Source organism: Stenotrophomonas sp. Steno-Z10-HUANG, from assembly GCF_056393075.1.
In genome coordinates this window covers 1-57,138 of the sequence record NZ_JBWJPA010000014.1, presented here as the reverse complement: position 1 = coordinate 57,138, position 57,138 = coordinate 1, and the positions used below count along the sequence as shown (strand labels likewise).

The 57,138-nt window shown below is 67.6% G+C and carries 49 protein-coding genes and 5 pseudogenes (1 of these 54 only partly in view); 29 read left to right on the top strand and 25 right to left on the bottom strand.

Annotated features, from left to right (window positions below; all coding sequences use genetic code 11):
* A protein-coding gene (locus tag AC06E6_RS16045; protein WP_478062001.1) for a hypothetical protein crosses the window boundary here: on the top strand, positions 1-595 show its 3' portion. 128 nt of this gene lie to the left of the window's left edge; the window shows 595 of its 723 coding nt (coding positions 129-723); its start codon lies off the left edge, out of view; the stop codon is at positions 593-595.
* A 60-nt stretch (positions 596-655) separates the two neighbouring features.
* Positions 656-3,484, top strand: a complete 2,829-nt coding sequence (gene mobF / locus AC06E6_RS16040) for a MobF family relaxase (protein WP_478061999.1) — start codon at positions 656-658, stop codon at positions 3,482-3,484.
* Here the strand turns inward: mobF and AC06E6_RS16035 are convergent.
* On the bottom strand, positions 3,474-3,929 hold the full coding sequence (locus AC06E6_RS16035) for a GIY-YIG nuclease family protein (RefSeq protein WP_478061997.1): 456 nt from the start codon (positions 3,927-3,929) through the stop codon (positions 3,474-3,476). The genes mobF and AC06E6_RS16035 overlap by 11 nt on opposite strands.
* Before the next feature lie 119 nt (positions 3,930-4,048).
* Between AC06E6_RS16035 and AC06E6_RS16030 the strand changes: the two genes are divergently transcribed.
* Positions 4,049-4,636 carry an ankyrin repeat domain-containing protein gene (locus tag AC06E6_RS16030; protein ID WP_478061996.1) on the top strand — a complete coding sequence of 196 codons (588 nt, stop codon included), beginning with the start codon at positions 4,049-4,051 and terminating at the stop codon, positions 4,634-4,636.
* A gap of 63 nt (positions 4,637-4,699) precedes the next feature.
* Here the strand turns inward: AC06E6_RS16030 and AC06E6_RS16025 are convergent, their stop codons facing one another.
* Together AC06E6_RS16025 and AC06E6_RS16020 are read right to left on the bottom strand one after the other, a co-directional pair.
* Positions 4,700-5,050 (bottom strand): hypothetical protein, encoded by a 351-nt coding sequence (locus AC06E6_RS16025; protein WP_478061995.1) that lies wholly within the window; start codon positions 5,048-5,050, stop codon positions 4,700-4,702.
* A gap of 93 nt (positions 5,051-5,143) precedes the next feature.
* Positions 5,144-6,271 (bottom strand): YadA-like family protein, encoded by a 1,128-nt coding sequence (locus AC06E6_RS16020; protein WP_478061993.1) that lies wholly within the window; start codon positions 6,269-6,271, stop codon positions 5,144-5,146.
* Between the two features lie 255 nt (positions 6,272-6,526).
* Between AC06E6_RS16020 and AC06E6_RS16015 the strand changes: the two genes are divergently transcribed.
* Complete coding sequence (locus tag AC06E6_RS16015; RefSeq protein WP_478061992.1) at positions 6,527-7,408, top strand: M15 family metallopeptidase; 882 nt, start codon at positions 6,527-6,529, stop codon at positions 7,406-7,408.
* 272 nt (positions 7,409-7,680) lie between these two features.
* Here AC06E6_RS16015 and AC06E6_RS16010 read toward each other — a convergent pair whose 3' ends face one another.
* The 6 genes and pseudogenes from AC06E6_RS16010 to AC06E6_RS15985 form a co-directional block, all read right to left on the bottom strand.
* A complete protein-coding gene (locus tag AC06E6_RS16010; protein ID WP_240211578.1) occupies positions 7,681-8,586 on the bottom strand; it encodes a cation diffusion facilitator family transporter in 906 nt (301 codons plus the stop codon).
* A 46-nt stretch (positions 8,587-8,632) separates the two neighbouring features.
* A complete protein-coding gene (locus AC06E6_RS16005) occupies positions 8,633-10,921 on the bottom strand; it encodes an Orn/Lys/Arg family decarboxylase (protein ID WP_240211577.1) in 2,289 nt (762 codons plus the stop codon).
* A 32-nt stretch (positions 10,922-10,953) separates the two neighbouring features.
* Positions 10,954-12,187, bottom strand: a pseudogene (locus AC06E6_RS16000) (amino acid permease).
* A 72-nt stretch (positions 12,188-12,259) separates the two neighbouring features.
* Complete coding sequence (locus AC06E6_RS15995) at positions 12,260-13,684, bottom strand: DcaP family trimeric outer membrane transporter (RefSeq protein WP_478061991.1); 1,425 nt, start codon at positions 13,682-13,684, stop codon at positions 12,260-12,262.
* 307 nt (positions 13,685-13,991) lie between these two features.
* Entirely contained in the window at positions 13,992-15,113 is a 1,122-nt protein-coding gene (locus AC06E6_RS15990) for a metallophosphoesterase (RefSeq protein WP_240211575.1), read from the bottom strand.
* Between the two features lie 65 nt (positions 15,114-15,178).
* Positions 15,179-16,612: a GGDEF domain-containing protein gene (locus AC06E6_RS15985; RefSeq protein ID WP_240211574.1), complete on the bottom strand. Its 1,434-nt coding sequence runs from the start codon at positions 16,610-16,612 to the stop codon at positions 15,179-15,181.
* A gap of 199 nt (positions 16,613-16,811) precedes the next feature.
* Here AC06E6_RS15985 and AC06E6_RS15980 point away from each other — a divergent pair, with 199 nt between their 5' ends.
* The 4 genes from AC06E6_RS15980 (at position 16,812) to AC06E6_RS15965 (ending at position 19,831) form a co-directional block, all read left to right on the top strand.
* On the top strand, positions 16,812-17,615 hold the full coding sequence (locus tag AC06E6_RS15980; protein WP_240211573.1) for a TlpA disulfide reductase family protein: 804 nt from the start codon (positions 16,812-16,814) through the stop codon (positions 17,613-17,615).
* Positions 17,616-17,643: 28 nt separating this feature from the next.
* On the top strand, positions 17,644-18,456 hold the full coding sequence (gene dsbG, locus AC06E6_RS15975) for a thiol:disulfide interchange protein DsbG (protein ID WP_240211572.1): 813 nt from the start codon (positions 17,644-17,646) through the stop codon (positions 18,454-18,456).
* Between the two features lie 102 nt (positions 18,457-18,558).
* The gene (locus tag AC06E6_RS15970) at positions 18,559-19,509 is read left to right on the top strand and encodes a cation diffusion facilitator family transporter (RefSeq protein WP_104938397.1); all 951 of its coding nucleotides are present in this window, start codon (positions 18,559-18,561) and stop codon (positions 19,507-19,509) included.
* A gap of 70 nt (positions 19,510-19,579) precedes the next feature.
* On the top strand, positions 19,580-19,831 hold the full coding sequence (locus AC06E6_RS15965) for a hypothetical protein (RefSeq protein ID WP_240211571.1): 252 nt from the start codon (positions 19,580-19,582) through the stop codon (positions 19,829-19,831).
* 796 nt (positions 19,832-20,627) lie between these two features.
* Here AC06E6_RS15965 and AC06E6_RS15960 read toward each other — a convergent pair.
* The 12 genes from AC06E6_RS15960 to AC06E6_RS15905 all read right to left on the bottom strand — a co-directional run bounded on the left by AC06E6_RS15960 (position 20,628) and on the right by AC06E6_RS15905 (position 32,719).
* Positions 20,628-21,353, bottom strand: coding sequence for a sulfite exporter TauE/SafE family protein (locus tag AC06E6_RS15960; RefSeq protein ID WP_240211570.1), 726 nt, complete (start codon positions 21,351-21,353; stop codon positions 20,628-20,630).
* A 2-nt stretch (positions 21,354-21,355) separates the two neighbouring features.
* Positions 21,356-21,565, bottom strand: a complete 210-nt coding sequence (gene ccoS / locus AC06E6_RS15955; protein ID WP_240211569.1) for a cbb3-type cytochrome oxidase assembly protein CcoS — start codon at positions 21,563-21,565, stop codon at positions 21,356-21,358.
* Positions 21,565-23,994, bottom strand: a complete 2,430-nt coding sequence (locus tag AC06E6_RS15950; protein WP_240211568.1) for a heavy metal translocating P-type ATPase — start codon at positions 23,992-23,994, stop codon at positions 21,565-21,567. Before AC06E6_RS15950 ends, ccoS begins: the two co-directional genes overlap by 1 nt.
* An 8-nt stretch (positions 23,995-24,002) precedes the next feature.
* Entirely contained in the window at positions 24,003-24,506 is a 504-nt protein-coding gene (locus AC06E6_RS15945) for a FixH family protein (RefSeq protein WP_240211567.1), read from the bottom strand.
* The gene (locus tag AC06E6_RS15940) at positions 24,503-26,053 is read right to left on the bottom strand and encodes a 4Fe-4S dicluster domain-containing protein (RefSeq protein ID WP_240211566.1); all 1,551 of its coding nucleotides are present in this window, start codon (positions 26,051-26,053) and stop codon (positions 24,503-24,505) included. The genes AC06E6_RS15945 and AC06E6_RS15940 overlap by 4 nt, the downstream gene beginning before the upstream one ends.
* 147 nt (positions 26,054-26,200) lie before the next feature.
* Entirely contained in the window at positions 26,201-26,500 is a 300-nt protein-coding gene (locus AC06E6_RS15935) for a hypothetical protein (RefSeq protein WP_240211565.1), read from the bottom strand.
* On the bottom strand, positions 26,497-27,429 hold the full coding sequence (gene ccoP, locus AC06E6_RS15930; RefSeq protein ID WP_240211564.1) for a cytochrome-c oxidase, cbb3-type subunit III: 933 nt from the start codon (positions 27,427-27,429) through the stop codon (positions 26,497-26,499). Before ccoP ends, AC06E6_RS15935 begins: the two co-directional genes overlap by 4 nt.
* A 5-nt stretch (positions 27,430-27,434) precedes the next feature.
* Positions 27,435-27,593 carry a cbb3-type cytochrome oxidase subunit 3 gene (locus AC06E6_RS15925; RefSeq protein WP_082393911.1) on the bottom strand — a complete coding sequence of 53 codons (159 nt, stop codon included), beginning with the start codon at positions 27,591-27,593 and terminating at the stop codon, positions 27,435-27,437.
* Positions 27,590-28,219, bottom strand: a complete 630-nt coding sequence (gene ccoO, locus AC06E6_RS15920; RefSeq protein ID WP_104938404.1) for a cytochrome-c oxidase, cbb3-type subunit II — start codon at positions 28,217-28,219, stop codon at positions 27,590-27,592. The genes AC06E6_RS15925 and ccoO overlap by 4 nt, the downstream gene beginning before the upstream one ends.
* 15 nt (positions 28,220-28,234) lie before the next feature.
* Entirely contained in the window at positions 28,235-29,674 is a 1,440-nt protein-coding gene (gene ccoN, locus AC06E6_RS15915) for a cytochrome-c oxidase, cbb3-type subunit I (protein WP_104938405.1), read from the bottom strand.
* 193 nt (positions 29,675-29,867) lie between these two features.
* Complete coding sequence (gene azu, locus AC06E6_RS15910) at positions 29,868-30,326, bottom strand: azurin (protein ID WP_161613854.1); 459 nt, start codon at positions 30,324-30,326, stop codon at positions 29,868-29,870.
* A gap of 329 nt (positions 30,327-30,655) precedes the next feature.
* Positions 30,656-32,719, bottom strand: coding sequence for a 3-hydroxyacyl-CoA dehydrogenase NAD-binding domain-containing protein (locus AC06E6_RS15905; protein ID WP_240211563.1), 2,064 nt, complete (start codon positions 32,717-32,719; stop codon positions 30,656-30,658).
* A 354-nt stretch (positions 32,720-33,073) separates the two neighbouring features.
* Between AC06E6_RS15905 and rpoE the strand changes: the two genes are divergently transcribed.
* From rpoE to recO, 9 genes are all read left to right on the top strand, one after another.
* Positions 33,074-33,694, top strand: coding sequence for an RNA polymerase sigma factor RpoE (rpoE, locus tag AC06E6_RS15900; protein WP_104938409.1), 621 nt, complete (start codon positions 33,074-33,076; stop codon positions 33,692-33,694).
* Positions 33,691-34,560 carry a sigma-E factor negative regulatory protein gene (locus AC06E6_RS15895; protein ID WP_240211562.1) on the top strand — a complete coding sequence of 290 codons (870 nt, stop codon included), beginning with the start codon at positions 33,691-33,693 and terminating at the stop codon, positions 34,558-34,560. Before rpoE ends, AC06E6_RS15895 begins: the two co-directional genes overlap by 4 nt.
* Before the next feature lie 124 nt (positions 34,561-34,684).
* The gene (locus AC06E6_RS15890) at positions 34,685-36,202 is read left to right on the top strand and encodes a DegQ family serine endoprotease (protein ID WP_312344136.1); all 1,518 of its coding nucleotides are present in this window, start codon (positions 34,685-34,687) and stop codon (positions 36,200-36,202) included.
* A 154-nt stretch (positions 36,203-36,356) separates the two neighbouring features.
* Positions 36,357-38,150: a translation elongation factor 4 gene (gene lepA, locus AC06E6_RS15885; RefSeq protein ID WP_161614703.1), complete on the top strand. Its 1,794-nt coding sequence runs from the start codon at positions 36,357-36,359 to the stop codon at positions 38,148-38,150.
* A gap of 48 nt (positions 38,151-38,198) precedes the next feature.
* Positions 38,199-39,017: a signal peptidase I gene (gene lepB, locus AC06E6_RS15880; protein ID WP_161614702.1), complete on the top strand. Its 819-nt coding sequence runs from the start codon at positions 38,199-38,201 to the stop codon at positions 39,015-39,017.
* A 27-nt stretch (positions 39,018-39,044) separates the two neighbouring features.
* Positions 39,045-39,413: a DUF4845 domain-containing protein gene (locus AC06E6_RS15875; protein ID WP_104938413.1), complete on the top strand. Its 369-nt coding sequence runs from the start codon at positions 39,045-39,047 to the stop codon at positions 39,411-39,413.
* Positions 39,406-40,080 (top strand): ribonuclease III, encoded by a 675-nt coding sequence (gene rnc, locus AC06E6_RS15870; protein WP_104938414.1) that lies wholly within the window; start codon positions 39,406-39,408, stop codon positions 40,078-40,080. Before AC06E6_RS15875 ends, rnc begins: the two co-directional genes overlap by 8 nt.
* The gene (gene era / locus AC06E6_RS15865; RefSeq protein WP_104938415.1) at positions 40,077-40,973 is read left to right on the top strand and encodes a GTPase Era; all 897 of its coding nucleotides are present in this window, start codon (positions 40,077-40,079) and stop codon (positions 40,971-40,973) included. The genes rnc and era overlap by 4 nt, the downstream gene beginning before the upstream one ends.
* Before the next feature lie 164 nt (positions 40,974-41,137).
* Positions 41,138-41,863 carry a DNA repair protein RecO gene (gene recO, locus AC06E6_RS15860; protein WP_478061984.1) on the top strand — a complete coding sequence of 242 codons (726 nt, stop codon included), beginning with the start codon at positions 41,138-41,140 and terminating at the stop codon, positions 41,861-41,863.
* A gap of 109 nt (positions 41,864-41,972) precedes the next feature.
* On the opposite strand, the gene AC06E6_RS15855 is transcribed toward recO, so the two are convergent.
* Entirely contained in the window at positions 41,973-42,689 is a 717-nt protein-coding gene (locus tag AC06E6_RS15855; protein ID WP_104938417.1) for an Hpt domain-containing response regulator, read from the bottom strand.
* Between the two features lie 124 nt (positions 42,690-42,813).
* Between AC06E6_RS15855 and rlmD the strand changes: the two genes are divergently transcribed.
* The 12 genes and pseudogenes from rlmD (at position 42,814) to AC06E6_RS15795 (ending at position 55,602) form a co-directional block, all read left to right on the top strand.
* A complete protein-coding gene (gene rlmD, locus AC06E6_RS15850) occupies positions 42,814-44,151 on the top strand; it encodes a 23S rRNA (uracil(1939)-C(5))-methyltransferase RlmD (protein WP_161614699.1) in 1,338 nt (445 codons plus the stop codon).
* A 263-nt stretch (positions 44,152-44,414) separates the two neighbouring features.
* Positions 44,415-44,918, top strand: a complete 504-nt coding sequence (locus AC06E6_RS15845) for a CYTH domain-containing protein (protein ID WP_313229733.1) — start codon at positions 44,415-44,417, stop codon at positions 44,916-44,918.
* 27 nt (positions 44,919-44,945) lie between these two features.
* Positions 44,946-45,641: pseudogene (locus AC06E6_RS15840) on the top strand (DsbA family oxidoreductase).
* Positions 45,642-45,695: 54 nt separating this feature from the next.
* The gene (gene nagZ, locus AC06E6_RS15835) at positions 45,696-46,703 is read left to right on the top strand and encodes a beta-N-acetylhexosaminidase (RefSeq protein WP_104938420.1); all 1,008 of its coding nucleotides are present in this window, start codon (positions 45,696-45,698) and stop codon (positions 46,701-46,703) included.
* On the top strand, positions 46,703-47,254 hold the full coding sequence (locus AC06E6_RS15830; protein ID WP_104938421.1) for a hypoxanthine-guanine phosphoribosyltransferase: 552 nt from the start codon (positions 46,703-46,705) through the stop codon (positions 47,252-47,254). Before nagZ ends, AC06E6_RS15830 begins: the two co-directional genes overlap by 1 nt.
* A 186-nt stretch (positions 47,255-47,440) precedes the next feature.
* Complete coding sequence (locus AC06E6_RS15825) at positions 47,441-48,187, top strand: S-methyl-5'-thioinosine phosphorylase (protein WP_104938422.1); 747 nt, start codon at positions 47,441-47,443, stop codon at positions 48,185-48,187.
* A 90-nt stretch (positions 48,188-48,277) separates the two neighbouring features.
* Positions 48,278-48,484, top strand: coding sequence for a transcription antiterminator/RNA stability regulator CspE (gene cspE / locus AC06E6_RS15820; protein ID WP_003488188.1), 207 nt, complete (start codon positions 48,278-48,280; stop codon positions 48,482-48,484).
* 73 nt (positions 48,485-48,557) lie between these two features.
* Positions 48,558-49,787, top strand: a complete 1,230-nt coding sequence (locus tag AC06E6_RS15815; protein WP_478061979.1) for an FAD-dependent oxidoreductase — start codon at positions 48,558-48,560, stop codon at positions 49,785-49,787.
* A gap of 79 nt (positions 49,788-49,866) precedes the next feature.
* Positions 49,867-50,454 (top strand): annotated as a pseudogene (locus tag AC06E6_RS15810) (DNA alkylation response protein); the annotation flags it as partial.
* A 165-nt stretch (positions 50,455-50,619) separates the two neighbouring features.
* Entirely contained in the window at positions 50,620-51,885 is a 1,266-nt protein-coding gene (locus AC06E6_RS15805; protein ID WP_478061977.1) for a tyrosine-type recombinase/integrase, read from the top strand.
* Positions 51,878-53,599, top strand: coding sequence for a site-specific integrase (locus AC06E6_RS15800; protein WP_478061975.1), 1,722 nt, complete (start codon positions 51,878-51,880; stop codon positions 53,597-53,599). The genes AC06E6_RS15805 and AC06E6_RS15800 overlap by 8 nt, the downstream gene beginning before the upstream one ends.
* Complete coding sequence (locus AC06E6_RS15795) at positions 53,596-55,602, top strand: hypothetical protein (protein WP_478061973.1); 2,007 nt, start codon at positions 53,596-53,598, stop codon at positions 55,600-55,602. Before AC06E6_RS15800 ends, AC06E6_RS15795 begins: the two co-directional genes overlap by 4 nt.
* A gap of 555 nt (positions 55,603-56,157) precedes the next feature.
* Here the strand turns inward: AC06E6_RS15795 and AC06E6_RS15790 are convergent.
* The 3 genes and pseudogenes from AC06E6_RS15790 to AC06E6_RS15780 all read right to left on the bottom strand — a co-directional run.
* Positions 56,158-56,280, bottom strand: a pseudogene (locus tag AC06E6_RS15790) (leucine zipper domain-containing protein); the annotation flags it as partial.
* 137 nt (positions 56,281-56,417) lie between these two features.
* Positions 56,418-56,717 (bottom strand): BPSL0761 family protein, encoded by a 300-nt coding sequence (locus tag AC06E6_RS15785; protein WP_330947193.1) that lies wholly within the window; start codon positions 56,715-56,717, stop codon positions 56,418-56,420.
* Between the two features lie 109 nt (positions 56,718-56,826).
* Positions 56,827-57,138, bottom strand: a pseudogene (locus tag AC06E6_RS15780) (hypothetical protein); the annotation flags it as partial.

The following is a 57,138-nucleotide window of genomic DNA, read 5'->3' as shown; positions in this document are numbered from 1 at the left end:
CTTCACCCTGGTCGTGCTGTATCCGGACAAGAACAATGCGGTAGACCCCAATGCTGTTCTGGTGATGACACAACAGGCGCCGCCGAAGCTGCTGGGATACCTTCCGAGTGAAATAGCTGCCGAATACCGGAAGCGAATGGTCGAAGCCGGATACGACCACCTGGTATCCGCATGCGAGGCCGTCCTGTCGGGAGGTCTGGTGACCACGGACAAGGCCTACGACTACATCCTGGAGGTGGATCTGGACATGTCCACCGACCCGCACCCAGACCACCTGGTCATTCATCCGGAGATGGTCCGCCACCCCGCAGACCCGGAGTTCAAGAAGGACGCCGACGGGCTGTATCGCTTCAAGTGCTGGATCCCGCACGACGCGGTGGGCCACCTCCATCCCAAGCAGCGCACCAAAGGCTGGACCACGGACTCCTGGACCACGGTCAACTACTACCTCAGCAACGCCCAGAACATCGGGTTGGGCTTCAAAGTGCTTTCGGTGCCCAAAGCCAAGCATGCAAAAGCCTTGGGCGAGGAGCCCGTGATCGCCGTGGTGGAGGAGATCAAGCGCCGCTGGGTCACGTTGCGCCTGGAGAAGTAATCCCCTTGCGCATCGGTGGATTTCTGGGACCTTGGATCATCCCATGGTTTCGGAGATCCCATGATCAATTGCACGCCCATCAACGCCCGCGGCAACAACATGAACAACGCCAACATGTTCGACTACATGTTGGCCACCGAGCGCCTGTCCATCGACAACGCCGTGGCTTACTACGCCGGCAGCGGCCCCGATCCCCGTCAGACGATCAACTGGGGCGGCAGCCTCGCCGCCGAGCTCGGCCTGGAAGGGCAGCCGGTCACCCGCGAGGTGATGGAACTGCTGGGCAAGGGGTTCTCGCCCACCGGAAGGCCGTTGTGCAAGAACGCCGGTGAGGAACCCCGGCTGGTCATCAAGACGGATCGCTGGGGCAACGTGCGATTGGACGACGATGGCAAGCCCATGGAGAAGTGGGAGGGCGGCCATCGGGTGGGGTTCGATCTGACCATTTCCGCGCCCGGGGACGTGAGCGTGGCGTTTGCGCTGGCGGACGAGCGCGAGAAGCTGGCCATCCTGGAAGCCCACCGCCAGGCCTGCGCCGTGGCCATGGGCTACATCGAGAGTAAGGTGGAAACCCGACGGGAGAAGGGAGGAAAAGAAGTCATCGGAACGCAGGGGCTGGTGTGGACTGCCGCCGACCACATAAGTAACAGGAACGTGCAGTGCGATCTGCACACCCACCATCTTGTCTTTGGTGTCTCGAAGGGGGAGGACGGCCGCTGGGGCACCTTCGACGCCATCGAAATCTACCGTCACCGGCACGCCGCCGATCACCTCTACAAGGCCGAGCTCTACGCCGCGATGAAAGCGTTGGGCTATGGGATTCAGCGGGAACGCGAGGTGGACGTGATGGGGCGGGAGACCGGACAGATTCTCACCACCATCGCCGGCATCGACCGGGAGCTCGTGCTCCAGACGAAGACCCGCCGCCAGGAAATCCTGGACTACGTCAAAGAACACCCATCGGCCAGTCACGACGAGGCCTGCAAGGCGACCCGCAAGAAGAAGGAAGAACCGCCGTTCGAGCAGGTGGTCAAGGACTGGCAGCAGACTTTCGCCAACATCGCCAAGGAAAGACCGGATCTGGTCCCCACCACCCAGTCCCTCAAGCAGACCAAAGGCCAGCACCTGGACCCGCATACCTTTGACGAGGTCTTGAAGCGCATGCACGAGAACGAGGCGATGTTCTGCGAGCACGATCTGGTCCGGGAGCTGGGGATGGAATTCGCTGGTCAGAAGAGCGCCGGGGAGGTGCTCAAGATGGCGGAAGAGTTCACCCAGCAGGACGACCTGGTGCGCGTGAAAGCCGAGCACCTTCACGAAGACGATCGGGGCAATCGGTTGGCGCGCAAGCACCGGGAGGATCGCTTCTGCGCCACCTGGATGGTCGAATGGGAGGCCGAGATCATCCGCCGCTCGAAGGAGCGGGAGAACGAGACGGACCTGAAGCTGTTCCGCTCCACAGTGGACCGGGAGATCGCCGCGTATGAGAAGCGCAAGGGGTTCACCCTCACTGAGGAGCAGAAGGCCGCCATCGGCCACCTGACCTATGGAACGGCCGGAGTGGGCGTCATGTCGGGATTGGCCGGCACCGGCAAGACCACGGTGGCCGAGGTCTACAAGCAATGCTTCGAAGCCGGGGGAAAGCAGCTGATGGGGTTGGCAGTCGGCGGCAAGGCCGCCAAGAAACTGGAAGAAGAGTCCGGCATGCCTTGCATGTCCGTGGCGAAGTTCTTCTCCCAGGTGCGTCAGGGCAAGGTGGCCCTGACCAAGAAGGACGTGGTCGTGCTCGATGAAGCCGGCATGGTGGCCACGGGTGACACCCTGAAGCTCATGACCTACTGCCAATCGGTAGGTGCCAAGCTCGTGATGCAGGGGGACAGCGACCAGCTTCAACCCATCGCCGCGGGCAACGGTTTCGAACTGGCGAAGATGGCCCTGGGGGACACGAAGCTGACCGAGATCCGTCGGCAGAAGAATGCCGGTGACCTGCTCACCGCGAACAGCTTCTACGAGCGGGACCGCCAGGGGAGGGTGAAGGACATGCGCCGAGGGCACCGGAGCCGCCAAGGCGCCCTCGATATGGGGGCGGAAATCCTGCAGAACCTCCAGAAGCGCAAATGCATTGACGACTTCGGCACCGATAAGCAGGCGATCAAGGCCTTGGTGGACGACTACCTGAAAGACCCCACCCCGATGGACGAGAAGTTGGTGCTGGCCCACACCCGGGGCGAGGTCACCACGCTGAACATGGCCATCCGAATAGGGCTGCAGGAACAGGGTGTGCTGGACAAGGAAGAAGTCACGTTCCGCTCCATCGTCAAGGGGCAGTGGGAAGACCTGACGCTGTCCCGCCAGGACCGCGTGATGTTCACAGCGACCAACAACGACCTGGGCGTCATCAACGGCACCGAGGGAACGGTGGAGAGCATCCGCAAGGACAAGGTGGGCGGCTACGACCTGGTGGTGCGCATCGAGGCCTCGAACCCGAAGGAGAACGGGCGCCTCGTGCGGTTCAACTCGAGCGAGCACAACGCGCTGGCCCACCGGTATGCGATGACCGTCCACAAGTCCCAAGGGCAAGGCAAGGCGGAGATCTACCACCTGGCCACTAACATGGGCATGCTCGACCAGCAATCGGCGCTGGTGGCGTTCACGCGCCTGACCAAGGGCAGCTACCGCATGTATACGACGGACGACGTCATGGAGCGTATGACCGAACGCCTGGGCACCGAACGCCATAAGGAGATGGCGCTGAGCGTCGGACTGTCCGAGACCCAGGCAGCTCCCGTGCGCAACCTGGTCCAGGACGTGGAAGAGCTGCTGGCGGGATTGAAGCCGAAACCCCAGGTGCCGGTGCAGAAGCAACGCGGCCCCGTGCTCACCCGGTGACGCAGCGGGCCAGCAGCAAGAGGCTGGCCCCCACCGTGATCCACGGCCACCACCGCACGCGTTTCACAGCACGCCTCATCGGTGTGCCCAGTGTCCACCGGCATTGATGTGCCAACCATCGCACGTGAGGCGTTGCCCGACGGTGGGGGTTGATGACGATGCCAGGTGGCTTGGCGTAGACACGCCAGCCTTCCTTCGACGCCCTGACGCGCCAGGCCTGTTCATGGGCTTCGGCTTCCGCCCGGGTGGCCGTCACCACGCTCAGCACATGGAACTGGAAAGGGCGGTGCCAACCGCCTTGGCGCGAGCGGTGCTGTTTCTCCCGCTGATGCGGGTTCGAGCTCTGGCCGATGTAGCAGCCCCCGTCGTCGAACAACAGGGCGTAAAGGGTGCGGGGCAGGGCGTGATACTTCTCGCGGCGTCCGAGGTTGTGGCGGTGGGTCATGGTCTCTCAATGAGTGAAACGACCCACTCACGAATAGATCAGATTCGGGGGCTGGCAACCCCTTGCGCGTTCCCCATGCCGATCTACCGTGGCTTATCGACCTCAAGAGGGAGCATGCCTTGGACAACCGATGGATGCGCGCGGCCCGCGTGGGCGACACAGACGAACTGAACCGGCTCCTACAGGTGGGTATGGATCCCGGGCGCTACGTGCTGGTCGATCAGGGCATGGTGTCCACGATGGCTGAGCAGGTGACGGCGCTCCACCTGGCCGCATTCGGGGGCCACCTCGATGCCTGCCGATTGCTCCTGGCCAATGGCGCGGAAGTGGATGCCCTGACGTTGCCCTTGGAGCGCAGGGAGAGCGGGGACACGCCGTTGATGCGCGCCGTCTGGGGTCGCTCGATCGCGGTGGCCGAACTGCTGCTGGAGGCAGGGGCGGACGTGGACGACGTCGACGGCATGACGGGGGACACGCCGCTGCTGGCCGCTGCACGTTCGGGCCAGCCGTCCATGTGTCGGTTGCTCCTGGAGCACGGCGCGGACCTGGAAACGTTCAATCAGGACGGCGAGGGGGCCCTGGACCTGGCCGACGATTCGGAAACGCTGGAAGTGCTTCAAGCCTGGCGAGCGTCCAAGAAGGCGGAGCGCTTGGCACAAGCATGGGCGATGCCGCCTCCTGATCCGGCGACCCGCGCTCGGTTGTAATCGCTCAAAAGAATAGCCCGGGACCAGCCCGGGCTATTCGTGAGGGTCAGCAGGGAGCGGGGCTCACCGTGTGCTGGCCTTGCATGCATCAAGGAGTGCGCCTGCGCCCACCCCAACGGTCGTGTCGTATCCCACTTTCAGAATCGCGCCGATTGCGTTCTGGAGTGTTGTGCTGGTGTTGCCATTCGTATTGCTTGAACTGTTGGTTCTCTTCATCTCATCATCCTTTTCGTTGTGCTCGTTCTTGTTGGTGTCACCTTTCCTGTTTCGGTTGAGGAACCATCCCTTGGCAAGAGCCAAGGCGATGGCGGTTATCGGCAGTGCTGCGACCATCGGGATGGGCAGGGCATCGAAGCCCCACCCCTCTGCGAATTCATTGGGACTGATTATACGCGAAGAGGGCTCGGATTGCAACTGTAAGTCTATGAAAATAAAGAAAATGTTTTAAAAATTGGCGCGCCCGAACAAGGGCCCCGAAGGGCCCCTGCCGAGACGGATCACCTCCTTTTATCGGCCAAACCGGATGGAAAGGCCAACGCCGCCCATGGCCTTGGTGTTGCCGGTGCCGAAAGACACGCCGGCGCTCAGGTTCACCCGTTCCGAGACTCGGCTGGACCAGCCGACAGCGATGGCAGCTTCGTTGCCGTAGAGCCCGACACCGGCGTTGAAAGCCATTTCACCAACGGCCAGGCCGTAAGGACCACCAGCAGCGGCCATCTGCGCCATTGCAGCGGTCTGGGCACCCAGGCCGTTGATGCGCTTGTCGGTGCGGTCGAGGCGGCGATTGGTCTCGATCCAGCGATCATCGGCCAACTTCTGAAGGTTCCACAGCTGCCCGCCGTTGACCGCATCGGTGGAACCCTGGGCCACTCGACCATCGGCCACCTGGCTCACCTGCCGGTAGCCCATGGCCACCTGGTTGGATCCCGTGGTGCGGGTGTTGGCGCCGATGGCCACCGAGTTGGTGTGCGTGGCTTGCGCGTTGTAGCCCAGTGCTGCTGCGTTCACGCCCGCCGCCGAAAAGGTGCCGACGGTAGTTCCGTTCTGTTCTGCCACGGTGGCCGAGCCAATCGCGGTGGCATGGTCCGCTTGGGCTCGGGCGTTGTTCCCCAATGCGGTAGCTGCGCGGCCAGTCGCTTGTGCGGTAGTGCCAACAGCCGTGCTGGCATGGCCAGTGGCCTTTGCGGCGTTACCGGCTGCCAGGCTGCCGTCGCGCGCAATGGTTTGTGTGCCCAAGGCGGTTGATCCACCGCCCTCCGCCTGAGCTCGATCACCCACCGCGGTGGTGGATGCGCCATTTGCATGGGAATACGGTCCAATCGCTACGGCACCCATGCCATCTTCTCCAGACTCGGCAAGGGCATCTTCACCGATTGCCACGTTGCTAAAACCCTTTGCTACTGCATTGCGACCAGCCGCCACCCCGCCCGTTTTTTCTGCCTGCGCATCGTCCGTGCCATCGTCGTCACCATTGGCCTGGAAGTAGCGGTTGGGACCCGTGCCATCGTCCATGTATCCCATTGAGGTGGTTTCAGACGCTGAAGCATTGGCGTTGTTGCCGACGTGGACCTGCGCCATCGCCGTGCCAGAGAACAGGCAGGCAAGCAGCGCGACGTGAAAAAGTGAGCGTTTCATGGTGGTTGTTCTCCAAGAGTAGGGGTGTCTACTCACGAGTAACACGCATTGGAAAACGCGCAAGGGGGGGTAGAAGAAGAGCTTCCCGACCCGGCTACAGGACCGACAGGAAACCGCGCCGAGCCGGGAAGCAGCAGGCAAGGAGGAGGCCTGCCTCTTTCTTTCTATACATGGATTTCAGATTGGCAAGGGGCCTTGCGCGTTTCCGAATTTCCTTTTGCATGAGTAGACCCGTGTGAGTAAGGAGGCCTACTCATGTATTCAATCTTCATCAAGACGCTGCTGGCGTCTGTCCTGTTCCTCGTTGTCACCGTTCCGGCGCATGCCGACGTTCCTGCCGACTCGATCGCGGATGTTCATGGCAAGAAGCCGGGGCTGTTCAATCGGTTGTTCCACCGCCACAAAGACGCTCCTCAGTGGGACGGTGTCCACCCCGACCTGAGGGCCAAGCTGGACCGGATCCAGCAGCAGATGAGAGCGGAGGGCTATGACTTGCGACTGACCGAGGGCTACCGGTCAGAGCAGCGCCAGGCCGAACTCCTGGCCAGTCAAAAGGGCGTGACCCAGGCGGGGCCCGGCCGGAGCTGCCACAACCACGGCTACGCCGCCGACATGGTCATTTTCAAGCGGGGGCGACCCAGCTGGAACCTCAAGAACGACCACGTGCGCCAAGGCTACGAGCGCTACGGTGAGCTGGCCCAGGCGGCTGGGCTGCGGTGGGGTGGGGCGTGGACCGACTTCAAGGACATGCCACACGTTGAGCTTCGGGCGCCTTGCCTTCTGGCCATTCGTTCTTATCAGGCCGGGCACGAGGTGAGGGTGGCGGCCGTGGTGCCCGAGCCCTTGCCGCCCCTTTGGCCTGGACTGGACCCTCTGGCCATCACTCCTGCGGAGGCATGCGATGGGTTCGTGTGCCGCAGCCCCTGGGAGTGGAGCGTGTCCACTTCGCGGCTCGCCTGGAGCGCGTGGTGGTCCTTGCCCATGCCCGTGATCGAGGGGCCTCAACAGTGCCCGGTGAGCACTGATTTCAGATCGCCGTGGCGGGCCCCTGTTGCAATGGTGTTGCGACGGCCGATCCTGAATTTTCGAAAGGGTGGAAAAACCGCTATAAACAAGGGGTATGGGCGCATCACATGAACATACGCCAATGGTGCTTCATCAACGGGGTGTGTTCGGGCTTTTTCTCGGTCACGCGCATTCCACTTCGATAGCCGGACAGGGGCTGCGGCCATTGTAGTGGCTGGGCATGGGCAGCACGAATCGCGGTGCGCCGGTACCGGCGCCGATGTCGCGGCCAGCGCGCGCGGCACGCATCCGCGGCTTGACCGCGCCGGTCACGCCCGGCGCCGCCCGGAAGCCCTGCGCGCATCTGCCGGGCAGGCGCCCGCCGCCGGCCGCGAGGGAGACGCTCAGGTCCAGGCCGGGTCGGAGGTGAAGTCGATGGTCAGCCAGAACCGGCCCGAGCGCGCATCCAGGCGTTCGGCGATGCCATCGCGCAGGCGGTCGACATCGCCGATGCTGCCCAGCCGTGCATCGGGCCGGGTGAGCACATGGATCTCGATGAACTGCATCCTGCCGATCTTGGCGACGTGGCTGGTGAAGCCCTCGAAGCCGTGTTCGGCGACGAACGCCCGCATGACCTCGCGTACCTGCCGGTCCAGGTCGTCCGGGGCCACCTGCAGTACCTCGCGCGCGGCCTTCCACGCCGCGCGCAGCGGCACCGGCAGCGCCACCAGGCTGATGCCGGCCAGCACCAGCGGGTCGATGTAGGGGATCCAGTGCGCATGCGCGCCGCCGCGCAGGGCCAGGGCGATCAGGAACGACAGGACCACCGCCAGGCTCATCAGCCCGGTCAGCAGCCAGGCGCGGGCGTCGAGCGCCAGCAGCCCGGACTGCAGCCGGCGCGCATGGCGGCCGATCCACAGCGCCATGACCAGGTCGACCGCGGCCAGCAGCGCGGCCCAGGCCAGGCCGGGGCCGAGCCGGGGCTCATGGCCGCCATCGCTGAAGCCGATGACGGCGTTGGCCAGCGCGTAGATGCAGGCGAGGCTGAGGATCGCCCCGCCCAGCGCTTCGACCATCGGCTCCAGGTGCCAGAACCCGTACTGGAAGCGCGGGCTCTGCTCGCTGGCCATCAGCCGCAGCACCGCCAGCGCGACCAGGGTGAGGGCGACGTCGACCAGGCTGTAGACGCCGTCGAACAGGATCGCCTGCGAGCGCGCCAGCAGCCCGCCGAAAAAACCGATCGCGGCGACCAGCACGGTGGCCGCGATCGAGCGCTGCAGTACGCGTTGTTCCTGTCGGGTACCGGTCATCGGGCTGTCGGCTGGCGGTTGCGGCGCACCCGGCCGCATGCCGGGCTCACAGTTTCAGTACCTCCACCTTATAGCCGGGCTGCGCGCCGCTGTCATCGATGATCAGGCCGTGCACGTCGGACTCGAAGCCGGGGAAGCGCGCGTTCTGCTCGCGGGCGATGCGCAGCGACTGGATGATCGGCTCGTCCTGCGCACCGAAGCGCTCGCCGGGCATGATGGTCGGGATGCCCGGCGGATACGGCACCAGCATGGTGCCGGCGACGCGGCCGCTGATGTGGTCGATGTCGACCCGCTCGATCTCGCCGCGCACCAGGTGGTCGTACGCCTGCGCCGGGGTCATGACCGGCTCGGGCAGGTCCACGTACATCTCGCGCATGACCTCGGCCACGCGGAACTCGCGGTTGAAGTCGTGCAGCGCCTCGCACAGGTCGCGCAGGCCCCAGTCGGCGTAGGCGGCCGGATGTTCCCGCGCCAGGCCCGGCAGCGCCTGGGCCAGCGGCGCATTGGCGTCGTACAGGTCCTTGAACGCCAGCAGCTCGGTGACCAGCGTGCTCCACTTGCCCTTGGTGACGCCCATCGAGAACAGGAACAGCACCGAGTACAGGTTGGTCTTCTCCACGGTGATGCCGCGGGTCCACAGGAACTTGCTCAGCACCGCGGCGGGGATGCCGCGCCGGCCCATCTCGCCGTCCATGGACAGCCCCGGGGTGAGCAGGGTGACCTTGACCGGGTCGATCAGCACGTAGTCGTCGGCCAGGTTGTCGAAGCCATGCCAGTGCGCGTCGGGGCGCAGGTACCAGTCCGGGCGCGAGGTGGCCATCGGCCGGGCGGCGTCCTCGCGCGCAAGCGCACGTTCCACGCCATCGGGTTGCCACACCTTGAACCACCAGTCGTCGCGACCGAGGTCGCGGCTGACATGCAGCATCGCACGGCGGAACGCCACCGCCTCGTCGTGCATCTCCTGCACCAGCGAGCGGCCGGCTTCGCCTTCCATCATCTTCGAGGCGACATCGCAGGAGGCGATGATCCCGTAGTGCGGGCTGGTGGAGGTGTGCATCATGAACGATTCGTTGAACCGCTCCGCATCCAGCGCGCGGGTGGCGGCATTGCGCACGTGGATCATCGATGCCTGCGAGAACGCGGCCAGCAGCTTGTGCGTGGACTGGGTGGTGAAGATGATCGCGTCCTGCTCGCGCGGCTTGCCCTTGGCCATGCCGTAGTGGTTCTCGTAGAACGGGTGGAACGCGGCGTAGCCATACCAGGCTTCGTCGAAGTGCAGGTAGTCGACCGCGGTGCCGAGGTTGTCGGCGATCTTCTCGGCGTTGTAGCAGAGCCCGTCATAGGTGGAGTTGGTGACCACCGCGATGCGCGGCCGGGCGCCGGGGCGGGCGGCCTTGCTGGCCAGCGGGTTGGCCTGGATCATCCGCTGCATCGCTTCGCCGGAGAACTGCTCCAGGCTGATCGGCCCGATGATGCCGTGGGCGTTGCGGCTGGGGGTGAAGTACACCGGAATGCCGCCGGTCATGATCAGCGAGTGCAGCAGCGACTTGTGGCAGTTGCGGTCCACGAACACGATGTCGCCGCGGGCCACGGTGCCGTGCCAGACGATCTTGTTGGCGGTGGAGGTGCCGTTGGTGACGAAGAAGGTGTGGTCGGCGCCGAAGTTGCGCGCGGCCTCGGCCTCGGCCGCGCGGATCGGGCCGGTGTGGTCCAGCAGCGAGCCCAGCTCCGGCACCGAGATCGACAGGTCGCTGCGCAGCGTGTTTTCGCCGTAGAACTGGTGCAGCGCACGGCCCACCGGCGATTTGGTGAAGGCCACGCCGCCGGCGTGGCCCGGGGTATGCCAGGAGTAGTTGGACTCGGCGGCATGGTGGATCAGCGCCTTGAAGAACGGCGGCAGCAGCCGGGCCATATAGTCCTCGGCCGCGCGCATCACCTGGCGGGCGATGAAGCTCTTGGTGTCCTCGAACAGGAAGATGTAGCCGTGCACGAATTTGAGCAGCTTGCTCGGCACTTTCTCGATGGTGCGGCGGTCGCCGTACAGGAACACCGGCAGGTCGGCGCGGCGCTTGCTCTGTTCGCGCAGGAACGCCAGCAGCTGCTGGAACTGCTCGTCGTTTTCCTCGGTGCCGTCGATGGAAATCAGCACCGCCGAGGCGGCCACGTAGGTGCGGGCGCCGGCGCGCGCGTCGTCCAGGGTCAGCCCGCACAGCACGCGCTGGTCGTTGTGGCGCAGCTCGTCGGCCAGGGCGCGGATCAGGATGCCGTTGATGCGCGGCGAGTCATAGTCCGCGTCGATGATGACGATGGGATAGTCCAGGGATTTGAAGTACATGGCGGTTTCCTTGTGCAGCCGGGCGGGGGGATTCAGTTCGACCCGGCACGCGGGGCGCCGGCGGGAGTGAGCCGGGCAAGCCGCTGCCTGCGACGCTCTTCGCTGAAGAACGGATAGAAGACGGTGATGAACAGCACGAACAGGAAGGCGTACTGCACGATCGCGCCGGACGAGCCGAAGATCGCCCACAGGCAATAGACCACGGTGATGCTGGTCAGTACCCAGAACGCGCCGGTGTGCACCAGCGTGTGCGAGCGCTCCACCACGAAGTAGCAGGCCACGCAGGAGTAGATGTAGGGCAGCAGGGTCAGCACCACGGCGGCGGAGGTGATGACGTCGAACTGTGCCGATGCGGTCTTCGAGGTGGAGGTGATCAACACTGCCACGGTCATCAGCACCGCGACGATCAGCACCCCCTTGACCGGCACGTCATCCTGGTTGGTGCGGCTGAACACGCCGGGGAACAGGCCGTCGTCCGAGGCCGCCTTGGCGCTCTGCGCGGTCAGCAGGATCCACCCGCCCAGCGAGCCGGCCGCGCCCAGGAACGCGCACAGGCTCACCAGCGCGCCGCCCCAGCCGCCGACCGCATTGGCCGCCGCCAAAGCGAACGGCGCGTCGGAGACCTGCAGCTGCGCGTTCGGCACCATGCCCATGATCACCGAGGAACTGGCGATGTAGGCGATGGCGGCCAGGAACACGCCGGCCAGGGTGGCGCGGGCGACGTTCTTCTCCGGGTTCTCGACCACGCCGGCGGTCACCGAGGCCGATTCCACGCCGATGAACGCCCACAGGGTCAGTGCCGCGGCGCTGGACACCGCGCCGAAGTTGGACTGGCCCGAGACGTTGTAGGCGCCCCTGAAGATGGCCGGGTCGAAGAAGAACCAGCCGAACCGCGATGCAGCGCGGCAGCGGCTCGGACAGGATCGGGAAGAAATAGCTGAAGTAGCCCACCGCCGCGATCGGGATGGCCACGTTGCCGATCCAGTTGGCGAACCAGTAGATGGTGTTGGTCTGGAAGCCCATGTACGGGCCGAACCAGTCGCGCGCATAGGCGTAGGGGCCGCCGGCCTTGGGCGCGAGCTTGCCGAGCTTGGCGAACACGAACGCCAGCAGCAGCGCGCCGGCGGTGGTGATCAGCCAGCCCCAGATCGAGGCGGTGCCGATCTTGGCCAGGCTGGAGGGCAGCAGGAACACGCCCGAGCCCATCATGTTGCCGGCAACCAGGAAGGTTGCTCCAACCACGCCGATCTTCTTCTGGCCTGCCATGGGGTTCTCCTTTCAACGGGTATGCCGGTGTGACTCCAGTGGAAACGGCGCTGGCGCCCGCGCGGGCGCGGGCTATTTGATGAAGCTGTACTGCAGGCTGCCCTGCACGCGCAGGGTGTCGGCGCTGCGGCCGTCCTGCAGCCGCTGCTGGCCGTAGAGCACTTCCATGCCCATCGTCCACGACGGCGCCGGGCTCCAGATCAGGTTCAATGCGGCGTACTGGCTGCGGCGGAAGGCGTCGCCGGCCAGCGCCCCGGCATCGCCCAGGTACAGGCGGCCGTAGACCAGGTTCGAGCGCCACATGTCCGACCAGTAGTGGGTGTAGCCGAAGAAGCCGCCGTGCAGCGGCAACGCCCTGAGCCGGCCGTCGGCATCAATCGCCGCGTCCAGCCCCGAGCCGGTGAGGTCGGCGGTATAGCGGGCGATGCCCTTGCCGCCGACCAGCCCGAACAGCAGCAGGTCGCGTTCGGCCACGGTGTAGGAGCCGCTGAGCTGCAATCCGCCGCCGAAGGTCCGGTCGGCGCGTCCATCACCGTCGTAGCCCAGGCTGCGGGCGACCGCTCCCAACTGCAGGTGGCCCCACTCGCGCTCCATGCGCGCCACCAGGCTGATGTCGGGCAGGCGTTCGGTGCTGATGTCGGCATCGCCGGCAGCGGCCAGCTGCGAATCGGGGTCCTCGGCGGCCAGGGTCAGCGTGTTGCCCTTGCCCAGTGCGAAACTGTGGTGGATGCCGGCCACCAGCAGGTAGCCGGCGGCGCCGGGGCCGGCGAAATCCAGCGTGTCGGGCAGCGAATCGGCATCCATGAACGTGGCGTAGCCGTAACCGGCGTAGGTGTTGCCCAGCTGCCCGTAGGCATGCCGCAGACGGAACTGGTAGCCGTCGCTGCTGCCGAAGAAGTCGTTCTCAAGGTAGAAGCGCAGCGCGCCATGGGTGGTCGGCCGGCGCGCCTCGAAGCTGAAACGGGTCTGCTTGGCGTGCATGCCGAAATGCGCGACATCCCGGTGCGGGCCGCCGACCGGGATGGACGAGGGAATGAACTGCTCGTTGTCGCCGGCGGCATGGTTGTCGGCGATGGCGTCGAGCTTGGCATAGCCACCGAGGCGGATCCGGGTCTGGGTGCCGGGGATGGCGAAGAAGCCCTTGAGTTCCGGGTCGGTGGGCGAGGCCGCGCTGTCCGGGCGCGATGCCGCGGTGGACGGGTCGGCGACCGAATCGCGGGGCGGGAGGATGGACGCCGCGGCCACCGCGGTCCGTGCGCTGGCGGGCGCTGCCGGTGGGGGTGCCGGGGGTGGCGTGGCCTGCGCGCCGGTTGCCGCGGGAGTGTCGGGCGGCGCGTGGCCCTGCTGGCGTTCCAGCGCGTCCAGGCGCGCGGTCAGGGCCTGCAGGTGCGCCTGGGCCTGGCTGATTTCCTGCCGCAGTGCGCTGACCGAGTCCTGCGCGAGCGCGGTTCCCGGGGCCAGCAACAACGGCAGCATCGCAAGTGCGCGTGGTTTCATCGCCTGTCCCAAGCTCTGCAAACACCACGTCGCGCCGGGCGCTTGCCCGGGCGCGGCTTCTGTCGGTCGTCGCGGGCGCTCCGGCGATTCCCGATGTCCGGCGACGCCCGCCTGGTCAGGCTGGCGCGGGTTTCATGACGGGGGTGTGAAACCTGGGTGGAGGCAGTCGTTTCTGGAACGCCAGTCACGCGGCGACCGCGCGTTCATGGGCGGCGCGGGCGGGACCGGCGGGGCAGGATGGCGCGTACAGCGCGCGCCGGCCGGCCGCATGGTGCGGCGAGGGCGGCGCGAGGCACCGTACGGCGGCTCAGCCGTCCGCGTCGGGCGTCCCCTCGGCCAGTGGTGCCCGGGTGCCGTCGAGCAGGCCGCGGCTGAGCTTCCCGTTTTCGATGAACAGCAGTTCGCCGTTGTCGCCGTTCTTGATGCTGCTGTCGATGGCGATGACGCGGCCGCCGTGGAAGGTGCTCACGTGCGCCATCGAGGTATGGCCGACGACGATGCGCTCCAGCCCCAGCCGCTCGAGCAGGGCCTGCACGCCGGCGGTATCCAAGCGGCCGTCGAAGTAGCCGCGGTACCAGATCGGGCTGGTCTTGCCGTCGTACAGCGGCGCGGTGGCCGGATCGGCCTTGACCTCCGCCTTGGGGCGCCCGAGCGATGCCTGGTAGGCGGCATTGGTGGCGGCCGGGTCCAGGGCCAGCTGCAGCGCCTCGGGGGAGATGCCGCCGTGCAGGAACAGCGTGTCGCCGACCCGCAGCAGCACCGGGCGGGTGCGCAGCCACTGCCCGATCACCGAATCGGCGCCGTACAGCTGCGGGTAGCTGCGACCGAGCAGCCGCGCGCTGCGCAGGTACTTGGGGTTGACGTAGCGCAGGTCGTCGTACAGCACCATGGTCTCGTGGTTGCCGAGCACGAAATGCACCGCACCGCCGGCCGCGGTGGCCTGCTGCTGCAGGCCGTACAGCAGCCAGAACACGTCGGTGACCTGCGGCCCGCGGTCGAACACGTCGCCGGCGATCACCAGCGTGTCGCGGCCCAGGGTCCAGCGGTCCTGTTCGTCGATGACGCCGTGGGCGCGCAGCAGTTTCACCAGCAGGCCGTACTGGCCGTGGATGTCGGACACGGCGACGATGCGCGCGGCCTGCGGCAGTACCGCCGTGGCCACCGGCAGCGGTGGCGCCACCGCGACCGGGTGCGGATAGCCGCAGCGCGCCGCAACCGTCGCCTGCGCGTCGTCCCATACCTGCTCCTGCACCGCGTCGTCGCAGATCCAGCGGGCGCGCAGATGGCCGTTTTCCCGGAACACGTAGGGACCGTCGGCATCGACATGCGCGGGCTCGGCCAGCGGCGGGGCGGCCAGCGCGGCGGTGCTGGCGAGCAGCACCCAGCAGGCCAGGAGCATGCGGCGGAACGACGGGCGGCAAGTCGGCATCGGGCTTTCCTGTGGCGGTGGCAGCCCGATCATGCCACGTGCCCGGTGCGCTGGCCCGCGTCCGCTCAGCCGCGCTGCAGGGCGATCCGTCCCGGCGCTTCCGGCAGCGAGCCGTCGGCCAGCACCACGCGGTTGCGGCCGCGCTTCTTGGCCTGGTACATCGCCGCGTCGGCACGGGCCATGACCCGCTCGTAGTCCGGATGGCCGTCATGCACGGCCACGCCGATGCTGGTGGTGATCGCCAGCGCATCGCCATTGGCCAGCGCCACCGGCGACTCGGCCACGCGCCGGCACAGGCTGTTGGCGATCACCAGCGCCTGCGGCTCGTCCACCGCCACCAGCACCACCACGAATTCCTCGCCGCCGTAGCGGAACACGTAGTCGCTGCCGCGGGTGAACTGGCCGAGGATGGTGGCTACGTGCTGCAGCGCGCGGTCGCCCACTTCGTGGCCGTGTTCGTCGTTGATCGCCTTGAAGTGGTCCAGGTCCAGCAGCAGCACCGCGAAGCTGCTCTGCGATTTGGCCGCCAGTTCGATTTCGCGGCGCAGCACGGTGGGCAGGAAGCGCCGGTTGAGCAGGTTGGTCAGCGTGTCGCAGCCGGCGTCGAGTTCGCCGATGCGTTCGAACAGCATGCCCAGCAGGCTGCGGACCTGGCTGACGCGGCTGCGGATGTCCTGCAGCTGGATGGCGCGCACGCGCGGATCGTTCTCGCCGCGCAGGGTCTGCTGCAGGGCGTTGTCGATTTCGCCGATGAGTTCGCAGATCTGCCGGGTTTCGGCGCTTTCGCCAAAGCTGGGCACGCCCTTGTGGGTGAACCACAGCCCGAACTCCGAGCCGGCCAGCGACGGGAAGCCGGCGGTGTCGCACTGGCTCGCCAGGGCGTAGAGCAGGGTGTTTTCCCAGTCCAGCAGCAGCGCGCGCTGGCGCTCGCGCTCGGTGCCGACGTTCTGCACCAGCGAGAACAGGCGGTAGGCGGCATCGGTACGCGAGGAGCGTTCGCGCGCGTTGGAATAAGCTAGGGTCATGCCTTCCAGCGCGATGTCGAACGAGGCGGTGAGGCTGGCCACGGCCGCATGCGCGACCTGGCCATGGCCGGCCAGTGCGGCGATGGACTGGAACAGGCGCTGCTTGAGCACGCGGGTGCCGCGCGTCACCAGGTCCACCGGGATGCCGACGCGGGCATGCACGTCGCCGATCACCCGCTGCGCGGCGATCAGCCCCTCGACGTCGTCCGGCGTGGCGCGCAGCAGGCCGTTCACCCAGCGTTGCATCGCCGGCTGCAGGCGCGTGCGCACCTGCTCGTGCGACAGCAGGCGCGAGGCGCGCGGGTCGCCCATCATCACCTGGTAGAAATGCACCGCCATCGCCGCCGCGTCGGTTTCCGCCAGCGCCGCCAGCACCTGCGTGGCTTCGGGGCCGGCCTCGACCAGGTTCCTGCGCCAGTCCGCGGCAAGGCTGTTGTCGTCGTGGTCGGCGCGGGCAGGAGCGGTGTTGGGCATGGCGATGGCGGGGGGACGTGTCGGGGGCGAAGAGACATTATCGGCCGTAGCGGCTACTGTTTGAGGGCTTATCCGCAACGGTCCATGCCAACGTGTCGTCCAGCGCTTTTGCCCCCGTTTTTCCGCCGGCGCGTCCGCAGCCGCTGCACATGATCCGGCTCGTCCCCGTTCAGCTTTGCCCGCCGCTCGGAGGCGCGCCATGTCCGTGATCAGCGCCGGGCCGTTTCCGCTGATGGCAGTGCTGGGTCTGATCGCGGCCCTGATCGCCTGGTTGTTCGCGCGCGGCGTTGCCAGCGCCGCCGATGGCGGACGCCGCCGCGCCGGCGCGGTGGTGCTCGACGCGTTCCTGCTCGGGGTGCTGGGCGCGCGCGTGGTGCATGTGCTGTGGCATGCCACGGACTACCTGCCGCAGCCGCTGTCGATCATCCGCCTGGGCGATGGTGGGTACTCGGTGGGGGCTGGCGTGGTCGTGGCCGCGGTGTACGCGCTGTGGCGGACCCGGCGCCAGGCGCCACGCAGGCCGGTGCTGCTCGGGTTGGCCGCGGGCGCCGTGTTCTGGCTGGTCGGCGGCATGGCGCTGTTCGCGGTGCAGCGCTCCACCATCGTCCTGCCCGACATCGTGCTCACCGACATGCAGGGCGCCGCGGTGCCGCTGTCCACGCATGCCGGCAGACCGCTGGTGATCAACCTGTGGGCGAGCTGGTGCGGCCCGTGCCGGCGCGAGATGCCGACCCTGGCGCGCGCGCAGGCGGAGCATCCGCAGGTGGCCTTCGTGTTCGCCAACCAGGGCGAGGACGCCGGCGAGGTGGCCGATTACCTGCGCGCCGAAATGCTGGCGCCGGGGAACATCCTGCTGGATCCGGAGTCGGAGCTGATGCGCCTGACCGGCGCGCGCGCGCTGCCGACCACGCTGTTCTTCGACGCCGATGGCCGGCTGCGCCGCGCGCACATGGGCGAACTGTCGCGGGCCACGCTGGAGGCGCGCCTGCGCGAGCTGCAATGACTTCCCGATTCCTTCCGTGAGATATGTGATGACCCGTTCCCGTCCGCTCCTGTTCCTGCTCTCGGCCACATTGCTGGCGCCGGTTGCCTGTGCCCGCGACGGCGGTGCCACGCCACCGGCATCCCCGCCGGCAGGCACTACCGCCACCGCCGAGCCGGAGGTGGTCAAGACCCTGCGCGGGCAGGGCGTGGAGTTCATGGGCACGTTCGACACGCCGGTGGGATTGACCGGCTACGCCGGCGTCGCCGGGCAGCGGCCGCTGGCGGTGTACGTGTCCAGCGACGGGCAGCATGCGATCGTCGGCACCCTGGTCAATGCCAAGGGCGAAGACGTCGGTGCCGCCAGGCTCAAGGCGCTGGTGTCCGGGCCGATGGGCGCCAAGCTGTGGCAGCGGGTCGAGGCCAGCCACTGGGTGGCCGACGGCAAGGCCGACGCGCCGCGCATCGTGTACGCCTTCAGCGACCCCAACTGCCCGTACTGCAACCGCTTCTGGGAGGCGGCGCGGCCGTGGGTGGAATCGGGCAAGGTGCAGATCCGGCAGATCCTGGTGGGCGTGATCCGCGAGGACAGCGCCAACAAGGCCGCGGCGATCCTCGGCGCGGCGTCGCCGGAGCAGGCGCTGCAGCAGAACGAACGCGACTTTTCCCGCGGCGGGATCAAGGGCGTGGCCAAGGTGCCGGCCGCGATCGAGGCCAAGCTGCGCGACAACGAACTGGCGATGCTGGAGCTCGGGTTCCAGGGCACGCCGGGCATCGTGTTCAAGGACGCCGACGGCAGCGTGCAGACGCGCTCGGGCCTGCCGCAGGGCGATGACCTGCAGGCGGTGCTGGGGCCGCGCTGATCGCGGCGCCCGCGGGCACCGCGCCATGGCGGCCGGCGGCGATGTAATAGTCTCCGCCGCGCCGGGCTGACTAAGCTGGCGGGGTCCTGCACGGAGCCCGCCATGAGCCACGACCACAACCACGTCCCCAGCGAGATACGCCACGAAAAGCCCCTGTGGTGGGCGCTGGCGCTGACCTCGTCCTACCTGGTGGTGGAGGTGGTCGGTGCGTTCATGACCAACAGCCTGGCGCTGTTGTCCGATGCCGCGCACATGGCCACCGACGCGCTGGCGCTGGTGATCGCGCTGACCGCGGTGCGGCTCAGCCGGCGCCCGGCCGACGCGCGCCGCACCTATGGCTACGCGCGGCTGGAAGCGCTGGGCGCGCTGGCCAACGGCGGCCTGCTGTTCGCGGTCGGCCTGTACATCCTGTGGGAGGCCGTGGGCCGCTTCCGCGCGCCGCAGCCCATCGCCTCCACCGGCATGCTGTGGGTGGCCGGCTTCGGCCTGCTGGTCAACCTGATCGCCATGCGCCTGCTCAGCGCCGGCAGCGGCGAGAGCCTGAACGTCAAGGGCGCCTACCTGGAAGTGTGGAGCGACATGCTCGGCTCGGTGGCGGTGATCATCGCCGCGCTGATCATCCGCTTCACCGGCTGGACCCTGGTCGACCCGATCCTCGCCGTGCTGATCGGCCTGTGGGTGCTGCCGCGCACCTGGGTGCTGCTGCGCGACGCGCTGAACGTGCTGCTCGAAGGCGTGCCCAAGGGCATCGCGCTGGCCGAGGTGGAGCAGGCGCTGCGCGGCCATGCCGGCGTCACCGACATCCACGACCTGCATGTCTGGGCGCTGGGCTCGAGCACGCCGGCGTTGACCGCGCACGTGGTGACGGCGGCCACCGGCCAGGACGCGGACACGCTGCGGCGCACCCTGGCCGCCATGCTGCACGAGCGCTTCGGCATCGACCACGTGACCCTGCAGGTGGAGGCCGACCATTGTGGCGATGCCTGCGCCGTGCACGCGCGGCAGGGCGCGCACGCCGATGGCGACCACGACGGCCACGATCACGGGCATTGAGCGGCGTTGCCGGCGGCTGGCGGGAAGCGGCGTATCCTCGCGGCAGGACACCGGGCAGCGGAGGCCGTGCATGAAAACCGCGCAGGAAATCGTCGATTCGCGCCTCGTGCTGCGTTCGCTCTGTGCCGCGCTGGCGCTGATGGGCATGGCGGCGATGGCGTATCGGGTGCATCAGGTCGCCATCGGCCGCATCCCGTTTGATTATTGGCTGCCGGTGTCCCTGCTCGGCGCACTGTATGCCGTATGCCTGTTCGGCCATGTCGCGCTGAAGGGCCGGCTGCCCTCGTTCATGGCCAGGGCCGGCGGTCCGGCAGGGGATTGATCAGCGCGGTCACCACCGCCGGCCTTGCCACGGCAGGTGCGCGGCTTGCCTCCCACGCTGTTGCCACAACGGAAAGGCCCATGCGGGGCAAGCCCCGCACCTGCGCAGGTGGGCGCCTGCCTGCGCCGTGCGCGGATCGTACGAGGTCCCGACCACCGATCATCGAGAGGATCCAACCACCGCCGGCATTGACGCGGTAGGTGCGAGGCTTGCCTCGCACGCTGTTGCCCCAACGGAAAGGCCCATGCGGGGCAAGCCCCGCACCTACGCAGGTGGGCGCCTGCCTGCGCCGTGCGCGGATCGTACGAGGTCCCGACCACCGATCATCGAGAGGATCCAACCACCGCCGGCATTGACGCGGCAGGTGCGAGGCTTGCCTCGCACGCTGTTGCCACAACGGAAAGGCCCATGCGGGGCAAGCCCCGCACCTACGCAGGTGGGCGCCTGCCTGCGCCGTGCGCGGATCGTACGAGGTCCCGACCACCGATCATCGACAGGATCCAACCACCGCCAGCATTGACGCGGCAGGTGCGAGGCTTGCCTCGCACGCTGTTGCCACAACGGAAAAAGCCCCATGCGGGGCAAGCCCGGCACCTGCGCAGGTGGGCGCCCGCCTGCGCCGTGCGCGGATCGTACGAGGTCCCGACCACCGATCATCGACAGGATCCAACCACCGCCGGCATTGACGCGGTAGGTGCGAGGCTTGCCTCGCACGCTGTTGCCCCAACGGAAAAAGCCCCATGCGGGGCAAGCCCGCATCTCCGCGCAGGTGCCGGTGTCTCCACCCGGCAAGTCGTCAATGCCGGGGAATGCAGCCCAGCGCGCTGAGTACGCCATGCAGGGCCGGTACCTGCATCAGCCATGGGGCGGCGATGGTCAGCAGGCCGGCGGCGAGGATGAAACCGGCCAGCGCCATGCGCAGGCCCGGGCGTTGCAGCCCACGGCCGATGCGCGTGCCGGACCAGGTTAGCGGCACCATCACCGGCAGGGTGGCCAGGCCGAATACCGCCATCACCAGCGCGCCGCCCAGTGCGTTGGCCTGCAGCCAGGCCACGCTCAGCAGGCTCAGGCTCAGGCCGCACGGCATCCAGCCCCACAGCGCACCCAGCGCCAGGCGGCGCCAGGCGCGGTCCGCCGGCAGCAGGTGCCGGTGCAGCGGCCGCAGCCATTGCCACAGCTGCTGGCCGGGACGGGCCAGCAGGTCCAGGCGGCCGCCGCGGCCGAGCAGGCGCAGCGCCAGCAGCACCAGGGCGAGGCCGGCGGCGACGCGCACGCCCAGCGCCAGGGTGTCGCTGCGTGCCAGCCGCAGGATGCCGCCGCCCAGTCCGCCGGCCAGCGCGCCGGCCACGGTGTAGCCGCTGACGCGGCCGAGATTGGCCTGCCAGGCCACGCCCAGGGCACGGCCCGGGGCCATCGCCGGGAAGCCGGTGGCGATGCCGCCACACATCACCGCGCAGTGCAGCCCGCCGAGCAACCCGGCGACGAACGCGGCGGTCAGGACCGGGATGTCCAGTGGCAACACGGTCAGTCTTCGCGGGCCGGGTCCGCGCTGCCGCGGCGGTCGTCGCCCGCCTGGACCGGGGGCGGCGCGGGGCGGTCGTTGTCTTCCAGGATGTCCAGCGCGGGGGTGTCGAGGTCATCGAACTGGCCGCGCTTGACTGCCCAGACAAAGGCGCCCACGGCCGCGCCCAGCAGCACCAGGCTGATCGGGATCAACATCAGCAGGATGGCCATCAGGGTGCCTCCGTGGGGGTCTTGAGCCGCGCCAGGCGCAGCGCGTTGAGGGTGACGATCAGCGACGACAGCGCCATGCCCAGCGCCGCCAGCCACGGCGTGACCCAGCCGGCCGCGGCCAGCGGCAGCGCCAGCAGGTTGTAGCCGGTGGCCCAGGCCAGATTCTGGCGGATGATGCGCTGGGTGGCACGCGCCAGGGTGACCGCGGCCGGAATCCGGCGCAGGCCGCCGCCGGTGGTGACCAGGTCGGCGGCGCGGTGCGCCAGCGAGGCGCCTTCGCCCATGGCGATGGAAACGTCGGCGCCCGCCAGCACCGGCGCGTCGTTGAGGCCGTCGCCGACCATCGCCACCACCCGGCCTTCGGCCTGCAGGCGCCGCACCAGCGCCAGCTTGTCCTCCGGCGACTGCCGCGCGTGGGCATCGTCCAGCCCCAGCGCCGCGGCCATGCGCCGCACCGCCGCTTCGCCGTCGCCGCTGGCCAGGTGCACGCGCAGGCCCTGCGCGCGCAGCGCGGCGAGCGCCTGCGCTGCGTCGTCGCGGGCGCGTTCTTCCAGCACGAAGCGGGCGGCGGCGCGCTGGCCGTCGCCGAGCCACAGCGCACCGTCGTCGGGCTGCGCGGCGGCGAAATCGGCCCGGCCCAGGCGCCAGTGGCGGCCATCGACCATGCCCTGCACGCCGCGCCCGGGAACCGCCTGGACCTGCGTGGCGGGCAGCGCGGCGGCATTGCCGCGGGTGAAGGCGGCGGCCAGCGGGTGGCCGCTGTCGCGCTCCAGTGCGGCGGCGATATCCAGCGCGGCGGCCGCATCCAGCGACGCATCCAGCACCTGGGTGGCGGCCAGCACCGGGCGGCCGTCGCTGAGCGTGCCGGTCTTGTCGAACACGATGTCGGTGGCGCGTGCCAGCGTATCCATCGCGTCCGCGCGTACCGCCAGCAGGCCGATGCGCGCCAGCGCGCCATGCGCGGTGGCCAGTGCCGCCGGCACCGACAGCGACAGCGCGCAGGGGCAGCTGATCACCAGCAGGGCGAGGGTGACTTCCAGTGCGCGTTCGGGCTGGTAATGCCACCAGCCGGCGAACACGACCAGCGCCACCGGCAGCAGCGCCAGCACGAAGCGGCTGCCGATGCGGTCGGCCAGCCGCGCCAGCGCCGGCCGGTGCGCCTGCGCCTGTTCGACCAGCCGCGCCAGCTGTGACAGGCGGGTGGCGGTGCCGGTGAGGGTGACGCGCAGCCGCGCCGGACGCTCGCGGCATACGGTGCCGGCATAGACCGGCTCACCGGGTTGCTTGCGTACCGGTTCGGATTCGCCGGTCAACAGCGCTTCCTCGAACCATGCCTCGTCGCCGTCGCCGCCGAGCAGCACGCCGTCGGCCGGTACCGCCTCGCCGGCGGCCACGCAGGCCACGTCGCCGACGCTCAGTGCCGCCAGCGGTACCGCCTCGCGCTGGCCGTCGGCGCGCTCGCGGGTGGCGAACGCCGGGCGCGCGCGGGCCAGCGCGTCGACCTGGGCGCTGGCCACCGCGCGCGCGCGTTGCTCCAGCATGCGCGCGGCCAGCAGCAGGAACACGAACATCACCGCCGCGTCGTACCAGACATGCGGGCCGCCGCGGAGGGTCTCGAACAGGCTGGCGAAATAGGCGAGCAGGGTCGAGCTGGCGATCAGCACATCCATGCCCAGGCGGCGTTCGCGCAGTTCGCGCATTGCCCCGGACAGGAACGGCCAGCCGGAATAGAACACCACCGGCGTGCACAGCAGGAACGTCAGCCAGCGGAAGAAATCGCGGGTCGGCACCGGCATGGTGCTGTTGAAGTCCAGGTACAGCGCCTCGGCCAGCATCATCGCCTGCAGCATGCCCAGGCCGGCGATGCCCAGCCGCAGCAGCCAGCGCCGGCGTTCGCGGGTGCGCTGCCGCTCGGCGGCCTCGCTGCCGGCCAGGTACGGGCGGTAGCCGAGCATCGCCAGCCGCCGCAGCGGCGCCGACAGCGCGGTCCGCGCCGGGTCCCAGGCGATGCGGATGCGGCCGGTGACGGCGTTGGCGCCGCAGTCGATCACGCCCGGCTCGCGCGCCAGCGCGCGATCGATCAGCCACGCGCAGGCCGCGCAGCGCATGCCGTCGGTGAGCAGGGTGATCTCGCGGCCGCCGTCGACCGGGCGGCTGTGCTCGGCCTGCACGTCGGCGCGGTCCCAGACCGCAAGGTCGGGCAGGTCCTCGCCGACGCGCGCGGCATTGGCGCTGCGCAGGCGGTAGTACCCGTCCAGGTCGGCGCTGGCGATCCACTCGGCGGCGGCGGCGCAGCCGTGGCAGCAGAACGCGTGCGTGCCGCCGCCCAGCGCCGCCATGTGGGGCTGGGCCGGCAGTGCTTCGCCGCAGTGGTGGCAGGTGCCGGTGGCCGCCATGACGGCGGGCGACCGCGCCGGATCGGCGATCACGTCCGGGCTCAGTGTGCCCCGCCCAGCGAGGGGGACAGGCGTGCGGCGTGCTGCTGTTTCGGCAGCCGGCCGTGCAGGCGCCAGCGGCCGTCGGCGTCGCGCAGCTGCACGACCCAGTCGTGCTCGCCGTCCACCGCCTGCTCGACGCGCCAGCCCGGGCCCTGCGGCAGCAGTTCCAGGCGCAGGTCGTCGGACTGCCGGGTGGGGTGTTCCAGCACCAGCTGCAGCGCCGCCGCGCTGGCGAACCTGCCGGTGGCCGGCAGCACTTCGACCACGCCGTCCTCGACCCGCAGCACCGCGCTCAGGCCCAGCTTGGCGGCCGCTTCATCCGGCCCCAGGTCGGTGGTCTGGATCTGCGACACGCGCTGTACCGGGTCGGACACGACATCGGCGCCGCCGGAACGCACGGCAACGATCACCAGTCCGACACCGGCCACGATCGACAGCAGCGGCAGGCCGACCACCAGCCAGAACACGGGGACCCGCCAGGGGGATTTCGGACGTTCGTTCATTGCACCGGACCAAAGAAACTGCTTTCGACGACGCGCTTCTCGTCGCCCCCCTCGCGCTCGACCACGAAGCGCAGCGCGCGGCGGCCGCTGACCTGGCCGTCGGCGACCACGTTCAGTGCCACCGGCAGCACCTGCTCGGGGCCGGCCTGGACCTCGGTCTGGCCCTGCAGGCGCAGGCCGGCGTCGGCAGGCTCCAGGGTGATGCGGTAACGCCGCGTCTCCTGGCTCTTGTTGATCAGCTTGAGCGTGTAGTCGTTGGCGATGGTGCCGTCGGCGGACTGCCGGTACAGCGCATTACGGTCGCGCAGGACTTCGGCGATCAGCTCGCTGCGGTGGCCCACGCCCCACACCCAGGCGCTGCACAGGCCCAGCAGCAGCAGGCCGTAGACGAAGATGCGCGGGCGCAGCACGCGGGTCGGCTTGCCGTCGATGGCGTTCTGCGTGGAGTAGCGGATCAGGCCATGCGGGTAGCCCATCTTGTCCATGACTTCGTCGCAGGCGTCGATGCAGGCGCCGCAGGCGATGCATTCGTACTGCAGGCCGTTGCGGATGTCGATGCCGGTCGGGCAGACCTGCACGCAGATGGTGCAGTCGATGCAGTCGCCCAGTTCCTCGGGCGCGAATTTCGGCAGCGGCGCGACTTCGGCCAGGTCGCCGTCCCAGGTGATCGTGCCCTTGGCGTGGGCGGCCTGGGTGGCGGCGGACGGATGGCGGCCGGCACGGAACACGTAGTCATAGGCGACCGACGGGATCAGCAGGCCGCGTGCGCGCTCCAGCACGCTGCCGAGGCCGCGTTTGCGCGGGCCGCGCGGTTCGCCGCGCATCGGGTCGTAGGCGATCAGCAGCGTGTTGCGGTCGAACATCGCGCTCTGGAAGCGCGCATACGGGCACATGTACTTGCACACCTGCTCGCGCAGGACGCCGGCGTTGCCCCAGGTGGCCAGCGCGTAGAACAGTACCCAGAAGGTCTCCCAGCCGCCCCATTCGAACGGCAGCAGGCGTGCGCCCAGGTCCTTGATCGGGGTGAAGAAGCCGACGAAGGTGAACCCGGTCCACAGCGCGAACAGCAGCCACAGCAGGTGCTTGCTGCCCTTGCGCAGCACCTTTTCGCGGTTCCACGGGCCGGCGTCGAGTTTCATCCGCCGCGGGCGGTCGCCCTCGGTCCAGCGCTCCATCCACAGGAAGGTCTCGGTCCACACCGTCTGCGGGCAGGCATAGCCGCACCACAGCCGGCCGGACAGCGCGGTCGAGAAGAACAGGGTCATCGCCGCGATGATCAGCAGCAGCGCCAGGAACAGGAAGTCCTGCGGCCAGAACACCAGCCCGAAGATGTAGAACTTGCGCGCGGGCAGGTCGAACAGCACCGCCTGGCGGCCGTCCCACGACAGCCACGGGAACACGTAGTACATGCCCAACAGCCACACCACCGCGGCCACCCGCAGGCGGTTGAAGCGGCCCGAGACATCGCGCGGGTAGACCTTGCGCTCGCTGACGTAGAACGAATTGCCCTGTTCGTCCACGACATCCAGCGGAATGCGCTTGCTCATGGCGTGCGTTCCATGGGGGCTGGCGGGGGAGGGAGCGGGAACGGGCGGTAAGCGGTCATGGGGTCTGCGGGGCGTGTTGCTGCGCGGGAGCGCTCAGTATCGGTCCGTAACGGAGGCAAGGAAGCGACGGATTGTCGCAGCCGCCGCTCAGCGATCCGGCGGCAGGGCGCGGTTGAAGCGGCTGGCGGGCCGCAGCAGGATCCAGGTGAACAGGCTGGAGGACGCGGTGGCCAGCCAGAACATGGCGAAGCCCAGCGTATAGCCGAGCTCGCGTGAAATGGGCAGGTCGGGGAAGGTCATGTCGCGCAGCGTCAGCGGGTCGACGAAGGCGAAGAACACCATCGTCGCCACGCCGGCGGCAAAGAAGCTGGGCCAGGCGATGGCCCCCACGCGCTGGGTCAGCGGACGTGGGGGGTGGTCGAAGCGTGGCTCGCTGAAGTCGGTCACTTTGCGCTCGTGCCTGCCGGGGTGTCCGCCTGATTATGCGACAACGACCAGACATAGGCAGCGACCAGCCGGACCCGGGTCTCGCCGAGCAGTTCGCGGTGCGCCGGCATGCTGCCGTGGCGGCCTTCGGTGATCGTCTTGTACAGGCTTTCGCGGCTGTTGCCGTAGAGCCAGTAGTTGTCGGTCAGGTCCGGCGCGCCGATGTCCTGGTTGCCCTTGCCGTCGACCCCATGGCAGGCCACGCAGACGCCCTCGTAGAGCTTCTTGCCGCGGGCGGCCATGTAGTTGTTCTGCAGGGTCTCCGGGGCCGACAGGGTGCGCACGTAGGCGATGGTGTAGTCGATCGCCTCCGGGCCGCCCATGCCGGTGAGCACGGTGCCCCACTCGGGCATGATGCCTTCGCGGCCGTCCAGCACCGTTTCCAGGATGCGCTCGGGCGAGCCACCCCAGTGCCAGATGTCGTCGGTCAGGTTCGGGTAGCCGATGGCACCCTGGCCCGAGGAGCCGTGGCAGGTGGCGCAGGTGTTGCCGAAGATCGAGCGGCCCAGCGCCAGCGCCTTGGGATCCTTGGCCAGCTGGTCGATCGGCTTGCCGGCATACGGCTTGAAGGTCTGCTCGAGCTTGGCGTCCTCGATGGCCTTCTCCTTGGCGTGCTCTCCCTTGGAGGTCCAGCCGCTGTAACCGGGGATGTTGCCCAGCCCGCCGTACCAGAACAGGTAGCCGATGCTGAAGAAGATGGTCAGGTAGAACAGGTTGATCCACCAGCGCGGCAGCGGCTTGTTGTACTCGGTGATGTCACCGTCCCAGGTGTGCAGCGTGTCCTCGGGCTTCGGGTCGCCCGGGCGGCGGCGTGCGGTCCACCAGAGCAGCCACACGCAGCCCAGGATGTTCAGCGCAACCAGGGCGATGACGTACCACGTCCATCCCATGCTCATCATCCGCGCTCTCCCCCGTTGCCGTATTGCACGTTGTCATCTTCCAGCGGCAGGCGTGCCGCATCCTCGAACTCACGCTTGCGCTTCGGGCTCCAGGCCCAGATCCAGCCGCCGACGAACAGCACCAGCAGCAGCGCGGTCACGATGCCGGAGATCATGGCTGGCCTCCCCGCGGCGCATGACGGCCCAGTCCCTGCAGGTAGGCCACGACCGCATCCAGCTCGGTCTTGCCCTTGACGTCCTCGGCGGCGCTGGCGATCTGCTCGTCGCTGTACGGGTCGCCCAGCGCCTTGAGCGCGCTCATGTGCCGGGCCACGGTGGCGCCGTCGACCTGGTTCTTCTCCAGCCACGGGAAGCTGGGCATGTTCGACTCCGGCACCACGTCGCGCGGATTGATCAGGTGCACGCGGTGCCAGGCGTCGGAATAACGGCCGCCGACACGCGCCAGGTCCGGGCCGGTGCGCTTGCTGCCCCACTGGAAGGGGCGGTCGTAGACCGATTCGCCGGCCAGCGAGTAGTGGCCGTAGCGCTCGGTCTCGAAGCGCAGGGTGCGCACCATCTGCGAATGGCAGTTGTAGCAGCCCTCGCGGACGTAGACGTCACGGCCGGCCAGTTCCAGCGCCGGGTAGGGCTCGACGCCCTCCAGCGGCTTGATCGCCTCGGCCTGGAACATCAGCGGCACGATCTCGGCCAGGCCGCCGAACGACACGGCGACCGCGATCAGCACCGCCATCAGGCCGACGTTCTTCTCGACTTTCTCGTGGGGATTCTTGTTCTCGCTCATGGGGTTCCTTCCTCCTCAGGCACGCACTTCGGAGGCGTCGACGGGCAGCAGCGGCTGCGGTTCGATCGCGGGGGCGGTACGCCAGGTACGCCAGACGTTCCAGGCCATCAGGCACATGCCGCTCAGCACCACCAGGCCGCCGCCGAGGCGGATCAGGTAGTACGGATAGGTGAACTTCAGCGATTCGACGAAGGTGTAGGTCAGGGTGCCGTCGTCATTGGTCGCGCGCCACATCAGGCCCTGCATCACGCCGGCGATCCACATCGAGGCGATGTACAGCACCACGCCGATGGTGTGCAGCCAGAAGTGCGTGTCGATGGCCTTGACCGAATACATCTGCTCGCGGCCCAGCAGCTTGGGCATCAGCGCGTAGATCGAGCCGATCGAGATCATCGCCACCCAGCCCAGTGCGCCGGCGTGGACGTGGCCCACGGTCCAGTCGGTGTAGTGGGACAGCGAGTTGACCGTCTTGATCGACATCATCGGGCCTTCGAAGGTGGCGATCATGTAGAACGACACGGCCACGATCAGGAACTTCAGGATCGGGTCGGTGCGCAGCTTGTGCCATACGCCGGACAGGGTCAGCACGCCGTTGATCGCGCCACCCCACGACGGGGCCAGCAGGATCAGCGAGAACACCATGCCCAGCGACTGCGCCCAGTCGGGCAGGGCCGTGTACTGCAGGTGGTGCGGGCCGGCCCACATGTAGACCGCGATCAGCGCCCAGAAGTGCACGATCGACAGCCGGTAGGAGTACACCGGGCGGCCGGCCTGCTTGGGCACGAAGTAGTACATCATTCCCAGGAAGCCGGCGGTCAGGAAGAAGCCCACCGCGTTATGGCCGTACCACCACTGCACCATCGCGTCCACCGCGCCGCTGTAGACCGAGTAGGACTTGGTCGCGCCGGCCGGCATGGAGATGTTGTTGACGATGTGCAGCAGCGCGATGGCGATGATGAAGCTGGCGTAGAACCAGTTCGCCACATAGATGTGCTTGACCCGGCGCTTGGCGATGGTGCCGATGAACAGCACCGCGTAGGCCACCCACACCGCGGCGATCAGGATGTCGATCGGCCATTCCAGCTCGGCGTATTCCTTGCCCTGGGTGTAACCCAGCGGCAGGGTGATGGCCGCGGCCACGATCACCAGCTGCCAGCCCCAGAACACGAAGGCCGCCAGTTTGTCCGATATCAGCCGGACGTGGCAGGTACGCTGCACCACGTGCAGGCTGGTGGCGAACAGCGCGCAGCCACCGAAGGCGAAGATCACCGCATTGGTGTGCAGCGGTCGCAGCCGCCCGTAGCCCAGCCACGGTATGCCTTCGCCGAGCGTCGGCCAGTAAAGCTGGGCGGCGATGATCACGCCCACCAGCATCCCCACGATGCCCCAGACCACGGTCATCACCGCGAACTGGCGCACCACCTTGTCGTTATACGTCCCCTGCACGCTTTGCATGCGGCCTGATCCTCGGTCTGAACGGGGAAAATCATCCCCCGTGTGGAGCACTCCGGGCATTGACTTGAATCAATCCGTGTCCCGGGCGGTTGCGGCCATCCATGGATCCTTCCCCGTGGATGCCATCCTGAACAGTATATGACGGAGGCCCGGGCGACAGGGTCGCCCGGGCCTCCGTCCAGGTGCAGCAGAATCAGCGGGTTACGACCAGCTTGCCCTTCATCATGGCCGAGTGGCCGGGGAACGAGCAGTAGAAGCTGTAGTCGCCGCCGGCGGTGAGCTTGTTGCCCGGGAAGCGCACCTGGGTCTTCTGCCCGCCGCCGATCAGGCTGGTGTGGGCGATCACGCGGGCGTCCTTGGCCGGCACGTAGTTGTTGGCCACGCCGGCGCGGATCGCGTCACGGTTGACGCCGGCCATGTCGGCGGTGGTGGACACCACCACGTTGTGGCCCATGGCGGTGGCCGGGAGCTTGCCGGTATGGGTCAGTTCGAGGGTGATCGTGGCGCAGCCGGCCGAGACGGTGGCTTCCTTGAGATCGAACTGCATCGCGTCGTTGCCCTTGAGCGAAACGGTGCAGTTGCCGGCAGCCTGGGCCGCGCCCGCGGCACCGACAAGGGCCAGGGCGAGGAGAAGACGGCGCGAGGTTTTCATGGGTGTTGCTCCTGTGGGATATGTGTGGACGCAGCGTGCGGCCTGACCGTCACGGCCCGGCGCAGGCGTGTGCCGGGCGACGCGCATAGGGTCGGTCCAGACGCGCCGGATTTCCTTGATCTGGGTCAATCAAGCCGGCGGTGGCCGGCATCGGCGCGTTCGGCGTGCTTCCCCCGGATGCGCGGTCGACGCCGCGGAAGCCGCGGCGAACGCATGAGGGAGCAAAGGAGCAAAAAGGCAAAAGCGCAAAAGCGCAAAAGCGCAAAAGCGCAAAAGCGGCGTCCCCCGGGGGCATGGCGCGGCCCGGGGAGGGCGACCGCCGCCAGCGGTCAGGCCACGGGCGTGCGCAGTACCGGCATGTCCCAGCCCGGACGCGGCGCGAAACGGTCGCCGTGGCGGGCCTGCAGGGTCCTGAGTTTTTCCACCAGAGCGTCGGCGCCGGTGGCGCGGATGTGCTGGATCGGGCCACCGCGGAACGGCGCGAAGCCGGTGCCGAAGATCACCCCGGCATCGAGCAGGTCGGCATCGGCGACCACGCCGTCGTGCAGGCAGGCGACCGCCTCGTTGAGCAGCGGCAGGATCAGGCGGTCCTCCAGGTCCGACGGCGCCTGGTAGTCCTTGACCACCTCCGGCTTCACCGCGCGCCCGTTCTCCCATTTGTAGATGCCCTGGCCGTCCTTCTTGCCGCGCTTGCCGGCGTCCACGGACGCCAGCGCGGCCGGGATCTGCAGGCCCAGGAACGGCGCCAGCTCGCGGCCGACACTGGCAGCCACGTCCAGGCCGACGGTGTCGAGCAGTTCGATCGGGCCCATCGGCATGCCGAACTTCACCGCGGCGCGGTCGATCACCGGGCCGGGGATGCCTTCGGCATAGGCGGTGGCCGCTTCCAGCATGTACGGGAACAGCACCCGGTTGACCAGGAACCCCGGGGTGCCGGCCACCGGCACAGGGAACTTGCCCAGCGCCTTGCAGAACGCGGCCAGCCGCTGTCCGGTCTGCGGCGCCATGCGGTCGTGGTGGATGATCTCCACCAGCGGCATCTGCGCCACCGGATTGAAGTAGTGCAGGCCGGCGAACCGGGCCGGCTGCGCGATGTGTTCGCGCAGTTCGTCCAGCGGGATCGAGGAGGTGTTGGTGGTCAGCAGCGCGTCGGCCTTCAGCCGCGGCTCCAGCGCCTGGTACAGCGCGCGCTTGGCTTCCGGGTTCTCGATGATCGCCTCGATCACCAGGTCGGCCTGGGCCACGCCGTCGCCGGCCAGATCGGCCTTCAACCGGGCGGCGACATCCGCGCGCCTGGCCGGGTCCTTCACCTTTTTCTCGAACAGCACCTGGGCACGGGCCATGGCCGGGTCGATGAAGCGCTGTTCGCGGTCCTGCAGGGTCACGTCGAACCCCTTGTAGGCCGCCCACGCGGCGATGTCGCCGCCCATCACCCCGGCGCCGACCACGTGCACGTGGCGGATGTCCGATTCCTTGCCGCCCAGGGCCTTGAGCCGCTCGGTCAGGAAGAAGATGCGGATCAGGTTGCGCGCGGTCGGGCCGCCGGCCAGCTTGACCACCGCGCGGCGCTCGGCGTCCAGCCGCGCCTGGATGCCGCTGCCGCCGCTGCGTTCCCAGGTCGAGATCAGCGCGTACGGCGCCGGGTAATGCTCCTTCCTGGCCTTGCGCGCGACCTGCCTGGCCATCTGCGGGGCCAGGATCCTGCGCGCCAGCCAGGTATTGGTGGCCCAGGCGGTGGCGCGTTGCCTGAACGGCCGGGTCACGCCTGACTGCAGCAGCGCTACCGCCGCGTCGACCAGTACCGCCGGGGCGGCGACCTTGTCGACCAGGCCGATGCCACGGGCGGCCGACGCCGACAGGGTGCGTCCGGTCAGCATCATGTCCATCGCCGCCGGTGCGCCGACCAGGCGCGGCAGGCGCGCGCTGCCGCCCCAGCCCGGGAAGATGCCCAGCTGGGTCTCGGGCAGGCCGATGCGGGTGGATGGATCGCTGGAGGCCACGCGGTAGCGGCAGGCCAGGGCCAGCTCGGTGCCGCCGCCCAGGCAGTGGCCGTGGATCGCGGCCACGGTGGGGCAGGGCAGCTCGGCCAGCTTCTGGTAGGTGGACTGGCCGCGGCGGATGGCGTCATTGACGGTGCCGCGGCGGTCGAACTCCTGGAACTCCTTCAGGTCCGCCCCGGCAATGAAGCCGGCGGCCTTGGCCGAGCGGATCACCACCCCCCTGGGCGGGTCGATCGCCAGCCGTTCGACGATGTCGCCCAGTTCCAGCAGCACGTCCTGGGACATCGCGTTGACCGGACTGTCGCGGCGGTCCAGGGCCAGCACGACGACGCCGTCGTCGCGGATTTCGGCCTGCCAGTGAGTGAAGCGGAGCCCATCGAAACCTGAAAGCATGGGACGTTCCATCCGGTTGTGTATGGAGAAGATCGCTATGATCCAGAGGTTGTTTCCCCGGCGTCAAATCCCAATGCTGGGGAGGCAGGCGCGTTCGCGCCGGCCGGTCGCCAGCGACAGGCTATCCGAACGCGGGTTGCAGCATGTCTACATCCCGTGCGCGCGCGTCACGGCGGCGCGCGCAGGGCAGCCGCTATGCTCGGGTGCAGTGCGCGCCGGCCCGGGCCTGGCGGCCGCAAGGTAAACATGCTCTGAAGGACGGCGCGGCGCTCCGGGGACGGGACGCTGAACTTTTTCCGCCCCAGGCGGTCTCATTGCCCGACGTCGGTTGGGCTGACAGGAGTGCGGCCCCGCATGGCCGAGGTTGAAACACCGCAGGAGCTGGATCTGGAGCTGGTCCGGCGCGTGCAGCGCGGCGAGAGCGCGGCGTTCGATGTCCTGGTGCGCAAGTACCAGCACCGCATCGTCGCGCTGATCGGGCGCTACATCGCCGACTGGAGTGAATGTCAGGACGTGGCCCAGGACACTTTCGTCCGCGCCTATCGCGCGATCGGGAATTTCCGTGGCGACGCCCAGTTCTATACCTGGTTGCATCGAATCGCAGTGAATACCGCCAAGAACTACCTTGCCGCACACAACCGGCGCCCGCCCACCGACGACGTCGAGATCGGCGATGCCGAACAGTTCGACGCCGGCGCGCGCCTGCGCGATACCGACACGCCCGAGCGCGAACTGATGCGGCAGGAACTGGAACAGACCGTGATGAAGGCGGTCGACGCGCTTCCCGAGGAGCTGCGTTCGGCCATCACGTTGCGAGAGGTGGAAGGCATGAGCTACGAGGAAATCGCACAGAAAATGGGGTGCCCGATCGGCACCGTGCGCTCGCGGATATTCCGTGCCCGCGAAGCCATCGACGCGCAGTTGCGTCCCCTGCTGGACACCGCCAGCGCCACCCGCGAGAGGAGCCGCGCATGAATGTTTCCGGCCGCGTCGATGCGGCGGCGGGCAATGCCGCCGACAAATTCGAACTGCACTACCGGCAGCAGCTGTCGGCGCTGGTCGATGGCGAGCTTGCCACCGACGAGGCGCGCTTCCTGCTGCGCCGGCTTGAGCACGACGACGAGTTGTCCGGCTGCCATGAGCGCTGGCAGCTGTTGGGCGACGTACTGCGCGGCCAGGCCTGCGCGCCGGCACCGGCCGGGTTCGACCGCCGGATCCGTGCGGCGATCGCCGCCGACGCGGAGCAGGGGGGCACGGTCTCCGTGCGCCCGTCGCGTCGCGCGGGCTGGCGGCGCTGGGGCGGCGGTGCCGCCCTGGCCGCGTCGGTCGCGGCCGTGGCGCTGTTCATGGCGCGCGGACAGCTGCCGGCGCCGGGCGTGCCCGAAACCGTGATCGCCACCGCGGCGCAGGTCCCGGCGACCCCCGTCGTCGCCGATGCCGGCCCGGCCACGACCTCCGATGCCGAAGCCGGGCTGGCCGCCGCGGCGCCCGCCGTGGCCGCCGTCGCACTGCGGCGGGCAGATGCCGCCGCACGCCGCGGCAGCGCCACCCGCAACCAGCAGGTGGCACGCGGCGTCGCCGCGCGGCAGGCCGAGCCGGCACGCGCGGTGGCCGTGCAGGCGCCGCTGCCGGTCGTGCGCCATGACCCGTTCGCCGACCCCGGCAGCGTGCTGCAGGCGCGGCCATGGCCGCGCTCGAGCCTGGCGCCGGCGCTGTCGTCGGGCAATGCCCTGAATGCCAGCGCGTCTGCCGAAGGCGGTGCGACCTTCTACCCGTTCGAGCCGCGCCTGCCCCCGCAGGGGGCGCCGGCGCAGCCGGACGCGCAGCCGGCGCGGCCCTGAGCCGGCGTTTGTCCAGGTGCCCGCGGCGCTGTGCGGCGGGTACCTTTTCCCGGGATTTCCCCGTCTGGCGGCCACTGCCGGGCGGAGCGTGTTTCTTCATTTTCCAATCGGAGGCTCGAGTCTGATGACCCACCGTATCCCCACGCGGCTGTTCGGCCTGCTGGCAATGACCCTGCCGCTGGTCGCCTGCGCCCAGAGCAATGCCCCCACCGCCCCCGCCGAACAGGCGGTCGCCGCGCGCCCGGCCACGCCGGCCCCGCAGCTGGTCAGCGGCCTGCCCGACTTCACCCAGCTGGTGGACCGGGTCGGGCCCGGCGTGGTCAACGTCGAGACCGTCATCGGCGCGCGGCGCGGGCCGCGCATGGCTGGCGGTGGACGACCGGACATGGACCAGATGCCGGAATTCTTCCGGCGCTTCTTCGGGCCGGATTTCCAGATGCCGCGCGAGGCGCCTGAGGACGGCCCGCGCGGCCGCGGCATGGGCTCGGGCTTCATCATTTCCGCCGACGGCTACGTGCTCACCAACCACCACGTGATCGACGGCGCCGAGACGGTCAAGGTCAAGCTCAGCGACCGCCGCGAGTTCGACGCCAAGGTCGTCGGCAGCGACCAGCAGTACGACGTGGCGCTGCTGAAGATCGACGCCAAGGGCCTGCCGACCGTGCGCGTGGGCGATTCCAACACGCTCAAGCCCGGCCAGTGGGTGGTGGCGATCGGCTCGCCGTTCGGCCTGGATCACTCGGTGACCGCCGGCATCGTCAGCGCCACCGGCCGCAGCAACCCCTACGCCGAACAGCGCTACGTGCCGTTCATCCAGACCGACGTGGCGATCAACCAGGGCAACTCCGGCGGCCCGCTGCTCAACACCCGCGGCGAGGTGGTCGGCATCAATTCGCAGATCTTCTCCGCCTCCGGTGGCTACATGGGCATCAGCTTCGCCATTCCGATCGACCTGGCGATGAGCGCGGTGGAGCAGATCAAGAAGACCGGCAAGGTCAGCCGCGGCCAGCTGGGCGTGATGGTTGGCGCGGTGACCGCCGACATCGCGCAGGGCTTCAAGCTGCCGGACAGCCGTGGCGCGCTGGTCAACCAGATGGTCGAGGACTCGGCTGCGGCGAAGGCCGGTGTGCAGCTGGGTGACGTCATCCGCTCGGTCAACGGCACCGAGATCGCCGCCTCCAGCGACCTGCCGCCGCTGATCGGCGCCATGCCGCCGGGCAGCAAGGTGCGGCTGGGCATCCTGCGCGACGGCAAGCCGCGCGAGATCACCGTGACCCTGACCGAACTGGCCGAGGACGCCGCGCGCACGGCCAATGCCCCGGCCACGGCCGGCGAGGACAAGCCGCAGGCCGGTGCCAACGCGCTGCTGGGGCTGGAAGTGGCCGACCTGACCGCCGCCGAGCGCCGCCAGCTGGGCCTGGATGCCGGCGAGGGCGTGCGCATCACCGCCGTGAACAGCCAGGCCGCGCGCGAGGCACGGCTGGCGCCGGGCATGGTGGTGCTGCAGGTCGGGCGTACCCCGGTCGGCAGCGTGGCCGCGCTCAACCGCGAGCTGGCCGGCTACAAGAAGGGCGACGTGGTGATGCTGCTGGTGCGCGCGGGCGGCAACAGCGCCTTCGTCGCGGTCCGTGCCGGCGGCTGAACCCGATATTCATCAAGCTGTACGCAGGGGCCGCCTCCGGGCGGCCCCTGCCGTTGCGGCGGCCGCCCTGTGCGGGCTGCCCGCCGGCCGTGCGATAATGGCGCGTTATCCTGACGACGCGACGCGCCGCCGCCACCTTATGTCTGCCGATTCGATGCGGAACATCCGCAATTTCTCCATCATCGCCCACGTCGACCATGGCAAGTCCACCCTGGCCGACCGCATCATCCAGATCTGCGGCGGCCTGACCGCGCGCGAAATGGAAGCGCAGGTCCTGGACAACAACCCGATCGAGCGCGAGCGTGGCATCACCATCAAGGCGCAGTCGGTGTCGTTGCCGTACACCGCGCGCAACGGCGAAACCTACTACCTGAACTTCATCGACACCCCCGGCCACGTCGACTTCTCCTATGAGGTCAGCCGTTCGCTGGCCGCCTGCGAGGGCGCGCTGCTGGTGGTGGACGCGGCGCAGGGCGTGGAAGCCCAGTCCGTGGCCAACTGCTATACCGCGGTGGAGATGGGCCTGGAAGTGGTGCCGGTGCTGAACAAGATCGACCTGCCCACCGCCGACACCGAGCGTGCCAAGGCGGAAATCGAGGCGGTGATCGGCATCGATGCCACCGACGCGGTGCCGGTGTCGGCCAAGACCGGGCTGAACGTGGAAGAGGTGCTGGAGGCCATCGTCCACCGCATCCCGCCGCCGGCCCCGCGCGATACCGACAAGCTGCAGGCGCTGATCATCGACTCCTGGTTCGACAACTACCTGGGCGTGGTCTCGCTGGTGCGGGTGATGCAGGGCGAGGTCAAGACCGGCGACAAGCTGCTGGTCATGTCCACCGGCCGCAACCACCAGGTCGACGCGGTGGGCGTGTTCACGCCCAAGCGCAAGGTCACCGGCAAACTGTCGGCCGGCGAGGTGGGCTGGATCACCGCGTCGATCAAGGACGTGCACGGCGCGCCGGTCGGCGACACCCTGACCCTGGCCGCCGACCCGGCGCCGGCGCCGCTGCCCGGCTTCCAGGAAATGCAGCCGCGCGTGTTCGCCGGCCTGTTCCCGGTCGACGCCGAGGACTACCCGGACCTGCGCGAGGCACTGGACAAGCTGCGCCTGAACGACGCCGCGCTGCGCTTCGAACCGGAAAGCTCCGAGGCGATGGGCTTCGGCTTCCGCTGCGGCTTCCTCGGCATGCTGCACATGGAGATCGTGCAGGAGCGCCTGGAGCGCGAGTACGACCTGGACCTGATCAGCACCGCGCCGACCGTGGTCTACGAGGTGCTCAAGAGCGACGGCTCCATCGTGATGATGGATAACCCGGCCAAGCTGCCCCCGGTGAACCAGGTCGAGGAGATCCGCGAGCCGATCATCCGCGCCAACGTGCTCACTCCCGAGGAGTACATCGGCAACATCATCAAGCTGTGCGAAGAGAAGCGCGGCACCCAGATCGGCATCAATTACCTGGGCAGCCAGGTGCAGATCAGCTACGAACTGCCGATGGCCGAGGTGGTGCTGGACTTCTTCGACAAGCTCAAATCGGTCAGCCGCGGCTATGCGTCGCTGGACTACCACTTCGTGCGCTTCGAGGCCGGTCCGTTCGTGCGCGTGGACGTGCTGATCAACGGCGACAAGGTCGACGCGCTGTCGCTGATCGTGCACCGCAGCCATGCCGACCGCCGCGGCCGCGAGCTGTGCGAGAAGATGAAGGACCTGATCCCGCGGCAGATGTTCGACGTCGCCATCCAGGCCGCCGTCGGCTCGCAGATCATCGCCCGCACCACGGTCAAGGCGATGCGCAAGAACGTGCTGGCCAAGTGCTATGGTGGCGATGTTTCGCGCAAGAAGAAGCTGCTGGAGAAGCAGAAGGAAGGCAAGAAGCGCATGAAGCAGGTCGGCCGCGTGGAGATCCCGCAGGAAGCCTTCCTGGCCGTGCTGCAGATGGACAACAAGTAAGAGGCCAGGGGTCTCCGGCCCCCGGTCCCCGCACTCAAGGACTCTGGAATGAAATGGTTTGAAATCGCCCTGGTGGTGCTGACCCTGGGATCGGGCCTGGTCCTGCTGCTGGACAAACTGTTCCTGGCCAAGCGCCGCGCGACCAAGGGCAGCCTGCTGGACAGCGAGGAACCGGCGCTCGTCGATTACTCGCGCGCGTTCTTCCCGGTGCTGGCGGTGGTGCTGGTGCTGCGCAGCTTCATCGCCGAGCCGTACAAGATCCCGTCCAGCTCGATGATGCCCAACCTGCTGATCGGCGACTTCATCCTGGTCAACAAGTTCGCCTACGGCATCCGCCTGCCGATCACCAACACCAAGGTGATCCCGACCGGCGAGCCCAAGCGCGGCGACGTGGTGGTGTTCCAGTTCCCCGGCCACCCGGACATGCCCGGCGACCCGCAGCGCGGCGAGAATTTCATCAAGCGCGTCATCGGCCTGCCGGGCGACCGCATCGGCTTCCACGGCGACACCCTGTCGATCAACGGGCAGCCGCTGGCCTACGAGATCAAGGGCGAGTACGTGGGCAAGGGCCGCGGTGCCGAAATGAATGGCGCCACCCTGCTCGGCGAGGCGTTGCCGGGCCGTCCGCACACCGTGCTGGAGTACCTGGGCCGCGCCAATCCGGCCGGCCAGGGCGACTGGCAGGTGCCGCAGGGCCAGTACCTGGTCATGGGCGACAACCGCGACAACAGCGACGACGGCCGTTTCTGGGGCTTCCTGCCGGAGCAGAACCTGCGCGGCAAGGCGTTCCTGATCTGGCTCAACTGCAGCGGCTGGTTCTGCAAGGACGGCTTCGAGCCGTCGCGGATCGGCTCGGGCATCCAGTAACCTAGGCGCAAACCGGGGGAGAATGCTATGAATCGCAAGCAAGGCGGCATGACGCTGACGTCGTTCCTGATGGTGCTGGCCGTGGTCGGTTTCGCGCTCTACGTGGGCATGAAGCTGTTCCCGATGTACCAGGAGTTCTACGCGGTCAAGACCTCGATGAAGGCGCTGGCCAAGGAGCCGGGCACGTCGGATCCGGCCAAGGCGCAGGAGCTGTTCTTCAAGCGCATGGACATGAACTACTCGGACAGCGTCAAGCGCGACAACATCAAGTTCGACCGCATCGACGGTGGCGTGCGCATGAACGTGAGTTATGAAGTGCGCCGCCCGCTGGTCGGCAACCTCGACATCGTCGGCCGCTTCGAGAACTCCCAGGACCTGACCTCGCACGGTGAGTAGGACGGTGACGCGGGGTGACCGCATCGGCCACCCGTTCCGGGATCCGGGCCTGCTGCGGCAGGCCCTGACCCATCGCAGCGCGGGCGCGCCGCACAACGAGCGCCTGGAGTTCCTCGGCGACAGCATCGTCAACCTGATCGTGGCCGAGGCGCTGTTCGCGCGCTGGCCCAAGGCCGACGAAGGCGCGTTGACCCGGGCGCGGGCGGCGCTGGTGTGCGAAGCGGCACTGGCGGCCATGGCGCGTACCCTGGACCTGGGCGAGCGCCTGACCCTGGGCCCCGGCGAGATGAAATCCGGTGGCCACCGCCGCGATTCGATCCTGGCCGACGCCTTCGAGGCGGTGGTGGCGGCGATCTACCTGGATGCCGGGTTCGAGGCCTGCCGTGCGCGGGTGTTGCCCTGGTTCGAGGCGCCGATGGCCGCGGTGCCGGTCGGCAAGCCCGAGAAAGACCCCAAGACCCGGCTGCAGGAATGGCTGCAGGCGCGGCAGAAACCGCTGCCGGTGTATGAACTGGTATCGGAAACCGGCGATGACCATGCCCGGCATTTCCGGGTACGCTGCCGCCTGACCGACCCGGATGTGACCACCGCGGGCGAGGGCAGCTCCCGGCGGCTGGCCGAACAACAGGCGGCTGCGGCCGCGATCGAGCAACTGGATTCCAAGTGAACGACACCTCCTCCCACCGCTGTGGCAGCGTCGCCGTCATCGGCCGCCCCAATGTCGGCAAATCGACCCTGACCAACGCCCTGGTGGGCGCCAAGGTCAGCATCGTCTCCAACCGGCCGCAGACCACCCGCCACCGCCTGCTGGGCATCGCCACCTTCCCCGAGGGGCAGCTGGTGCTGGTCGACACCCCCGGGCTGCACCGCCAGCAGAAGCGGGCGATGAACCGGGTGATGAACCGCGCCGCGCGCGGGTCGCTGGAAGGCGTGGACGCCGGCCTGCTGGTGATCGAGGCCGGGCGCTGGGACGAGGAGGACACGCTGGCCTTCAACGTGCTGCGCGACGCCGGCATCCCGGTGCTGCTGGTGGTCAACAAGGTCGATCGGCTGAAGGACAAGGGCGCGCTGCTGCCGTTCCTGCAGGAAATCACCGAAGGCCGCGACTTCGCCGGCGTGCACCCGATCTCGGCGCAGAAGCGCAATGGCCTGGAAGCACTGGTGCGCGACGTGCTCAAGCTGTTGCCGGAGGCCCCGCCGATGTTCGGCGAGGACGAGATCACCGACCGCAGCCAGCGCTTCCTGGCCGGCGAACTGGTGCGCGAGCAGTTGATGCGCCAGCTCGGCGAGGAGTTGCCGTATGCGACCACGGTGGAGATCGAACGCTTCGCCGAGGACGGCAACCTGCTGCGCATCGGCGCGGTGATCTGGGTCGAGCGCGAGGGCCAGAAGGCCATCGTGATCGGCAAGGGCGGCGCGCGGCTGAAGGAAATCGGCGCCAAGGCCCGCCTGCAGATGGAGCGCCTGTTCGGCGCCAAGGTGTTCCTGGAAACCTGGGTGCGCGTACGCGAAGGCTGGTCCGACGACGAGGCCGCGCTCAAGGCGTTCGGTTACGAGTGAGGCCGGTAACGGGGGCGGGCGGCCAGGAATGAGGGCGCGCGCGTAGTCGGCTCCGCCCTGTCGTGCCCCGGCCTGCGGGTGGCAGGTGGCCGGCGCTCTGCCAGACTGCGGACGCGGCACGGTTGCATCCCCCGACCCCTGCTTCCCACTCCCGGCTCCAGCGCATGCGCATCGACGACGAACCCGCTTACGTGCTGCATGCGCGCCCCTGGCGCGAAACCAGCCTGTTGGTCGAGGCGCTGACCCGCGGGCATGGCCGCATCGGCCTGCTGGCGCGTGGCGTGCATGGCCCGAAAAAGCAGCTCCTGCGCGCCGCGCTGCAGCCGCTGCAGTCGATCCGCCTGGATGCGGTGATGCGCGGCGAACTGGCGCAGCTGCGGCGCGCCGAGAGCCAGGACGCGGCACCGCGGCTGCATGGGCAGGCGATGCTGGCCGCCTTCTACGTCAACGAACTGGTGCTGCGGCTGGCGCCGCGCCACGACCCCTTGCCCGAGCTGCACCATGCCTATGGCCAGGTCCGCGGCCGCCTGGCCGACGCGGCGGGGCTGGCGTGGGCGCTGCGGTGTTTCGAGCGCGACCTGCTCGAGGCGCTGGGGTTCGGTTTCGACTGGACCTGTACCGCGGACGGGCAGCCCATCGATCCGGCGGCCCGCTACCGGCTGGACCCGCAGGAGGGGCCGCTGCGGCTGCTCAGCGAGCGCAACGCCAGCGAACGCCGGGGCCTGGCCACCGGCGCGGCGCTGCTGGCACTGGCCGCGGACCAGCCGCCGGCGGCGGCCGACCTCGCCAGCCTGCGGCCGCAGATGCGCGCGGTGCTGCTGCACCACCTGGGGGGGCGCGGGCTCAAGTCCTGGGAAATGCTGGGGGATTTGAGAGGCAGGAGTGAGTGAAGAGGAGTGAGGAGTGAGAAAAGGCAGGAGCAAAAGCCGTCATCTCCACGAAGGCGGAGATCGCTCTTGCTTCTTCTCACTCCTCACTCCTCTTCACTCACTCCTGGCTTCAATGCAGTAGCGCACTCACCGCCGCATCGAACTGGCGCCGCGCCATGTCCGACTCCGGCGCCTGGTGCAGTTGCCGCACCGCGCGGCCGAGCCGCGAGGCGCCGACGAAACCGCAGCTGGCCTGCAGCCGGTGCAGCTGCCGGCGCAGGGCGCCATCGTCATGCTGCCGCAGCGCCACCGACACCGCGTCGCGGGCCACCGGCAGTTCGGACAGGAACAGTTCGCGCAACGCCACGACATGCGCCTGCTGGCCATTGAGCGCGCTCAGCGCCGCGCCTTCGTCCCAGTCGGGCGCGGCCGCATCCTCGCTGGCCGGGGCCTCGCCGGCGGTGGCCTGGCCGAGGCCCTCACGCACCGCGGCCTGCAGTTCGGCGCGGGTCATCGGCTTGACCAGTACCCGCTCGAAACCGGCCTCGTGCAGCGACCGCCGGATGTCCGCGCCATTGTCGGCGGTGTGCGCCAGCGCGGGCACCTGCGGGTGCAGCGCGCGCAGCTGCCGCAGCAGCGCGTGGCCGCTGCCATCGGGAAGATGGACGTCCACCAGCCACAGGTCGTGGCGGACGGCGCTGCCCATCCGCAATGCCTGCGCGACCGAGCCGGCGATGTCGACCGTGGCCGGCAACGCTTCCAGCGCGGCCCGGAAAAAGCCCTGGCTGGTCGCGTCGTCCTCGACCAGCAGCAGGCGCGGTGGATGCCCCTGGGCGTGCGTATTCATATGCTGCCTCCATGTCAGCCGTGCCCGGCATCATTGGCGATGTGGCCGTGCCGCGCAAGCGGCGGAAGTCAGGCCGATGTGCATCTGCGACAATGGCGCCCCGCAACCCGCAGCCTTTCGCCACGTGGCCCGATCCAGATCCCGCATCGACAAGACCCCGTTCCAGACCGACATCCTCGACCTCAGCCATGACGGACGCGGCGTTGCCCGCCGTGAAGGCGAGGGCGGCAAGGTGACCTTCGTGGCCGGTGCGCTGCCTGGCGAGACGGTGATGGCCGAACAGACCGGCAAGAGCCGCCATTTCGACGAGGCGCGGACCGTGGAGGTACTCACGGCCTCGCCGCACCGGGTGCAGCCCCGCTGCCCGCATTTCGGCGTCTGCGCCGGCTGCGTGCTGCAGCACCTGGACGAGGGCCAGCAGATCGTGGCCAAGCAGCAGGTGCTGATGGACAACCTGACCCGCATCGGCCATGTCAGCCCGGGCACGGTGCTGGCGCCGCTGGTCGGCGACAACTGGGGCTACCGGCGCAAGGGCCGGTTCTCGGTGCGCCGGGTCGAGAAGAAGGACAAGACCCTGGTGGGCTTCCGCGAGCAGGACCCGCGCTTCGTCGCCGACCTGTCGCAGTGCCTGACCGTGATTCCCGAGATCGGTACTCGGGTCGCGGCACTGTCGGCCTTCATCGAGGGCCTGGACGGCAAGCGCGACATTCCGCAGATCGAGTTCATCGGCGGCGATGCCGCCATCGCCCTGACCGTGCGCCACCTGCAGCCGCTGTCCGACGCGGACCGCCAGGCCTGGCAGGCGTTCGGCCAGCAGCACGGCTTCGCCATCTATCTGCAGCCCGGCGGGCTGGAGTCGGTGCATCCCTTGTGGCCGGCCGACGGCGTGCCGCTGTCCTTCGCGCTGCCGCAGTGGGACGTGGAGCTGGCGTTCCGTCCGCTGGACTTCATCCAGGTCAACGCCAAGCTCAACCAGCAGATGATCGCGCATGCGCTGGCCCTGCTGGACGCACAGCCGGACGAGCGCGTGCTCGACCTGTTCTGCGGCCTGGGCAATTTCACCCTGCCGCTGGCGCGCACCGTGCGCGAGGTGGTGGGCGTGGAGGGCGAGGCAGGGCTGGTGGCGCGGGCGAGGGAAAACGCGCAGCGCAACGGCCTGGACAACGCGCAGTTCTTTGCCGCCGACCTCACCCAGGACCAGCGCGCCGCGCCGTGGATGCGGCAGGGCTTCGACAAGCTGCTGCTCGACCCGCCGCGCTCGGGCGCGATCGACGTGCTGCAGCAGCTGCCGCTCAAGCAGTTCAAGCGCATCGTCTACGTCAGCTGCCACCCCGGTTCGCTGGCGCGCGATGCCGGTTACCTGGTCAACGAACAGGGCTTCACCCTGGTCTCGGCCGGCGCGATGGACATGTTCCCGCACACCGCGCACGTGGAAAGTATCGCGGTGTTCGAGAAAAAATAAAATCCGCGCACAGGGAGGTGCACTGCTCCTGCGAAGGATTCGCATAAATGAGATCCGCGCACAGGGAGGTGCGCTGCTCCTGCGAAGGACTCGCACAAATTAAATCCGCGCACAGGCATGTGCAGCCACTCCTGCGGGGGATCGGCACCCGTTGAATCCGCGCGCACGGACGTGCGCTGCTTCGGCATCAACGAATCGCACGCGCAGCGACGCGCGGGATCAGGCGGGGAACGCGCACCAACGAGCGCACCAACGAGGTGGTGATGGGCATCGAGATCGAACGCAAATTCCTGGTCACCGGCGACGCCTGGCGCGCTGCCGCGCATGCCGTCATCCCGATGGCGCAGGGCTACATCAATGACATGGCGGCGATGGACAGCGGCGCGCAGAAGGCTTCGGTGCGGGTGCGCATCCAGGGCGATGCGGCGTACCTGAACATCAAATCGCGCGAGCTGGGCCATACCCGCCAGGAGTTCGACTACCCGGTGCCGGTGGACGAGGCCCGCGAACTGCTGGCGCTGTGCGTCGGTGGCCTGGTCGACAAGCGCCGCCACCTGGTCAGGCACGCCGGCCTGCTGTGGGAAGTGGACGAGTTCCTCGGCGACAACGCCGGGCTGGTGGTGGCCGAGGTGGAGCTGGAAAGCGCCGACCAGCCATTCGACAAGCCGGACTGGGCCGGTGCCGAAGTGACCGACGCGCCGCGCTACTACAATCTCGCCCTGGCCTCGCACCCCTACACCCGTTGGAGCGCCGCCGAGCGCGGCTGAGCCCCCGGGAGAACAGAAGGAACCCCCATGCGCATCGACATCTGGTCCGACGTGGTCTGCCCCTGGTGCTGGATCGGCAAGCACCGCTTCCAGCGCGCGCTGGCGCTGATGGGCGACAAGGCGCCGCCGGTGGAGGTGCGCTGGCATCCGTTCCTGCTCGACCCCGGCGCCGACGCCACGCCGGTACCGCTGCGCGAGGCCTACGCGGCCAAGTTCGGTGGCGCCGAGCGTACCGAGCAGATACTGGCGCAGACCCAGTCCACCGCCCGCGCCGAAGGCCTACCGATGGATTTCGACCGCGGCCAGGTCCGGGTGACCACGCTGCCGGCGCACCGCCTGCTGTGGCTGGCCGGGCGCGAGGGCGTGCAGGACGCGGTCGGCGAGGCGCTGTTCCGCGCCCATTTCGAGCAGGGCCGCAACCTGGCCGACCCGCAGGTGCTGGCGGAGGCCGCGGCCGCCGGCGGCATTCCGGCCGCGCGCGTCGAGGCCCTGCTGGCCTCGGACGAAGGCCTGGCCGAGGTCCGTGCCGGGCTGGGACAGGCGTAGGCGCTGGGCATCCAGTCGGTGCCGACCTTCGTCATCAACGGCCGCTACGCGGTGCAGGGCGCGCAACCGCCGGAGGTGTTCATGCAGGTGCTGGAGAAGGTGGCCGCCGAGCTGGCGCCGGCGCCGGTGGCCGGGAACCATGAACCGGGCTGCGGTGCGGACGGCTGCAGCGTCTGACGCGGCGGGCGCCATCTGCGACAATGCCGGGCTTGGCCGTATGGGAATCCGCACATGCTTCTGATCGGCGTCGCCGGCACCACACTGACCGCACGGGAACGCGACTGGCTGCAGCATGACGCCGTGGCCGGCGTGGTGCTGTTCAAGCGCAATTTCGCTTCGCGCGACCAGGTGGTCGAGCTGACCGCTGCGATCCGTGCCGCCACCGCGCGTCCGCTGCTGGTGGCGGTGGACCAGGAAGGCGGCCGCGTGCAGCGCTTCCACGCCGGCTTCACCGAACTGCCGCCGCTGGACGGCTTTGGCCGGCTGCACGCCACCGACCCGGACGCCGCGCTGGCGCTGGCCGAGCAGCATGCCTGGCTGATGGCCAGCGAAATCCGCGCGACCGGGCTGGACCTGAGCTTCGCCCCGGTGGTGGACCTGGGGCGCGGCAACCTGGCCATCGGCAACCGCGCCTTCGCCGGGGACCCGCAGGTCGTGGCGGCGCTGGCCCAGGCCTATGTGCGCGGCATGCACGCGGCCGGCATGGCCGCCACGCTCAAGCACTTCCCGGGCCACGGCACGGTGCGCGAGGACACCCACCACGACACCGCCATCGACCCGCGCCCGCTGCACGCGCTGGAAGCGGAGGATCTGCTACCGTTCCGCGCCGGCATCGACGCCGGCGCCGATGCGGTGATGATGGCCCACGTCATCTACCCGCAGGTGGCGCCGGAACCGGCCGGCTACTCGCCGCGCTGGATCAACCAGATCCTGCGCGGACAGATGGGCTTCCGCGGCGTGGTGTTCTCCGACGACATCGGCATGGCGGCCTCGTCCGCCGCCGGTGGGGTCAAGGCCCGGGTCGAAGCCCACCTGGATGCCGGCTGCGACGTGGTGCTGGTCTGCCACCCGGAGCTGGTCGAAGAATCGCTGCAGGCCGTGGCCGGCCGCAGCCTCAACACCGCCGCGCTGCTGGGCCTGATCGCCCACGGTGCCATGGGCTGGGGCGGCCTGCTGGCCGATGCCCGCCACGGCGATACCCGAACCCGTCTGCTCGAAACTCTTGGAAGAACCGCCTGATGTCCAAACTCACTCTTGCACAAGCCGTGGCCCAGGCCGACCTGCTGGTCGATCGTCCCGCCATCGACCAGGCCATCGCCGGCATCGCCGACGCCATCGCGCGCGATTACAAGGGCGAGGTGCCGGTGTTCCTGTCGATCATGAATGGCGCGCTGCCGTTCGCCGGCCAGCTTGCGCTGGAACTGGGCGCGCGCGGCCAGGATGCGCAGTTCGACTATATGCAGGCCTCGCGCTACCACGGCGAGAGCGGTGGCGAGCTGGTCTGGAAGCACCGCCCGGTGTCCTCGCTGTTCGGCCGCCGCGTGCTGCTGGTGGATGACATCCTCGACGAGGGGTTCACCCTGCAGGGCGTGCGCGACTGGTGCCTGGAACAGGGCGCCACCGATGTCCGCATCGCGGTGCTGACGGTCAAGAAGCACGACCGCTGCCTGGACGGCGTCAAGGCCGACTACGCGGGCATCGAGCTGCCGGACCGCTTCGTCTTCGGCTTCGGCATGGACGTGAGCGAATCGCTGCGCTCGCTGCCGGCGATCTACGCGATGAAGCAGTAACGGCCGGGTAACCGGTCCGCGCGATCGCACTGCCGCCTTCCGCGCAACGCGCGCCGGCCCGCAGCGGCCGGGGTGCCGGCGGTGTCCCGGGTCCCGGCGCGCTGGTGGGCGCCGGCGCGCGGCCGCTACGATGACGGGGCCACGCCCCGTGTCGCCCCGACTGCGAACAGAAACCAGGAAACCACGATGGACGATATCGCACTGGCCGTGATCGGCGGCACCGGTGTCTACAAGCTCGCCGCGCTGGACGATGTCCAGGCCCATGAGGTCCCGACCCGCTACGGTGCGCCGTCGGGCCCGGTGCGGGTCGGACGGCTGGATGGCCGTCGGGTGGCGTTCCTCGCCCGCCATGGCGAAGGGCATTCGATCCCGCCGCACAAGGTCAACTACCGCGCCAACCTGGCCGCGTTGAAGCAGCTGGGCGCCACCCGCGTGCTCGCCCTGAACACGGTCGGTGGCATCACCGGCGATTTCGGTCCGCGCGTGCTGGCCTGCCCGGACCAGCTGATCGACTACACCTGGGGCCGCGTTTCCACGCTGTGCGAGGAGGAGGGCAGCGAGGTGCTGCACGTGGATTTCGGCCATCCCTATACGCCTGCGCTGCGCGCGCAGGTGCTGGCCGCGGCACGTGCGCGCGGCGTCGCGGTGCATGACGGCGGCTGCTATGGCGCCACCCAGGGCCCGCGCCTGGAGACCATCGCCGAAATCGCGCGGATGCGCCGCGACGGCTGCGACCTGGTCGGCATGACCGGCATGCCCGAGGCCGGGCTGGCACGCGAGCTGGGGCTGGATTACGCCTGCCTGGCCATCGTCGCCAACTGGGCGGCGGGCTGCGGTGACGCGGCCGAGATCACCATGGAAGAAGTACTGGCCAACGTCGCCGCCGCCTCGGCTGGGCTGCCCGCGCTGGTGGGGGAGCTGGCCCGGGGGTGATTGTCATCGCGGCCCAAGCTTTGCATACTCCGCGAGCGCGCTTCATTCAGCGTGCATCAATCCATTCATCGAACAAGGTCTCGCATCACCATGCCGAACGGTACCGTCAAGTGGTTCAACGACGCCAAGGGATTTGGCTTCATCTCACCGGAGGACGGCAGCGCCGATGTCTTCGCGCACTTCTCCGCGATCAATTCCAAGGGTTTCCGCAGCCTGCAGGAAGGACAGCGCGTCAGCTATGACGTGACCCAGGGCCCGAAGGGCGCCCAGGCTTCCAATATCACGCCGGTCGAGTGATCCACTCGGCTGTGCCGGAAAAACCCCGCCGAGGCGGGGTTTTTTTTTTCGCCGGCCGCCTCCGGGAAACGCAATGAACAGGTCACTGGATATTGCCATCGTCGGTTACGGCACCGCCGGCCAGTCGCTGGCCGTGCTGCTGTCGCGCGACGGCCACCGCGTGCAGGTATTCGAACGCGCGCCGCGGCCCGGGCCGGTGGGCGCCGGCTTCCTGCTGCAGCCCAGCGGGCTGCAGGTGCTGTGGCGGATGGGCCTGTTGCCGCAGGTGCTGGCCCATGGCGCGGCGGTACGCCGCCTGTACGGCGAGACCCCGTGCGGGCGCGCGGTGATGGACATGCGCTATGCCGGGCTGGATGCGCGCCTGCACGGGGTGGGCATGCAGCGCGGGGCGCTGTTCTCGCTGCTGGACGCGGCGTGGGAGCCTGGCGACGCACTGCACGTGGACTGCTGCATCGGCGCCATCGACGACGGCCTGCGCCGGGTACGCGACCAGCACGGGCAGTGGCACGGCCCCTTCGACCTGGTGGTCGCCACCGACGGCGCCGCGTCGGCGTTGCGCGCGCAGGTGCGCGGCACGCGGCTGGACCGCCCGTACCCGTGGGGCGCGCTGTGGTGCCTGCTGCCGGCCGGCGACTGGCCGTTCGTCGACGAACTGCGGCAGCGCTACGTGGCCGCGCGGCGGATGATCGGCCTGTTGCCGGTGGGCACGCGCCCCGGCGACGCGGTGCCGCGGCTGAGCTTCTTCTGGAGCCTGCCGGGCGATGGCTTCGAGGCCTGGGAGCGGGCCGGGCTCGCGCCCTGGCTCGACGAGATCGCGCAGCTGTGGCCGGAGGCACGGCTGCGGATGCAGGACATCGGCATGCCGTCGCAGCTGGCGCGGGCCAGCTACCGCGACGCGGTGCTGGACCGCTGGTACCGCGGCGGCCTGGTGCTGGCCGGCGACGCCGCGCATTCGATGAGCCCGCAGCTCGGGCAGGGCGTGAACATGGCGCTGCTCGACGCCCTGGCCCTGCGTGATGCACTGCGCGGGCAGCCCGACCTCGATGCGGCATTGGCGCATTACCAGGCAACCCGCCAGGCGCATGTGCGCCTGTACCAGTTCTGGAGCCGCTGGCTGACGCCGCTGTTCCAGTCCGACCGCGACTGGATCGCGCATGCGCGCGATCTCCTGTTCGGGCCGCTGGGGCGCATGCCGGGCGGGCGCGGGCACATGCTGCGCGTGCTCAGCGGCACCCAGCAGGGGGTGTTCGGCACGTTGCCGCTGGCGCCCGGGTTCGTACAGGCGCTGGCCACCGGCGGCTGAGCCGGCCGCCCGGCGCCGCACGGCGCGGCCCCGGCGTGCGGCAGAATGGACGGCATCCTCCCGTGCGCAGGGGCCGGCCATGAACACCGAAGCAGCGCCGTTCGAAACCCACGTGGTATTCAACCAGCCGCCGCCGTTTCCCGAATGCAACCTGTGGCGCGACGACCGGGTGCTGCGCGAGGCGGTCGCACGCGAAGGCGGCGGCGCGTTCGCCACGGCGCTGGACGACTACGGCGCGCTGGCTGGCGGCGAACTGTACCGGCTCGGCTTCGACGCCAACCGCAACCGGCCGCTGCTGCGCACCCATGACGCGCAGGGCCAGCGCATCGACACCGTGGATTTCCACCCCGCCTGGCACCGCTTGATGGACGCGGCCAAGGCGCACGGCGTGGCCGGGCTGTCGTGGCGGCAGCCGCAACCGGGCGCGCACGTCGCGCGCGCCGCGTTGAGCTTCCTGCACCACCAGGCGGAGGCGGGCAGCAGCTGCCCGCTGACCATGACCCATGCCGTGGTGCCGGTGCTGCGCCGCGAGCCGGCGCTGGCCGAGTGGGCGACCAAGGCCGCCGCGCCGCATTACGACCCGCGCGACCTGCCCATCGCGCAGAAGCCCGGCATCACCGTGGGCATGGGCATGACCGAGAAGCAGGGTAAGGGTGTCATGAAAGCTATGGACGCACATATATGACATAGAAGACCATGGACATCATGAGTGATTGTCGATACCCTTCCCTGCATCGAATGACGGCGTCCGAGGAAGGGGATGGCGCGCCTAGACAGGATTTGTTTCACGCCTCACGAGTTTCTTCTGGCGGAAGGAGCCGGGATTCGGTGGGTGGCGAAGGCTCACGATGTGGATGGCCGATCCGAATTGCAGGCAGTCAATGGAGTGCCTGTTCTCTACTGGGGGTCAGGGGAGCCGTGGACAGAAGCGAACCTGTATTTCGCCGCACGCGCGGACTTGGTGCTCAGTGAGCAGTTGTCTGTCGCGACGCTGGAGGCGACGGGGCAAGCGCTCTTGGCTTACATGAAGTTTCTTGAGTCCCAGCCGGAGCTACATTGGAGCCAGTTCCCCAAAAAGAAAGCAGATCGGCCGACGACCCGTTTCCGCGGCCACCTCGTCATGTTGCGAAAGAAGGATCGTATCGCTGCCTCGGTCGCAACAGCGCACATGGCGGGAGTGATCAAGTGGTATCGGTGGGTTAGGAGTGAGAGGTTGATTTCGGCAGACTGGCCGCTCTGGAAGGATCGGATTGTTCCGATCACGGTTAGCGACGAACACGGATTCAATCGGACAATCGCAGTTGCGAGTTCTGAACTCAGCATTCCGAACAAGAATCGCAATGCTGTCAAACTCGAGGATGGGCTGCTTCCCGTTAGCCTGGAAGAGCGCGACAGCATCCTCGAGTTGTCGGCCAGGCATAGCAGCTTGGAATTCAACTTGATGCTGCGTCTCGGATTCCTCACAGGACTGCGATTGGGATCGATATGCGATCTCAAGCTGGCTACGTTGACGAATGCGGTGCGTCTCGCGGAAACTCCATTGCTTCACTACCTGAACATCGGGCCAGGTGTGCGCGGCGCGCCAGTCAGGACAAAGTTCGGTGTGACCGGGCGGGTGATCATTCCAACGGAACTCCTATTGGAAATGCGTGCATACGTAAATTCCGAACGGCGACTTCGGCGGGAGGCACTGGCAGCGCCGGAGCACAAGAATCTGGTCTTCCTTAATCGGTATGGCAAGCCGTACGCGACACGGGATGATGGCAAGAGCCCCTCGGTGAATGTCGATATGTTGCGCCTGCGCAAGGCGGCAGCCATCGAAGGTCTCAATCTCAAGGGGTTCAAATTCCACCGATCGCGCGCAACGTTTGCCACTTCTCTGGCGGAAGCGGCTACTCGGATGCCTGGTGCATCCGTTGGGTGGGGCGACATCATTTCCTTGATTCGTGATCTGCTGCTGCATAAGGACGAAGCAACGGCCGCGCGTTACATCACCTTCGTCAAGCAACAAAAGGTCAAAGCGTACTGGGCCAATGAGTTCACGAAGTTCCTTTTCGGAAGCAGGCTTGCTGGGCAGGAAGAGCCGGTCGATGCGTGAGTTCGCGCCGCCAAGGATGTTGCTGCCCGTGAGTTATACCGAGCGCCAAGTGCGATTGTATGTCGATACGCTGTTGTGGCGTGGCGCTGCCGGAGCCAATGCATCAAATGTTGTCGAGAGGATTGCCTGTGGTGAGTTCGGGCGTCCAATTGAGAAGCGCCTAGAGACAATCGAGCTTGTCTTCGAATTCCTGGAAGCTGAGGCCGCGCAGGGAGACAGGGATCAGACCGTCCGAAATTTCTACAGCCATCTCCGTTCCTTTTACGCGTTCGTGGATAAACAGTCCGGTGACGTCAATCTGTCGAACGTCAGGGAGTGGTTCAAAGCGTGGGTGGAGTATCTGTACCAACGCGTTCGCTTGCGTGAACTGAAAGAGAAAGTGGTGTATCACCAGGGGAAAACGGTTGCCAGATTGTTTTCTCGAGCCATGGATGTTCCTTACGTATCGATGTCGAAAGGAACGAGGCTCAAGAAGCCTCGCAAGTCGAATCAGGCTCTCGGTACTGAGGCGGACAAGCAAAACCTCGCCGGAACGCAATCCTTCGGCATCGACTTGCTGGACATCGTCGAGAGCTTGAGTTTCGACGATTGTCTGGGGCCATTGCCCGTGCATGTCAAGTTGCGGTCCACCGGGAAATCTCATGAATTGTGGTGCGGTCTGCAGCCCACAAGCCGGGTTCTGGCAGAGACTGACGCCGAGAACCGACCGTTTGGTTCGCCAAAGATCATACGTGCCCGTCGCAACAGGCGATCGACCGAGCCAAAGCTGGAGGAGCGGCTCATGGTCATCAATCTGCGGATCTGCGCCGAGTTCCTCATCTTCGTGGCGCAGACGGGCATGAATAAAGCGCAGGCAATGGCACTGACGCTGGGCGATTATCGGTATGAGAGCTTCATGGACGGATATGCAGTGCGCAAGTACAAGGGCCGGAAGAAGGGAGATGTAGAGTTCGAGATCTACAGCGAGTATCGCCCTCACTTCGAACGGTATCTCGATTTCCGCCTCCGGGCGATTCCCGAGGGATACTCGGAACTCTTGTTTCCGGTTTTTGCGCGGAAGGGCGCGCCTCCTGGGGCCGTCTTCAATATCGAGAACGTACGGCGATTTCTGGCGAAGCTGGGCAGACCGTTCATCGCCCCGCAAATGCTGCGCGGTACGCGGGTCAACTGGCTCGCCCGCGCCGTGGGTGACAACGCCGTGGTGGCAGAGATGGCGCAACACGACGTGGCGACCCTCGAGCGGATCTACCTCAAACCAAATCATCAGGTGGCCGCGATCGAGTGGACCAAGTACTTCCACGGGATCGAAGATTCGCTGCAAGCGGCACCTGCTCCAGGCGGATGCGCATCGCAAACGCCCGCGCGGGCTGCGGGCGTGAGCGAACGTGCACCAGAGCCTGATTGTCGGAACCCTGCCGGTTGCTTCTTCTGTGACCTGTACCGCGGGATCGAAAGTCTTGATTACGCGTGGTCGATGGCCAGTTTCAGGATGCTAAAGCGGCTAGAACTGGCCAAATACAAGCGCGTCGACGCCGACCTGAAAACGAATGCGCCGCTGATGGTGGTCGAGAGGATCAACGACATCCTGACTGACTTCGGATCGCGTAGCGGCGTGCATGCTGATTGGGTCCGGGAAGCGGAAGCACGTTGCCTGGAAGAAGATTATCACCCGCGGTGGGCGGGTTTCATTCTGCTGTCGGAGGTCATGGCGTGAATGAATTCGTGTTAAAGCTGGACAGTCCCTATGCTGTCCCTGGCATCGCCAACTACCTGTTGCCTTCGTTTCCGCCCCCGCCGGATTTTCCGATAGCGGTGGATATGGCGGGAGCAGTGGTCTGCCGGTACGCCGACCCGAGTTGGAATCTGTCTTGGCTAGCTGGCAAGCCCGTGCGACTGGATTTTGGCGTGGCTCCCAGGCGCCGCGATAGTTTGCGCCTGAGTTCAGGAAACAGCGAGTTGTTGAAGCAGGTGATGATCTACTACATGTACGGCGAACGGAACCTGGTCACGGTTGACACGCTGAGCTTCTATATCGCCTCGTTGCGCCCTTTGTTCAAGCTCTGTAACGACAACGGTATCCTTGTGTCCGATCTGGCTCGATACCCAAAGGTGGTTGCGAAGGTCAGTGGCGTTGTGCACAAGTCCAAGCTGGGCGTCGTGATGTCTATGCTGTTTGAGTTGTACAACGCGCGGGAGTTCCTGCAGTTCGAGATTTTGCCGCCGGAACATCTCCAGATGATCATCAAGTCTGCACCGGAGACCACCAAGCGGCAGCATCCCTACATTCCGCCGCGGCTGTGGCTGTACCAGATGGAGAGGTGCCGTGAGATGCTGGAGGAATTCAATCGACGGTGTGACGATTTTGAGGCAATCTACCATCACTGCCTCGATGTGTATCAACGGAAATACGGGTCGCTCGCGGCGTTCTACGAGTTGCCGCCTGGACCGCGCATGACTGCGTTCCAAACCAACGCCGCCGCTGGGTTCGGCTCTTTTGCCGACACCGCGAGGGCATTCGGTGTGGCGGAGGTTATCGAGAAGTGGGTCGTTGATGTAGGGTCGACTCTCGATGAAGGATCGGGAGTCAGGTTGCTGTCGAAGTACTTCGGTGCAGTGCAGTTCGTGGGTAGCGTTTACCTAGCCAGTTTCAGTGGCATGCGTGCGTCTGAAGTTGCACGTCTCCGATCGGACTGTCTGGTCGTCGACCACGATGAGCGGGTGGGCGATGTCCATCTACTGCAGGGCGATTCACGCAAGACAGTCGACGACGACAATGCGATCTGGATCACGAGCCCTACCGCGAAAATTGCAGTGGAGGCGATGTCGTCGGTTGCCAGGATGCGGATGACCACTGCCCTCGAAGATCCTCGCTTCGAGGTGGCTCAGGCGTTGGTCGAGAACCCGTACCTTATCACCCGTACGTACGAGCCGTGGGGCGTCTTGAGGGTAAACGATATCGGGTTGGGCGAGGAGGTGCGAAAGGCGTTGTCGTTCCGTGAATGGCGTATGCGTTGTCCCCGCTTGTTCGACCCAAAGGAGATTCTGATCACGGAAGAGGATCTACAGGCGGCGAGGCTGGTTACGCCTTCGCTGGATGTGGATCGGTACGCGGTCGGGAAGCCTTGGAATTTCACATTCCACCAGTTGCGGCGTACCTTGAACGTGAACGCCACGCATAGCGGGATTGTGTCGCTGCCGAGCCTGCAGTATGAGATGAAGCACCAGACCCCGACGATGTCCTTGTACTACGGACAGGGGTTCTCGCGGCTCCGGCTGAACCGGGCCATGACCACCGAGTTCATCGAGACGATGTTTCAGGCATTGGCGACACGGGCCTCGTTGTTGCTCGGGGATGAGTTCGCCTCGCCTCTCGGCGAGAAGCACAAATCCCGTATGGTTGAGTACATCAGCCAGCGCACCGCGAATCAGCTCTTGTCCATGGCCAAGAAAGGACAAATTTCTATTCGTGAAACCGTATTGGGCGTCTGCTTGAACCGGGACTATTGCCCCTATGGCGGCATCGATCATCTTTCGGAGTGCACGCGTTGCGACAAGGCTCTGATCAGCAAGGCCAAGCGAGACCAGATCGAGAGAGCAGGTCGATTGATTGCCCAAGCCATCGTCGACGTGGATAGCGTAGATTCGTTGTTGCGTGAGTGCTTCGATGCGCAGGAAGTGGCGGTGAAGGAGGCATTGAATGTTATCGATGCGGATTGATCCCCCTGTTATGGGTAAGGCCGAGGCAGCCTTTCGTGCTGCGTTTCTCCGGCTCAAGCTGGGCAAACCGGAAACTCTGCCTAAGGGGACGCCGGTCACGCAGAATAATGTCGCTCGCGAAGCCGGTAAGGATCCAAGTGCATTGAAGAAGGAACGGTTCCCTGCGTTGGTCAGGGAAATTCAGGGATGGATCGCGACGAGTGGGGCGCCACTGAAGAGCTCACGAACTCCGCGTGAGGAGCTAAGGGCTGCCCGTCGTAGAAATCAGAGCATGAGGGATCGGATAGAGGAGCTCAAGCGCGATAGGGATCTTGCCCAAAGCAAACTGATGTCAGCCGAAAGGGAGCTGCTTGAACTCTGGAGGGAGGTCGTTTCGTTGCGCCAGATGGTCAATCAGAATGTCGTCAGTCTTGGGTCCCGTCTGGTCGAACAGTAGTAGAGCGAAGGGAGGGAAATTGTCATGCGGCGTTGGCTACGAACTTGTTCGGAAGGTGGGCCGCAATTGGAGAATGGATTGTTCGCGGAGTTGGGTGCATGGACAGAAGGGGTTCACCCCGTTCTGACGCTCACTCCCGCGGCGTGGGCGGCTTCCTCGACCCGCAGGCCGTGGTCGATCACCCGTTCAACAAGAAGGGCTCAACCGCGAGGCGTAAGACGGGCATGTTTATGCAGGTTCATCCGGGGCTCCTGGGGTGCTTGATGGGTCGCACCTCCAGTGTTCCGGGATCACCCCGGATGAACAACCTACTGAGAGATCACAGCTAGGGACCATTATCGAGGGTAGGGGGCGATCCAGAACGGTCTTGGCAAGACGATCACTCACCTCCAGAAGCGGCTGGCCAGCCTAGTCGCGTGTCATTGGTGAGCGGCCCGTGCTCGCATTCTCGGGCCCATTCGGGGGTGGTTCTAGGATCTTCGAGATCAAGCCCGAACGGCGAATGGGATGACGCCACGGTCGCGGCCAAGTGGCCGACTTGTTCGATCGTTGGAAAGTGACGAGCAGTCCTGACTGCCTTCCGCCGAACGTCCACCGGCAGACGCTCATCCCGAGCCAGCTCAATTAGGAATCCGCCTGCCCAAACCAATGCGCGACTGCGCTCGTGTGGCGTTGTCATGGTGCCGCTCCTGAGGTCGTCATGACTAGTATCCAGTCAGGCTCTCTCACTCATTGAGATCGAAAGTGGAAGGGTTCAGCGGCTACTGCCTGATAGGCGAACCGCTGCCTCACGACCTCTGGTCGCTCGCATCCTTCCGAAGCTTATCTGCGACCAACTGCTCCGCAGCTTGCGCTGATGACGGGGCCGGCGGTTCGCGGGCATCTTCGAATTCCTTCCGGAGCTGGGGCGCGTACGTCTCCAGGAACATCGCCGTGTGGAAGCGAAACTTTCGTGCCTCGCTCGGCAGGGAAATTCCGAGTTGCTTGGCCACCAGGGTGGCGTAGTTGAGCTGGGCTTCGGTCGGCTCCTTCAAGTCCCAATCGAGACTGTCTTTCAGGAGGGTCTCGACCTGCTTTTCCAAGCGCCTCACGAAAGTGTC

What these genes read in the sequence shown, in the direction of transcription:
- AC06E6_RS15800 (WP_478061975.1), top strand. Translation starts at nt 51,878, where the DNA reads ATGCGTGAGTTCGCGCCGCCAAGGATGTTGCTGCCCGTGAGTTATACC.
- AC06E6_RS15830 (WP_104938421.1), top strand. Translation starts at nt 46,703, where the DNA reads ATGTCCAAACTCACTCTTGCACAAGCCGTGGCCCAGGCCGACCTGCTG.
- AC06E6_RS15995 (WP_478061991.1), bottom strand. Translation starts at nt 13,684, where the DNA reads ATGAAACCACGCGCACTTGCGATGCTGCCGTTGTTGCTGGCCCCGGGA.
- AC06E6_RS15970 (WP_104938397.1), top strand. Translation starts at nt 18,559, where the DNA reads ATGAGCCACGACCACAACCACGTCCCCAGCGAGATACGCCACGAAAAG.
- rpoE (WP_104938409.1), top strand. Translation starts at nt 33,074, where the DNA reads ATGGCCGAGGTTGAAACACCGCAGGAGCTGGATCTGGAGCTGGTCCGG.
- AC06E6_RS15965 (WP_240211571.1), top strand. Translation starts at nt 19,580, where the DNA reads ATGAAAACCGCGCAGGAAATCGTCGATTCGCGCCTCGTGCTGCGTTCG.
- AC06E6_RS15940 (WP_240211566.1), bottom strand. Translation starts at nt 26,053, where the DNA reads ATGAGCAAGCGCATTCCGCTGGATGTCGTGGACGAACAGGGCAATTCG.
- ccoP (WP_240211564.1), bottom strand. Translation starts at nt 27,429, where the DNA reads ATGGGATGGACGTGGTACGTCATCGCCCTGGTTGCGCTGAACATCCTG.
- AC06E6_RS16015 (WP_478061992.1), top strand. Translation starts at nt 6,527, where the DNA reads ATGTATTCAATCTTCATCAAGACGCTGCTGGCGTCTGTCCTGTTCCTC.
- AC06E6_RS15825 (WP_104938422.1), top strand. Translation starts at nt 47,441, where the DNA reads ATGGACGATATCGCACTGGCCGTGATCGGCGGCACCGGTGTCTACAAG.
- AC06E6_RS15855 (WP_104938417.1), bottom strand. Translation starts at nt 42,689, where the DNA reads ATGAATACGCACGCCCAGGGGCATCCACCGCGCCTGCTGCTGGTCGAG.
- AC06E6_RS15945 (WP_240211567.1), bottom strand. Translation starts at nt 24,506, where the DNA reads ATGAACGAACGTCCGAAATCCCCCTGGCGGGTCCCCGTGTTCTGGCTG.
- AC06E6_RS15925 (WP_082393911.1), bottom strand. Translation starts at nt 27,593, where the DNA reads ATGATCTCCGGCATCGTGACCGCGCTGCTGCTGGTGCTGTTCGTCGGC.
- AC06E6_RS16010 (WP_240211578.1), bottom strand. Translation starts at nt 8,586, where the DNA reads ATGACCGGTACCCGACAGGAACAACGCGTACTGCAGCGCTCGATCGCG.
- lepA (WP_161614703.1), top strand. Translation starts at nt 36,357, where the DNA reads ATGCGGAACATCCGCAATTTCTCCATCATCGCCCACGTCGACCATGGC.
- nagZ (WP_104938420.1), top strand. Translation starts at nt 45,696, where the DNA reads ATGCTTCTGATCGGCGTCGCCGGCACCACACTGACCGCACGGGAACGC.
- AC06E6_RS15990 (WP_240211575.1), bottom strand. Translation starts at nt 15,113, where the DNA reads ATGCCGACTTGCCGCCCGTCGTTCCGCCGCATGCTCCTGGCCTGCTGG.
- AC06E6_RS15875 (WP_104938413.1), top strand. Translation starts at nt 39,045, where the DNA reads ATGAATCGCAAGCAAGGCGGCATGACGCTGACGTCGTTCCTGATGGTG.
- AC06E6_RS15890 (WP_312344136.1), top strand. Translation starts at nt 34,685, where the DNA reads ATGACCCACCGTATCCCCACGCGGCTGTTCGGCCTGCTGGCAATGACC.
- ccoN (WP_104938405.1), bottom strand. Translation starts at nt 29,674, where the DNA reads ATGCAAAGCGTGCAGGGGACGTATAACGACAAGGTGGTGCGCCAGTTC.
- recO (WP_478061984.1), top strand. Translation starts at nt 41,138, where the DNA reads ATGCGCATCGACGACGAACCCGCTTACGTGCTGCATGCGCGCCCCTGG.
- azu (WP_161613854.1), bottom strand. Translation starts at nt 30,326, where the DNA reads ATGAAAACCTCGCGCCGTCTTCTCCTCGCCCTGGCCCTTGTCGGTGCC.
- AC06E6_RS15980 (WP_240211573.1), top strand. Translation starts at nt 16,812, where the DNA reads ATGTCCGTGATCAGCGCCGGGCCGTTTCCGCTGATGGCAGTGCTGGGT.
- AC06E6_RS15785 (WP_330947193.1), bottom strand. Translation starts at nt 56,717, where the DNA reads ATGACAACGCCACACGAGCGCAGTCGCGCATTGGTTTGGGCAGGCGGA.
- AC06E6_RS15985 (WP_240211574.1), bottom strand. Translation starts at nt 16,612, where the DNA reads ATGCCCAACACCGCTCCTGCCCGCGCCGACCACGACGACAACAGCCTT.
- AC06E6_RS16020 (WP_478061993.1), bottom strand. Translation starts at nt 6,271, where the DNA reads ATGAAACGCTCACTTTTTCACGTCGCGCTGCTTGCCTGCCTGTTCTCT.
- mobF (WP_478061999.1), top strand. Translation starts at nt 656, where the DNA reads ATGATCAATTGCACGCCCATCAACGCCCGCGGCAACAACATGAACAAC.
- lepB (WP_161614702.1), top strand. Translation starts at nt 38,199, where the DNA reads ATGAAATGGTTTGAAATCGCCCTGGTGGTGCTGACCCTGGGATCGGGC.
- AC06E6_RS15905 (WP_240211563.1), bottom strand. Translation starts at nt 32,719, where the DNA reads ATGCTTTCAGGTTTCGATGGGCTCCGCTTCACTCACTGGCAGGCCGAA.
- cspE (WP_003488188.1), top strand. Translation starts at nt 48,278, where the DNA reads ATGCCGAACGGTACCGTCAAGTGGTTCAACGACGCCAAGGGATTTGGC.
- AC06E6_RS15815 (WP_478061979.1), top strand. Translation starts at nt 48,558, where the DNA reads ATGAACAGGTCACTGGATATTGCCATCGTCGGTTACGGCACCGCCGGC.
- dsbG (WP_240211572.1), top strand. Translation starts at nt 17,644, where the DNA reads ATGACCCGTTCCCGTCCGCTCCTGTTCCTGCTCTCGGCCACATTGCTG.
- AC06E6_RS16005 (WP_240211577.1), bottom strand. Translation starts at nt 10,921, where the DNA reads ATGTACTTCAAATCCCTGGACTATCCCATCGTCATCATCGACGCGGAC.
- AC06E6_RS15845 (WP_313229733.1), top strand. Translation starts at nt 44,415, where the DNA reads ATGGGCATCGAGATCGAACGCAAATTCCTGGTCACCGGCGACGCCTGG.
- AC06E6_RS15895 (WP_240211562.1), top strand. Translation starts at nt 33,691, where the DNA reads ATGAATGTTTCCGGCCGCGTCGATGCGGCGGCGGGCAATGCCGCCGAC.
- AC06E6_RS16035 (WP_478061997.1), bottom strand. Translation starts at nt 3,929, where the DNA reads ATGACCCACCGCCACAACCTCGGACGCCGCGAGAAGTATCACGCCCTG.
- ccoS (WP_240211569.1), bottom strand. Translation starts at nt 21,565, where the DNA reads ATGGCCATCCTGCTGATGTTGATCCCGATCAGCCTGGTGCTGCTGGGC.
- ccoO (WP_104938404.1), bottom strand. Translation starts at nt 28,219, where the DNA reads ATGAGCGAGAACAAGAATCCCCACGAGAAAGTCGAGAAGAACGTCGGC.